Genomic DNA, 52,133 nt, shown 5'->3' with positions numbered 1-52,133 from the left:
CCGCTTCACACTTTTTCGGATCATCCTCTGACCTAGCGCGGGGCGATGTCGCCCCTCGCCCAGTCCTCACGCGTCCGCTGATAGAATTCTTCGAAACTTCCGCGCGCGATCGCGTCTCTGATGCCCTGCATCAGGAACTGGTAGTAAGCAATATTGATCTCGGACAGCAGCATCGCCCCCCAGCGTCTCACCCGCCTTGACGAGATGATGCAGGTAAGCGCGCGCGTAGTTGCGCGCCGCTGGCCATGAACTCTCTTCGTCCAGTGGACGGGGATCGTCGGCATGGCGCGCGTTGCGCAAATTCACCTGGCCAAAGCGGGTGAAGGCAACGCCATGCCGGCCATTGCGCGTCGGCATCACGCAATCGAACATGTCGACGCCGCGCTTCACCGCTTCGAGAATGTCGTCGGGCGTGCCGACACCCATCAGATAGCGCGGCCGGTCGGTCGGCAGCGCCGGCGCAGTCTCGTCGATCATCGCCAGCATCACGGCCTGCGGTTCGCCGACGGCAAGGCCACCAATCGCATAGCCGTGGAACCCGATCTCGACGAGGCCCTTCGCGCTCGCATGGCGAAGCTGCGGGATGTCGCCGCCCTGCACGATGCCGAACAGCATGTACCCGTCCGGCGCGCTCTCGAAGGCGCGTTTGGAGCGTTCGGCCCAGCGCAGCGACAGGCGCATCGCGCGCTCAATGTCGTCGCGCTCGGCCGGCAGCCGCACGCATTCGTCCATCTGCATGGCGATGTCGGAGCCGAGAAATCGCTGCACCTCGATCGAGCGCTCCGGCGACAGTTCCACCTTGGCGCCGTCGATATGCGAGCGGAACGTGACGGCGTTCTCGCTGACCTTGCGTAGGTCCGAAAGCGACATCACCTGGAAGCCGCCGGAGTCCGTCAGCATCGGACCGTTCCAGCCGGTGAACCGCTGCAGGCCGCCGAGCGCCGCGATGCGTTCGGCGCCGGGACGCAGCATCAAATGGTAGGTATTGCCGAGCACGATGTCGGCGCCGGCATCGCGCACCTCGCGCCAATGCATGCCCTTCATGGCGCCGGCGGTGCCGACCGGCATGAAGGCCGGCGTGCGCACCACGCCGTGCGGCGTGGTCAGGAGGCCGGTGCGCGCGGCGCCATCGATCGCGAGCAGCTCGAAATGATTGGGTAGACTGTTATCGGGAAGATTCATGGCGGTGCTTATTGCGTGTCGGGCGGGGCCGATCAACCCGCTCCGAGCCGTGCGATGCCTCAGACTGGGACACATTTGACGCGGACGTGACATCCGCCGCAGCTTGTCAAATAAAACGATACAGTATAGTTTTCTCGTAGGGGGCTGGACGTAATGCCGTGGCGCGATCGCCGGCGGCAGTATTCGCGTGATCGCCAGCCGCCGACGATGCCCATCGCCTCATGTTCGACTGACGTGTCCAGCCCTTCCGATGAACGGACGAAGAGGGCAGGCGTCCGCCTGACCGGGTTCTACGTGCTGGCGTGCAGCCTGGCACTCGCCGCCTGCACCTCTCTGCCCCGCACGCCCTATACGGCCGCCGATGCCAGCACCTCGCGCGTGCTCGATATCGACGGCCTGCGCCGCTACGCCGACGAGCCCGTCACGAAGTTCAGCTTCGAGAAGGAAATTAGCACCGCGACCAAGAGCTATCTGGCGCTTTCAGGCGGCGGCGCCGACGGGGCTTACGGCGTCGGCGTGCTGAACGGCTGGACCGCGGCCGGCACCCGCCCCACCTTCGCGGTCGTCTCGGGCGTGAGCACCGGCGGCTTGATCGCGCCCTTTGCGTTCCTCGGCTCGCAATACGACGACACGCTGCGGGAGGTCTACACCAGCGGCATCGCCGAGAGCCTGCTGAATGATCCCAGCATCATGCGCGTACTGTTCGGATCCGGCCTGTTCGGCAACACGCGGCTGCGCGAGCTCGTCGCCCGCTATGTCGGACCTGAGATCATGGCCCAGGTCGCGCGCGAGAATGCCAGGGGCCGGAAGCTGCTGGTGGTGACGACCGATCTCGACACGCAGCGGACCGCGATCTGGGACATGGGCAAGATCGCTGCAGTCGGAACACCCGAAGCGCTAAAACTGTTTCGCGACGTGATGGCGGCTTCCGCCAGCATTCCGCTGGTATTTCCGCCCATCATGATCGACGCCGAAGGCCAGGGTCGCAGGTTTCAGGAGATGCATGTCGACGGCGGCGTCACGGCGCCGGTGCTGACGCTGCCGGAAGCCCTGCTCTCCCAGGACCGCTTGCCGGGCAATGCGCGGATGAACATCTACATCCTCGTCAACAAGAAGATCGAACGCAATTTCGAGCTCGTGTCCAACAGCACCATCGACGTCGCCTCGCGCAGCCTGTCGTCGATCACGCAGTCGCAGACGCGCTCGATCATCTTCTCGACCTATGATTTCGCCAAGCGCAACCACCTGGGCTTCCACCTCTCCTACATCGCCCGTGATTATCCGGCGCCGCCCTCGGAAGGGTTCGACACCGCCTATATGCGCGCGCTGTATCTGTACGGATATGAGAAGGCGGCAGCGGGCCAGGCGTGGACCTCGACGCTGCCATGACCCCTCGTGACGGAACGACGCTTTGCAGAAACCGTTGACATACGGCCAGATTCGCGATGACGCCCCCGCCCCTGCGCGATATAGATTAAATGACGACTGTCAGAAACGCGCAGGAATCAGTGGGCATGGGATTGACTGCGACCAGGACAAGATCGGCAGCGCCGCGGCGCGAGGTGCCGAAATCGCGCGGCGGCCGGCCGACGAAATCTGCGGCAATCGAGCGCGACCAGAGGCTGATCGAGGTCGCCACACGCCTGTTCCTGGATCGTGGGTTTGACGCGACCTCGCTCGATGCGGTCGCGGAAGCGGCCCGCGTCAGCAAGCCCACCGTCTATTCCCGTTACGGCGACAAGCGCGGCCTGTTTGCGGCAGTGCTCAGGCGCGAAATCGAGCGCTGGCTCGCGCCTCTGTCGGCTGCGGCAGAAACGCAGCTCAGCAGCGACTTGGACATCTCGGTCGAGCAGCGGCTGGTCGCGATCGGGCGCGAGATGCTCACCTTCACCTGCGGGCCCGATGCCGTCGCCTTCAGCCGAATGATGACGTCACAGGCCATCAACTTCCCCGATGTCGCCAAGCTCGGCAAAGAGGAAGGCTGGCTCAAGGCTGTCGCCACCACAGCGCGCTTCTTCGACCATCTGGTGGCGCAAGGCGCGCTCGACGTCGACGACACCACCATCGCGGCAGAAGTGTTTCTCGACGTCGTCGTCGGTCACAACCATCGCTTGGCAACGTTTGGAACGGCGCCGGAGATGAAGGCGGCGGAAAAGCGGATGCGCGCGGCGATCAAGCTGTTCCTTGCCGGCGCGCTGGGACCTGCGGACCGCGTCCAGGACACGGCCAAGAGCACGCAGCGGCGGCGCCTCTCCCGCTGACAATTCCGTGAGGTTGCGATCTATCCCCAACGGGGTCACCCCCGCGTCGTTGACCAAAATAGAACGATACGGTATGGTTTAGTTATAAGGCGATGCGGATCGCTTTTCTTCACCAGCCCCAAAAGAGGTCCGTATCGCTTCGATCGCCGCGGCAGGTACAGCCCGTCGCGACGCTCCGCGGCCGGCCGATGCCCAAGGTCGGCCGCGCAATTCTGTCCAAGACGATCCGGCTCGGCGGCCGGTAAGACGCCGGTCTCATGGAGACTAACAATGCGCGCTGCCAAAGGCTTGAAGCAGTTGCTCACGATCCCCCTGTCCGCGCTCCTCCTCGCAGCTCCAGCGCGGGCGATCGTCACCGCGGGCACGCCGACCGCCCTTCGTAGCGAAACAGATGGTGATGCCGAAGCTGATCGCCAGGCCGTCAGCCGCGAGATCGAGCGCTTCCGCAGCTCCTCGATCTCGATCAGTCAGGCCATGGCGATCGCCGAGGCCCGGCATGCCGGCGCCACGACGGCGGATGTGAGTTTTGACGGGGCCGCCGGCGTGCCGGTCTATCGGGTGAAAACCCTGCACAACGACCGGATCTGGCGCCACACCATCAATGCAGCAACCGGCGAGCTTGTCGGCGGAGAAGCTGCCCTTCCCCTTGCCGAGCTCGACCGCGACGATCGCAGCAATCTCGCGGCGCTCGGTGCGATCAGGCACCGCCTCGCGGATGCCGTGCGCGTCGCCGAGCACGCAGCCTCCGGCAGGGCGATCAGCGGCGGCCTCATCCGCGAACGCGGCCGGCTGAATTTCGCGATCGTCGTCATCAGCGGCGACGACCTCAAGGAGGTCATCCTCGAGCCGCCGGGCGCCCGGGCCAAGTAGCGGCAAATGCCGCCCATGGCCACAATCCCGCCTGAAAGCCATTGACGGGCGCAAGACTCTCCCGCATAAGTCGCCGCTATGTTCACGACCACCAAACGCACGACCAAAACCACCACGGCCTTCGGGGCCCGGGGAGGCGTGCGCGCGTAGTCGTCGACTTAAACGCATCAGCTCTACCGAAGCCCCGCCCTCGATGGTCCGGGGCTTTTTTGTTGTCTAAATCTCAACCGCATGATCCGGAAAAGTGGAATCCGGTTTTCCGACAGGATCATGCTCAACTGAAATGCAATGGAGGACAAAGTGAGTAACGATCCCGTCGTCGCGATTGTCGGCGTCACCGGTGCGGTGGGCGCCGAATTCATCGCCACCATGGACAAGCGCGGCTTTCGCGTCGGCAAGCTCAAGGCGCTGGCCAGCGCCCGCTCGGCCGGCAAGACGGTGTCGTTTCGCGGCAAGGACGTCATCATCGAGGAATTGACCGAGCGCGCCTTTGAAGGGGTCGACATCGCCCTGTTCTCCGCCGGCAGCGGCATCTCGAAGAAGTACGCACCGATCGCAGTCAAGGCCGGCGCCGTCGTGGTCGACAACTCCTCCGCCTTCCGCATGGACCCGAACGTGCCGCTGGTGATCCCCGAGATCAACGCGAACCGTATCCGCGATCACAAGGGCATCATCGCGAACCCGAACTGCGCGGCCATCACTGCGCTGGTGCCGCTCTGGCCAATCCACCAGAAGAACCGCATCAAGCGCGTGATCATTGCGACCTACCAGGCCGCCTCCGGCGCCGGCGCTGCCGCGATGGATGAACTCGTCGAGTCCACCCGCGCCAATCTGAACGGGCAGGTCTACACGCCCAAGGTGATGCCACACCCCTACGCCTTCAATCTGTTCAACCACAACACCGCCGTCGATCCAGACACCGGCTACAACGACGAAGAGACCAAGGTCATCAAGGAGACCCGCAAGATCTTCGAGGACGAGACAATCGCGGTCGGCGTCACCTGCGTCCGCGTGCCGGTGCTGCGCGCCCATTGCGAAGCCATCACCTTCGAATGCGAGAAGCCGATCACCGAGGACCAGGTCCGCGCCATCATGGCGCAGGCGCCCGGCGTGAAGATCGTCGACGATCGTGTGAAGAACTACTTCCCGATGCCGATCGACGCTTCGGGCCAGGACGACGTCCTGGTCGGCCGCATCCGCAAGGACCTCAGCGATCCCTCAGGGCATTCGATCTCGATGTTCGTCGCGGCGGATCAGCTCTTGAAGGGCGCGGCGCTGAATGCAGTGCAGATCGCCGAGCTGCTTCCGCAGCGCGTGATGGCGTAACGCGCTCTGGATCCGTCATCCTGAGGCGCGAACCCAGCGGTGCAGCGCGCCGCTGGGTGGGCCTCGAAGGATGAGCGGGCGAGATGCAGCAACGGGCCGTCGCCCTTCGAGGCTCGCCAAAGAGGCGAGCACCTCAGGGTGACGGTGATAGAGGCGCGCTTACGGCTAGCCCTCTGCCCGAAACAGCAAGCACGCATCCCCGTACGAATAGAACCGGTAGCCGTTCGCAATCGCATGCGCATAGGCCCGCTTCATCGTGTCGAGCCCCGAGAACGCCGACACCAGCATGAACAGCGTCGACTTCGGCAGGTGGAAATTGGTCAGCAAGATATCGACGGAGCGGAAGCGATAGCCGGGGGTGATGAAGATCGACGTCTCGGCCGCGAAGGGCTGAATGGTGCCATCCTCGCTGGCGGCGCTTTCCAGCAGCCGCAATGACGTGCTGCCGACGGCGATGATGCGGCCGCCATTTTTTTCGCGCGGCGTTGACCCGCTCCGCCGTCTTGGCCGAGATCGTGCCCCACTCTGCATGCATCTTGTGGCCTTCGGTGTCGTCCACCTTCACCGGCAGGAACGTCCCTGCTCCGACATGCAGCGTGACGCGGTTGATGCCGACGCCGCGCTCGCGTAGCGCCTGCTCCAGCGCCGGGGTGAAATGGAGCCCCGCGGTCGGCGCTGCGACCGCGCCTTCATTCACCGCGAACATCGTCTGGTAATCGGCAAGGTCCTGATCGTCAGGCGTACGTTTCGAGGCGATGTAGGGCGGCAGCGGAGGGCTGCCGAGATCGGCGATTGCCTGATCGAGCGCCGGACCGTGGAACGAGAATGACAGCGTCACCTCGCCCTCCGCGCCCTTCGCCTCGACCTCGGCATCGAGATGGCCGAGCAGGCAGACCTTGCCTTCATTGCCGAAGCGGATGCTGTCTCCGGCGATGAGTTTCTTCGCGGGCTTCACCAGCGCCTGCCAGCGCGAACCGTCGAGCCGCTTGATCAGCGTCGCCTCGATCTTCGGCTCGGTCTCGCGGCCGATGCGGCGTCCCTTCAGCTGCGCCGCGATCACTCTGGTGTCGTTGACGACGAGCTCGTCGCCCGGCTTCAGCGATTGCGGCAGGTCGGCGATGATCTGGTCGCGCAGCGCGCCGTTCTCGACAACCAGCAGCCGCGCGGAGTCGCGCGGGCTCGCCGGGCGCAGGGCGATGCGCTCGGCTGGCAGGTCGAAATCGAAGAGATCAGTGCGCATGGTCAAGTCTGGCGCAGCACAGCCAGACCCTCATGGTGAGGAGGCGCGACGCGCCGTCTCGAATCATGAAGGCCGAGCTGCAGCAGCGGGGCTTTCATCCTTCGAGACGCGCGTTCCGCGCTCCTCAGGATGAGGGTCGAGCAGTCACTCCTTGTCCGCGGCCATCCGCGCCTTGACGATCTTGTCGGGGTTCTGCACGGGCTCGCCTCGCTTGATCTTGTCGACATTCTCCATGCCCTCGGTGACCTTGCCCCACACCGTGTATTGGTTGTCGAGGAAGCGGGCGTCGTCGAAGCAGATGAAGAACTGGCTGTCGCCGGAATCGGGGCTCGCGGCGCGGGCCATCGAAGCGGTGCCGCGCACATGGGGCTCCTTGTTGAATTCGGCCTTCAGCTTCTTGCCGGAGCCGCCGGTGCCGGTGCCGTGCGGACAGCCGGTCTGCGCCATGAAGCCCTCGATCACACGGTGGAACACGATGCCGTCGTAGAAGCCCTCGCGGACCAGTTCCTTGATGCGCGCGACATGGCCGGGCGCGAGGTCGGGCCGCATCTCGATGGTGACGGGGCCCTGCGTGGTCTCGAGGATCAGGGTGTTTTCGGTGACGCTCATGCTCGTCTCTCTTGCGTTGGGGGTGAAGTCTTCCGGCTACGGAACTGGATCGCGAATGGACGTCCCGCGGCGGCGCCGGCCATTGCATCGGTAAATGGCATCGGCGTGCAACGTTGCAACGCCTCCATCACCGCGATCCGGTATTGCAGCCGGTCATTGTCGGAGGCCTCCGCGGATTCATAGGAAATCCTCGGATGACCCAAAATGTTTCCGGACCGGTTAAAGCTCACGACGACGGTGATGTCGATAGGGCGAGCCTTCGCGGCCGGCGGCGGCTTCCAGCAGGTACGCAGATGCTGGAAGACGTCCTTGATGGTGTCGACCTGCGCGTCCTCGGCGACTGCGCCGGAGACGCCAAGCAGCAGCGTCGCGGCAGCCAGCAGGAGCTTTTTGCCCCAGCGCGCCACGGCCGCGCTTACTTGATGTCGGAAGCGACCTGCACCTTCACCATCTTGTCAGGATCGGTGACAGAGCCGCTTGCCGAGCCGGGCGGCGCCTTCTTCAGCTTGTCGACGACATCCATGCCCTGCACAACTTCGCCGATCACGGTGTACTGGCCGTCGAGGCTGCCACCGTCGGCGAACATGATGAAGAACTGCGAGTTCGCGCTGTCGACGCTGTCGCCGCGCCGGGCCATGCCGACGATGCCGCGCGCGAAATGCACCTTGGAGAATTCCTGCTTCAGGTTCGGATATTTCGAGCCGCCGGTGCCGTTGAAATTCTGACCGTCGCCGGTCTGCGCCATGAAGCCGTCCATGACGCGATGGAACGGCACGTTATTGTAGTAATCCTCGCGCGCCAGCTGCTTGATGCGCTCGGCATGCTGGGGCGCAAGGTCAGTGCGCAGCTTGATGACGATGCGGCCCTTGGTGGTGTCGATGACGATGGCGTTGGCCTTGTCGAGATTGGGCGGCAATTGCTGCGCCACCGCCGGCACCGCGAACACGAGCGCGGCAAGAACTGCGAGAATTCGGATCATGACAACTCCGGACCAGTTAAAAGAAGAAGCGCGCCGTTATCAGGCGAATTTTGCCTTGAGCTGTGCCGCAACCTGCGGCGGGACGAAGGCCGAGACGTCCCCGCCCATGCCGGCGATCTGGCGCACCAAAGTGGCGGTGATCGGCCGGACCGCCGGAGAGGCCGGCAGGAAGATGGTTTGCACCTCTGGCGCCATGGTGCCGTTCATGCCGGCGAGCTGCATCTCGTAGTCGAGATCGGTGCCGTCGCGCAGTCCCCGAACCATGATGGTTGCGCCGTGCCTGCGGGCCGCGGTGACCGCGAGATCGTCGTAGGTCACAGCTTCGAGGACGCAGCCGGCCTCGGCCGCCACCGGCCCACAGACGTCGTGCAGCATCTTCAGCCGCTCCTCGGTCGAGAACAACGGCTTCTTTCCAGGATGGACCCCGATCGCGACCACCAGCCGGTCGCACAGGGGGGCACTGTTCCGGACCACGTCCAGATGGCCGTTGGTGATGGGGTCGAAGGAACCTGGGTAGAAGGCAATGCGGGGCATGACCCCGTCCTACCGCGCCCGGCCCGGCCCGGCAAGCCGGACGGGTTCCCTGCCCGCTTTTCCGCAGAACCATGCCGGAATCCCGGGGATTGTTTCGCGCCTAGGGCGGCCACGAAACAAAACGGAGAGTGAACGAAACCATTTCCCGCGTCTGCGAAGACGTCCGGAAACTGGCCATGGTTACTAGTCCGCCCAACGAATGACGGGCCGCATACTGGGCGTAGCGGCCGCATCACAGGGGACCGTCAATGATCAAGACCATCTCAGCGATTGCCATCGCCGCGTTTGTTGCTGCTGCCCTCACCGTCCTTCCCGGCTTCGCTCCGACCGTCGAAGCGAGCGTTCCGCAGCCGCTCGCGAAGAGTGACCGGCTGGATATCCGCACCATCGGCAAGGACTGCTCACAGCAGGCCTGGCCGAACTTCGAGGCCTCCTGCCTGCGCCAGGCCGGCACCAAGGCGGACGTCCGGGAAGCCCGCCTGGTCACTGCCGACCGGACCCCATAGGCAGGTCATTTTCCCGTCGTGCAAACCCCATAGCAATTTGCGACGTCTCGTCGCAGACTGCTGATGTGCCCAAGGGATCATCCGGCGGGCGCGGAGCAATTTGGGGGTCGCCATGTCCACTACGCCCGCCATCGCCTCCGGCCATCCTCCGAGCCCGCTCCCATTCGCGTTGACCCTCGGCGCCCTGGGCGTCGTCTACGGCGATATCGGCACCAGTCCCCTCTACGCCCTGAAGGAAGCTGCCAGGGCCGCCGCCCATGACGGCATGGTCGCTCCAGAGGCCGTTCTGGGTGTCGTGTCGCTGATCTTGTGGGCGCTGATCCTGATCATTTCGATCAAATATGCGGCGCTTATCATGCGTGCGGACAACCGCGGTGAAGGCGGCATCGTGGCAATCCTGGCGCTGCTTCATGCGCGCAATGCCGCACCCGGCACGTGGCGAGCCCACCTGCTTGTCGTCGGCCTTGTTGGCGCCGCCCTGCTCTATGGTGATGGCGCGATCACGCCGGCGATCTCGGTCTTGAGCGCGATCGAAGGCCTCAAGGTGGATGCGCCATCGCTCGAGCCGGCCGTGGTCCCGATCACCGTCGCGATTCTGGTCGGCCTGTTCGCGATGCAGAAGCAAGGTACGAGCTTCATCGGCGGGATCTTTGGCCCGGTCATGCTGTCCTGGTTCATCGTCCTGGCCGCGCTCGGCATCCACGGCATCGTCCAGGCTCCGATGGTACTGGCCGCGCTGAGCCCGCTTTACGCCGTGGACTTCCTGCTTCACCAGGATTTCCATATCAGCTTCGCAATCATGGGCGCCGCCTTTCTCGCGGTGACCGGCGGTGAAGCGATGTACGCGGACATGGGGCATTTCGGCCGCTTCCCCATCCGTCTTGCATGGTTCACCATCTGCCTGCCGGCGCTGATGCTCAACTATTTCGGGCAGGGCGGACTTCTGATCACTGATCCCGGCGCACTCGACCATCCATTCTTCCAGCTCGCTCCGGGCTGGGCACAACTTCCGCTCGTTGCATTCTCCGCGATCGCGACAGTGATCGCCTCGCAGGCCATCATTTCGGGTGTGTACTCGCTGACGCAGCAGTCGATCCAACTCGGCTTTTTGCCCCGGATGCAGATCCGCCACACCACGAGCCATGCGATTGGCCAGATCTATGTGCCGCTGGTCAACTGGCTGCTCGCCGCGGCCACGCTCGGCGCCGTGTTCGCCTTCCGCAGTTCGGACGCGCTCGCCGGCGCCTACGGCATCGCGGTGTCGCTGCTCATGGCCATCACCACGCTTCTCGCCGCTTTGGTCGCGGTGCAGTGGGGCTATTCGTTGTGGCTCGTGATCGCAGTCAACGGCTTCTTCTTTGTGATCGACGCGACCTTCGTTGCCGCCAATTCGATCAAGTTGTTCGAAGGCGGCTGGTTTCCCCTTGTGCTTGCGGGCCTCGTCGCCTTCCTGATGCTGACCTGGCGCAGCGGCGTGAAACTTGTCGAGAGTGCCCGTGCCCGAGTACGCCAACCCGAGGAAGACCTGATCGAGACCGCGGTCAAGCAATGCCGTGCGCGGCTTCCCGGAACGTCCATCTTCCTGGCATCGACATCGAAAGGCGTCCCGCTCGCACTGACGCAGTTCGTCAAGCACAACCGGGTGCTGCATGAACGCGTGGTGATCGTGACCGTGCAGATCGAGGAAGTGCCGCATGTCCCGGATCAGGAGGTCACCGAGGTGATGGAGATCACGACGGGGATAACCCGCGTGATACTGCATTACGGTTTCATGCAAAATCCGACCATCTACGACGGGCTGAAACTCGCCTGTCGACAGGGTAAGCTGCCCGGCGTCGATCTCTCCGACCTGACCTACTACGTCGGCCGCGAGACCATCATCCCGAGCGAGGACATCCCGGGCATGTGGGTCTGGCGCGAGTCGCTATTCGCTTTCCTGCAGCACAACGCCCAACACTCCGCCGCATTCTTCGGCGTGCCGACGGGACAGGTGGTGGAGTTCGGCACGGAGCTGGAGATCTAGCGCAAGTCTGCAGTGCGTAGCCCGGACTTCGCTTGCGCTCCATCCGGGCCAGGGATGCTACAGTTTACTCGCCGTTCGCGCCGTTCCCGTTCTCCGCCTCTTCCGTGATGTGCTCGACCGAGACGACATGCTCATCCTCGGCGGTGTCGAACACGATCACGCCCTGGGTCGAGCGGCCGGCGACGCGGATGCCCTCGACCGGGCAGCGGATCAGCTGCCCCTTGTCGGTGACCAGCATGATCTGGTCGGCGTCTTCCACCGGGAATGAGGCCACCAGATTGCCGTTGCGGTTGTTGACGCTCATGGCGACGATGCCTTTGCCGCCGCGACCCGTGGTGCGGTACTCGTAGGACGAGGTCCGCTTGCCGTAGCCGTTGACGGAGACGGTGAGCACGACCTGCTCCTGCGCCGACATCTCGACATAGCGCTCCTGGGCGAGCTGGAAGCTGCCGGAGGTCTCCTCGGCCTCGGCATCCCCTGCTGCCTCTTCAGCCGCGGCTTCGCCGGCCACCGCGCGGCGCATCTTCAGATACGCCGAGCGTTCGTCCGAGGTGGTCTCGACGTGGCGCAGGATCGCCAGCGAAATCACCTTGTCGCCGTCGCCAAGCGCAATGCCGCGCACACCCATCGAGGTGCGCCCGGTGAACACGCGCACATCGGTGACGGGGAAGCGGATGCACTGGCCGCCGGCGCCGGTCAGCAGCACGTCGTCGCGCTCGGTGCAGATCTGCACGTCGACGATCGATTCATTGTCGTCGAGCTTCATCGCGATGATGCCGGAGCGGCGGACGTCGACGAAGTCGGAGAGCTTGTTGCGCCGGACGTTGCCGCCCGTGGTAGCAAACATCACGTCGAGCTGGCCCCAGGTGGATTCGTCCTCCGGCAGCGGCATGATGGTGGTGATGCGCTCGCCCTGCTCCAGCGGCAGGATGTTGATCAGCGCCTTGCCGCGCGCGTTCGGCGCGGCCATCGGCAGGCGCCAGACCTTCTCCTTGTAGACCTGGCCGCGCGAGGAGAAGAACAGCACCGGCGTGTGCGTGGAAGCCACGAACAGGCGGCTGACGAAATCCTCATCGCGCGTCTGCATGCCGGAGCGGCCCTTGCCGCCGCGGCGCTGCGCCCGGTAGGCCGACAGCGGCACGCGCTTGACGTAGCCGGCATGCGAGACGGTGACGACCATATCCTCGCGCTGGATCAGGTCCTCGTCCTCGACCTCGCCTTCCTGCTCCATGATCACGGTGCGGCGCGGGGTCGCGAACTCGGCCTTCCCCTCGGCAAGCTCGGTCTTGATGATGCCCAGCACACGGTCGCGCGAGCGCAGGATGTCGAGATAATCGGCGATCTCGCCCGCGAGCTTGTCGAGTTCATCGCGGATTTCGTCACGGCCGAGTGCGGTGAGGCGTTGAAGGCGCAGGTCGAGAATGGCCCTCGCCTGTTCCAACGACAGCCGGATCGTGCCGTCTTCGCTGATGCGGTGGCGCGGATCATCGATCAACGCGAGCATGTCCTCGACATCCCGGGCCGGCCAGTCGCGCGACATCAGGGTGTCGCGGGCAGTGGTCGGATCAGGCGAGGTCCGGATCACGCGGATCATTTCGTCGATATTGGCGACTGCAATCGCCAGGCCGACCAGGATATGTGCCCGATCGCGCGCCTTGGCGAGCAGGAACTTGGTGCGCCGCGTGACGACCCGCTCACGGAAGTCGACGAAGATGGCCAGCAGTTCCTTCAGATGCATGATCCGCGGACGGCCGCTGTCGAGCGCCACCATGTTGACGCCGAAGCTCGTCTGCAGCGGCGTGAACCTGTACAGCTGGTTCAGCACCACATCGGGCACGGCGTCGCGCTTCAATTCGATAACGACGCGGTAGCCTTCGCGGTCCGATTCATCGCGCAGGTCACCGATGCCCTCGATCTTCTTTTCCTTGACCAGCTCGGCGATGCGCTCGACCATCGTCGCCTTGTTCACCTGGTACGGAATCTCGGTGATGACGATCGCCTCGCGCTCCTTGCGGATGGTCTCGATCGCGACCTTGCCGCGCATGACGATCGAGCCGCGGCCGAGGTGATAGGCGGCGCGGATGCCCTGCCGTCCGAGAATGACGCCGCCGGTCGGGAAATCCGGTCCCGGCACGATGTTGATGAGCTCGTCGATGGTGAGCGCAGGGTTGTCGATCAACGCGATGCAGGCGTCGATGACCTCGCCGAGATTGTGCGGCGGGATGTTGGTCGCCATACCGACCGCGATGCCGCCCGCACCGTTGACGAGAAGGTTCGGGAACTTGGCCGGCAAGACCGAGGGCTCGGTCTCGTTGTTGTCGTAGTTCGGCTGGAAGTCGACCGTGTCCTTGTCGATGTCGGCCAGCAGAGCCAGCGCCGCCTTCGTCAGCCGCGCCTCGGTGTACCGATAGGCGGCCGGGGGATCGCCGTCGACCGAGCCGAAATTGCCCTGGCCGTCGATGAGCGGCACGCGCATGGAGAAGTCCTGCGCCATCCGGACCATGGCGTCGTAGATCGACTGGTCGCCATGGGGATGATATTTACCGATCACGTCACCGACCACGCGCGCCGACTTGACGTACTTCTTGTCAGGCGTGTGCCCCTGCTCGTTCATCGAGTACAGGATGCGGCGATGCACCGGCTTCAACCCGTCGCGCGCATCGGGCAGCGCACGCGCTACGATCACGCTCATGGCGTAATCGAGGTAAGACTTCTTCATCTCCTCGTAGATGGAAACGGGGCGAATGTCCGAGGGTTGCGCCGGCTGGTCGCCGGGCTTGTTGTCGTCGTCAGCCAAGGGGAAATCCGGTGAGGTTTTATCTGGGAATCATATAGCGCATCGGAGCCCTGATAACCACCCTTGCAAGGGTCCCCAGAGGCGCTTTTTCCGACTGTTTTTCCAGAGACTTACGCTCCTCTCGCCACCATCGGAAGCATGCTGGAAACGGCTTGCCGCAAACCGCCCGTCAGGCCCCGAAAATCACCCGGACGGATCATGCACCGGGAACCAGCGTGAACACCCCCGCCACCACCAGTGCACCGGTGAACAGCAGGATCATCATGCGCCGATGATTGGCCACGCGATGGGTGTGCGCCCGCCACACCGCGAGCGGCAGCACTACCAGCGTGAAAATCGACAACAGATGGATCGGACTGAACGGCCCAACCAGGCGGATGGCGTGGATCCAGAACGAGGATGCGGCCACCACAGTCATCAGCCCCACCCAGATCCACCCGATCGTCCGATGCGGCAGCGTGCCCTTGGGGGCTGCGAACTGCACCAGGCCCAGCGCGAAGGCGGTCATTGCCGCGAAGGCATGCAGCGGAATGGCCGGGGGTCGGCGGAGCCGAGCATGTAAATAGAATTAACATAAAGTTAATAGCATTCACATCGCAAATCGTCAAAAGCTCATGCGAGGGCACGAGGTTCGCCGGGAAAAGCCGAGCTTTACCCGTCAATTGGCAAGAAAATCCTGTTGTCTTACGCGAGCAAGCCGATGCGATGGACGGGCGCCCCAAGCCGGCCCATGAACGGGAAGCATCAGAAGACTTTTCAGTCGCTGACTTCGCTCTGGATTCCGCCGAGGCCGCGCGCTTTGCCCAGTTAGGGCCTTACCCGCAACATTTGCCGCTCTGCTGTATCGGCGGACACGGCACCGTGCCGTAGGAGCAGAACACGCAGCAATCCCCGGCCTTGGGCTTGAGCCGGGCTCCGCACCCGGCACAATCGTAGAAGAACTGGCAGGCATCGGTCGGCATGGTCTCAGTCGCTCGATGCCCGCAGGATGGACAGGTCAGGGTCGATTGAAGCTGGAAAGCGGACGCTCCAATTGGTCCCAGCGGCTGCCGTGCCAATGAATGCCGTCGCGACAGCGCCGACTTTAGAACGGAATATCGTCGTCCATGTCGTTGTTGCGGCCACCGCCGCCGGCGGCAACGGGACGGCGCGGCGCGCTGCTGACGGGACCTGAGGAGCCGAAATCGCCGCCAGGCTCGTCGCCGAAGCTGCCGCCTCCCCCGCCACCGCCGCGGCCGTCAAGCATCGTCAGCGTGGAGTTGAAGCCCTGGAGCACGACCTCGGTGGAGTACTTCTCCGCGCCGCTCTGGTCGGTCCATTTGCGGGTCTGCAGCGCACCCTCGATGTAAACCTTGGCGCCCTTCTTCAGGTACTGTTCGGCGACCTTGCAGAGCCCTTCATTGAAGATCACGACGCGATGCCACTCGGTCTTTTCCTTGCGCTCGCCGGTTTGCTTGTCGCGCCACGTCTCCGAGGTAGCGATAGAAAGGTTGGCGATCGGCCGCCCGTCCTGGGTGCGGCGGATTTCAGGATCCTTGCCGAGATTTCCAACCAGAATGACCTTGTTGACGCTTCCCGCCATCGCCGCTCTCCGCTCCAAATGCCACTGAATTTCAAAGGGCCGAGCCCGCTCTCCGCGATGCTCTGCGACCTGTGCTGAGGCGACCCTATACGCTTGCGCGCACCGATCAGCCCGTTGCCGCGCAGGTTATCCCCACATATAGCACCGCCCCGCGGGTTGTTCCAGATTTGTTCTCATTAAGGAAGCCCCAAAAAATGGGAACCTGCGACCGCCCAATCTACAACAAAATGCGGAACCCGAATGGAACTTTTTTGGGTTCCCGCAAACGAAGAAAACCTCTTAACATTCATCAAGTTGCGCGCACATCAATCGGCTCGCGACTGTTGCATTTGGGCGACGGACTCTACCCCCAGCTTAGGCTACGATCGCCTCGGAATTGAGTTCATATGGGCGTCGCGCCTAATCAGCCGCTTCGGGGACCTCAAGAAGCGGACGAAACTGGGGAGACTGCAATGAATAAGATTTTGTTTGGTGCAATCGGGGCCGCGGCGTTGATCCTGTCGGCTCCCGCAAGCGCGGCAGATCTCGCCGCGCGTCCCTATACCAAAGCTCCACCACCGGTAGTCGCCACCATCTACGACTGGAGCGGCTTCTACATCGGCATCAACGGCGGCGGCGGCTCCATGCACTCATGCTGGGACTTCATTGACCCCGTGACGGGCTTTGCGACGCGCGAAGGCTGCCACAACGCGACCGGCGGCACCGTCGGTGGTCAGATCGGCTATCGCTGGCAGTCGAGTCAGTGGGTGTTCGGCGTCGAAGGCCAGGGCAACTGGGCCGACTTCTCGGGCGACTTTGTCAGCTCGTTTGTTTTCAACCCCCTCAACGGTGCGCTTGTCACCAACCGTTCGCGCATGGATGCGTTTGGCCTGATCACTGGCCAAGTCGGCTACGCCTGGAACAACGTTCTGTTCTACGTGAAGGGCGGCGCGGCTGTGGTTAACACCAAATTCGACGTCTTCGACACTCCGACTGGCATCCTGCTCTCCTCGGCCGCCAGCAGCACCCGTTGGGGCGGTACGGTTGGTGCCGGTCTGGAAGTCGGCTTTGCTCCGAACTGGTCGGTCGGCGTTGAGTACGACCACATCTTCCTCGGTAACCGGAACCGCGACTTCTTCACGCCCGCCGGTGTCTTTGACGGCACCGATCGCATCAGCCAAAATGTCGACATGGGGCTTGTCCGCGTGAACTATCGCTGGGGTGGCCCGGCGATCGCGAAGTACTGATATCTCTCTGAGATTGTTTGGAGATCAAAGGCCGGCCTCGCGCCGGCCTTTTTTGCTGGGCGCGGCCCCTGCGACAATCTGTCAACATTTATGACGTTTTGTGACTGTTGTGGCTTTTGGGAGACTCAACTTGCGGCTTCGCTGGTGTAAGCACGACATCAGTTGGACCGCAGGGTCCGCTGTCCTTCCGACGCACGGAAGGCAAAAAACAGAAACTGGGACTGGGACTAAGTTGAAAATGAAAAAGGTTTTGTTGGCTTCGGCCTGTTTGTTCGCCCTCACCGGCGCCGCTTCGGCTGCCGATCTCGCGGCTCGCCCCTACACCAAGGCTCCGGTGGCTGTCGCCTCGGTCTACAACTGGACCGGCTTCTACCTCGGTATCGTCGGTGGCGGCGCCTGGCAGTCTGACTCCGATCCGAAGATGAAGGGCGGCTTCGTCGGCGGCACCGCCGGCTATAACTGGCAGACCGGAAACGTCGTGTTCGGCCTCGAAGCCGATGGCGCCTGGGCTGACGTCAGCGCCTCGGCGACGGCGCTCGGCGTGACCGCGACCTCCAAGACGGAAGCGATGGGCACCGTGCGCGGCCGCATCGGCTACGCCGTCAACAATGTTCTGTTCTACGGCACCGGCGGCTACGCCTGGATCGACAACAAGCTCAGCGCCACCGCGCTCGGCCTGACCATCTCCGACAGCAAGTTCCACTCGGGCTGGACCGTCGGCGCGGGCGTCGAAGCGTTCTTCGCGCCGCAGTGGTCGGTCAAGGGCGAGTACCTCTATCGCAGCCTCGCCGGCGAGACCTACTTCGGTAACCTCGTTCCCGTGTCATCCGGCACGCTCAACTTCCACACCGTGCAGGTCGGCGTGAACTATCACTTCGGGGCCCCGGTGGTCGCGAAGTACTAAGCCTCGCCCCAACGCCATCCATTACGAAAGGCCGGCCTTGCGCCGGCCTTTTTGTTGTTGGTTGCACGAAGGAGCCCGAACCGCAGGAACTCCACCGGATCCTGCTTGCAGATCCTTCCTGCAAGTCCGGATGCCGTCGCTACTGCCAGTTGCCGCCAGCGGGCCAACAATCCGTTGACGATTCGCAAGTCGCACTGGAAATCCGTTCCCGTTCTTCCTACGTTCGCGGGCATACCCATCGGCGCCGATCCCGGTTCCGGGCGAAGCGCGCCCGAATGTAGGCGCGGTCGCTCGCCGATGGGATTTCCTTGAGGACCACCGGGATGGACGAAGTGATCAAGGCGAAGCGCCAACAGCAGAACGCGGGCTCGAGCCTGCGCGCAATTACGATCCGTGGCGCGCGCGAGCACAACCTCAAGAACATCGATGTCGAGATTCCCCGCGACAAGCTCGTGGTGTTCACCGGCCTCTCCGGCTCCGGCAAATCCTCGCTCGCCTTCGACACCATCTACGCCGAGGGCCAGCGCCGCTACGTCGAATCGCTGTCGGCCTATGCACGCCAGTTCCTCGAGATGATGCAGAAGCCTGATGTCGACCAGATCGACGGCCTGTCGCCGGCGATCTCGATCGAGCAGAAGACGACGTCGAAGAACCCACGCTCCACCGTCGGCACGGTGACCGAGATCTACGATTACATGCGCCTGCTCTGGGCACGCGTCGGCGTGCCCTATTCGCCGGCCACGGGGCTGCCGATCGAGAGCCAGACCGTCTCGCAGATGGTCGACCGCGTGCTGGCGCTGCCCGAAGGCACGCGCCTCTATCTGCTCGCCCCGGTCGTGCGCGGCCGCAAGGGCGAGTACAGGAAGGAGCTCGCCGAGTGGCTCAAGAAGGGCTTTCAGCGCGTCAAGATCGACGGCACCTTCTACGAGCTTGCGGAGGCACCGACCCTCGACAAGAAATTTCCGCACGACATCGACGTCGTCGTCGACCGCATCGTGGTGCGCGCCGATATCGGCCAGCGCCTCGCAGAAAGCTTTGAAACCGCACTGAAGCTCGCCGAGGGCCTCGCGGTCGTCGAGTTCGCCGACGCGCCGGCGGCTGCGCCTGCAGAGGAAAAGAAGAAGACCGCAAAAATCCACGACAAGAGCGGGCCCGAGCGCATCCTGTTCTCGGAAAAGTTCGCCTGCCCGGTCTCCGGCTTCACCATTCCCGAGATCGAGCCCAGACTCTTTTCCTTCAACAATCCCTATGGCGCCTGCCCGGCCTGCGGCGGCCTTGGCGTCGAGCAGCATGTGGACGAGGATCTCGTCATCCCCGACAAGGAGCTCGCCATTGGCAAGGGCGCGATCGCGCCCTGGGCCAAGTCGTCATCGCCCTACTACACGCAGACGCTGACTGCGCTCGGCAAGCACTACAAATTCACGCTGGCCACCAAGTGGAAGGATCTGCCCAAGAAGACGCAGAACGCGATCCTCTACGGCTCGGGCGAGGACGAGATCAAGTTCTCCTACGAGGACGGCGTCCGCTCCTACGACACCAAGAAGCCGTTCGAAGGCGTCATCACCAACATCAATCGCCGCTATCGCGAGACCGAAAGCGAGTGGGCGCGCGAGGAGCTGGCGAAGTACTTCCACGACGTGCCCTGCGAGGGCTGCAAGGGTTTTCGGCTCAAGCCCGAGGCACTCTGCGTCAAGGTCGGCGGCAAGCATATCGGCGAGATCTCGGAGCTGTCGGTCAAGAAGGCCGGCGAATGGTTCGAGGGTGTGCCCGAGGCGTTGAACGCGCAGCAGAAGGAGATCGCGGGTCGCATCCTCAAGGAGATCCGCGAGCGCCTCACCTTCCTGCTCGACGTCGGCCTCAACTACCTCACCCTCTCCCGCGCCTCCGGCACGCTGTCCGGCGGCGAGAGCCAGCGCATACGCCTGGCCTCGCAGATCGGCTCAGGGCTGACGGGCGTGCTCTACGTGCTGGACGAGCCCTCGATCGGCCTGCACCAGCGCGACAACGCGCGCCTGCTTGACACGCTGAAGCGCCTGCGCGACCTCGGCAACACGGTCGTCGTGGTCGAGCATGACGAGGACGCCATTCGCCTCGCCGACTACGTTCTCGACATCGGCCCCGGCGCCGGCATGCATGGCGGCAACATCGTCGCCGAAGGCACGCCCGCCGAGATCATGCGCAATCCGAATTCGCTGACCGGCAAGTACCTGACCGGCGAGCTCGAGGTCGAGGTGCCGGAGCGGCGTCCGCCGAACCATCGCCGCACCATCAAGGTGGTCAACGCGCGCGGCAATAACCTCAAGAACGTCACGGCGGAGATTCCGCTCGGCCTGTTCACCTGCGTCACCGGCGTCTCCGGCGGCGGCAAATCGACACTGCTGATCGACACGCTCTACCGCGCCATCGCCCGCAAGCTGAACGGCGCCAGCGAAGGCGCCGCCCCGCACGACCGCATCGAAGGCCTCGAGCACATCGACAAGATCATCGACATCGACCAGTCGCCGATCGGCCGCACCCCGCGCTCCAACCCCGCGACCTATACCGGCGCCTTCACGCCGATCCGCGAATGGTTCGCCGGCCTGCCCGAAGCCAAGGCGCGCGGCTACGAGCCCGGCCGCTTCTCCTTCAACGTCAAGGGCGGCCGCTGCGAGGCCTGCCAGGGCGACGGCGTCATCAAGATCGAGATGCACTTTTTGCCGGACGTCTACGTCACCTGCGACGTCTGCAAGGGCAAGCGCTACAACCGCGAGACGCTGGAAGTCCTGTTCAAGGGCAAGAGCATCGCCGACGTGCTCGACATGACCGTCGAGGAAGCTGCCGAGTTCTTCAAGGCGGTCCCGCGCGTCCGCGAAACCTTCCAGACCCTGCACCGCGTCGGCCTCGACTACATCCATGTTGGCCAGCAGGCCACCACGCTCTCAGGCGGCGAAGCCCAGCGCGTCAAGCTTGCAAAGGAGCTGTCGAAGCGTGCCACCGGCCGCACGCTCTACATCCTGGACGAGCCGACCACCGGCCTGCACTTCCACGACGTCAAGAAGCTGCTGGAGGTGCTGCACGAGCTGGTCGCGCAGGGCAACACGGTCGTCGTCATCGAGCACAATCTCGAAGTCATCAAGACCGCCGACTGGGTCATCGACCTCGGCCCCGAAGGCGGCGACGGCGGCGGCGAGATCGTCGCCTGGGGCCCGCCGGAAGACATCGCCAAGGCGCCAAGGAGCTACACGGGCAAGTTCCTGGAGCCGGTGTTGAAGAAGGCGCGGAAGCCGAAGCGGAGGAGCACGAGCGAGGCGGCGGAGTGAGGGAGCATGGCCAAAGCGCAGCCATTCCCTTGGTTCGACGAATCTTGGATCGAAGGTGAACACGACAAGATTGTCGCAGCGAGCGCTGAACTCCGCGATCACCTCAAGCTATTTCACGCTAGTTTTGAGGTATTTCATCAATGCCTCCGACAGCATCCATACGCTGGGCGACCTGAGGCTCTTGTTGTACTTCGTTTGATTGCGCGCGTTTTTAACACTACTGGCGCATGCCTAAAACTCGCGCGTGCTGGTTATTTTCAACCATCATTTGCGATGGTTAGGGACATTGTCGAAATTGAATTCCTAGCTGACCTCTTTTCACGAGATCCAAAATCTCTCTCTCAATGGATCTCGGCCGATGCAAAAACGAGGAAGAAGGAATTCAAGCCCGTTGCCGTCCGCGACATACTGGATAGGCTTGACGGACTAACCTCAAAGAAGCGAGCAGAAGTGTATTCGCTTCTCTCCGCACACGCGAGTCACGTGGACCTTGACGGCTTTCAGATCATTTCGCCAGGTAACATGACCCAGATTGGGCCGTTTCCTTCAGAGAAGGTTTTGACCGCGCCATTCCAGGAGCTAGCGAAACATCTTCAGTTCGCGTGCATACATCTTATGAAAGTCTTGAAGCCCACAGCTCCGGATATCTTGGCTCCGCTGAAGGATATGAACTCTGCTCTCGTCGAGTGGAGACAAAAGTACAGACTTCAGAATTAACTCCACAGAGATCCGATCCAGCTAGGCTGTCGTTGCCACATCGCGCTTGTCAGCGAACTCCAAAATCCAGCTCGATGCCCTACTCCCTCGCCATCTTCGATCTCGACGGCACGCTGGCCGACAGCTTCCCCTGGTTCCTGCGCACCATCAACGATGTCGCCGACCGCTTTGGCTTTCGCCGCGTCGCGGATGAGGATGTCGAGGGGTTGCGGCATGCTTCGACGCGAGAGATCCTCGCCCGCCTTGAGGTGCCGCTGTGGAAGTTGCCGGCGATCGCGCGGCATGCGCGGCGGCTGAAGGGACAGGCGGCGGCAGAGATTTCGCTATTTGCCGGCGTCGAGGCGATGCTGCGGACGCTGGCCGGGAATGGCGTGCAGCTCGCGCTGGTGACATCGGACAGCGAAGCCAATGCGCGCGAGAAGCTCGGCGAGGTCGCCGCCCTGTTCGCCCATTTCGATTGCTCGGCATCGGTGTTCGGCAAGCCTGCGAAATTCCGCCGGGTCATCCAGCGCGCCGGCGTGGACCCAAGCCACGTGATTTCGATTGGCGACGAGGTCCGCGACATCGAGGCGGCGCGGGCTGTGGGGGTCGCCTGCGGTGCCGTGTGCTGGGGCTATGCGGCACCGGCGGCGCTGCGGGCACACGGGCCGGACATGGTGTTCGAGCGGATGGAGGATATTGCGCGCGTGATGTGTCGGCCCGAGACCGTAGGGCGGATTAGCGGAGCGTAATCCGCCATCCCGCCTCGCGCGCAAAAAACGCCGGGTTATGCTACGCCACGCGCCCTACGCACCTACAAGCCCTTGCGCCGCCCGGCGGGCAAAACACGCCAGACCCGGGTCAATGCCTCCGGATCAAGACATTTCGCTTTACGCGAATTCGGATTTATCGCACATTTCGGCCATCCCGACCCGGCCGAGGGGCGGATCGCGATCGTCACGAACGCGGGATGGGACGTGGTGGACGCGGGCAGCGTCGGCGCCAAGGTGGTTGCAGGGCGGGTCACTCCGTGAGCAGCTCCCCGCGCGCACACGACCGGTGCTGCCTGCGTACGGCAAAATCGTGTGGTCCTGGCGCCCGGAGCCTGTGCGCCAAGTCTTGCGGTGATCTGCGGCCCGACCGGGTCCGCACATCAGCCATCTGCAAGGCAACGGGGGCAATAGTGCATCGCTCCCCGGGGAGAGCGCGACATAAGCCGTAAGACCACTGCGCAGGGAAGGCCGGGATGTCCAGGCTGCCCTGTATGCCGCTGTGCATCTGTATCCAGCGCATTTGCGCACCGCGGACCGCGGGTGCCAGCCGGCGCCCGACCTTCCCTGCGCCCTCGGCACCTTCGAGGGCGGCAACTGATGCAAAGCTCGGGCACGATGTGCCGCGGGGAGGTGAAACTGTGCCCGCGATTTTCGAATGCCAATTAGAAGACGAAGCTTGCGGGGGGCTTGCCGGAGAGATCCGTGCGATGCGGCACTAGGACGCAAGCGATACCTAAAGTTGTAACTCAGAATCGCAGTAAAAACTAACCGCCATTCTGTCTGCTGGCATGAGGCCAGTCTCCACCTTGCGACCCGGCAATGATTGACGGAAGTCCAGGACCGCCGAGCCGTCAGGAATCCCTTATGGTGTCAACGTATTTCAGCTACAGCTACGTCGCGCGCAATCTCACGCAGGCCCTGACGCGGGTGGCGCAGCAATCGGACGTCGCGCGCGAAGCGGCCTATTACAAAGCCAACATCGGCAAGGTCCACACCGTTGACGATCTGATGAAGGATTACCGCCTGTATCACTTCGCAACGAAAGCCTACGGCCTGGAAGACATGGCCTACGCCAAGGCTTTCATGAAGAAGGTGCTGGAGAGCGACCTCAACGACTCAAAAAGCTTTGTCAACAAGCTGGTCGACAAGCGCTACCGGGAGTTTGCCGCGGCATTTTCCTTCAATGGCGGTGCGACGCCGGTTGCGCAATCGGGGGACCAGACCGATGAGATGATCGGCCTATATACGGCGACCAAGAAGAGCCAGGTCGATGCGCTTGCCGGCGACTCGGATTACTACAGCGCCCAGATCGGCAAGATCAGCACTGCCGACCAGCTCCTGAACAACGACCGTCTTCGCAACTATGTCTATTCGGCCTACGGGATCGATCAAAGCAAGTGGCCGAGCAACACGATAAGTCAGGTCCTGCGCAGCGATCCATCCGATCCAACCAGCTACGTCAACACCACTTTCGCTTCTCAACTGAATGGCCTCAAAGCCCAGCTCGCTCAAGCCCAATCGGATGTCAGCGCCGCCAATGCGAACATAGCCAACTACACGGCTCAACTATCGCAACCGGGCGCCAACGTGACCCAGTTGAACGTCCAGATCCTGGTGGAAAAGCATCACCTGGAGTCATATACGAACAGCATCTCCAGCCTCAACGACCAGATAGCGACGATTGGCGGGTTTGTAGACCTGGCCGGCGCGTTCGAATTCTTGCCCGATGGATCACTCCCGTCGGGGGTGTCCGCGCAGACTGCTGCGAACGTCACCATCACGAAACAGCGGTTCGACGCCAGCAAGGCCGCCGTCTACCAAGCTGCAAGCCCGATATTCGAAGCTTTGGCGATCAAGCAATTCAGATCGGACCTCCTCAAGATTAATTCGGTCCAGGCGTTCGTGTCGACACCGGGCGTGTATGATTTTGCGCTGGGCGCCGTTGGCCTCGATCCCAAAAACGTCTCGCAGGCCACCGTCAAGGCTGTCCTCGAAAGCGACCTCAGCGACCCCAAGAGCTACGTCTATACCCTCAAGGACGATCGATACGTACAGCTCGCACGCGCCTTCAACTTCGACGCAAAAGGCAATCTGACGACCCCCCTGGTGGCTCAGGACTCGGCTGAAGTACTCCAGATTGCGAAGGACTACGTCATCGCAGCGATCAAAAACGCAAGCCCTCAGCAGCAGAAGGCAGTTCGGGAACAAGCCCAGAAAGTCGCGACGGCTTATCAGGAAGCAATCGCAGGCATAGGAAGCGTGTCCGATCTGCTTGCAAACAGGAATATGGTCGACTTCATTCTTGTCGCCAAGGGTTTGCAGCCCGAGAAAGTCAGCACCAAATATCTCGAGAAGATCTTCAGCTCCGATCTGAGCAATCCGAAGAGCTTCGCAAACACGGAGAGCGATCCTCGCTTTGCCGAGATCGCGGCGTCGTTCAATTTCGATGGCAAGGGCAACGTCGCGCATCTTCCGATGATGGGTCCGCAAAAACGCGACCAATTTCTGGCAACGCAAAAGAACTATCTCCAGCAAAGCCTGGAGCAGCAGCAGGGGGATACGAATCCCGGAGTGCGTCTGGCGTTGTATTTCCAGCGAATGGCGGGACACATCACGTCTGCCTACGACATACTTGCCGACAAGGCTCTCTCGGAGGTGTTCAGAACCACCTTCGATTTGCCTGATCAGATGGCTTCGATGCAGATCGATCAGCAAGCCAAGATCGTGGGAAAATACCTCAATATCAAAGATCTTTCGGACCCCACGAAAGTTGCAAAGCTGTTGAGCCGCTTCTCCGCCATGTATGACGCGAAAAACGCCAGTCCGACTTACTCGCCCGCGCTCGATCTCTTTCAAGGATCGAGCTCGGGGATATCAAGCATGAGTGAATCGACATTCCTGGCCATGGCTAAGGTACGCGCTCGCCCCTGGTGATCGCCAGCCGAGACGACATGCCGCGAGGATGTGAAGGCGTGTCCGCAACTGGACTCAAACATCGATTGATACCCAGCGCATACTCCGTCATTGCGAGCGAAGCGAAGCAATCCAGACTGCCGCCGCAGAGAGATTCTGGATTGCTTCGCGGAGCCTGTCATCGGGCTGCGCCTTGCGCGGACCCGTTGGCTCGCAATGACGACGGAGAGAGCGAGTGTTGGTTAAGTCTCTCGACTACTCTGCCAGCGTCGCCTCGATGAACCCGTGCGGATCTGCGCAAAACTCCCGCATCACCCGGTAATGATCAGTCTCCCCCACGGTCACCGGCTCCAGACCATATTTCCCGAGCCGCAGCAGCCGCGCGTTGGGATAGGCCATCAGCATCGGCGAATGGGTCGCCATGATGACCTGGCAGATGCGGGAATCCTCCATGCGACGCAGCAGCTTCAGGAATTCGATCTGACGCGCCGGCGAAAGCGCCGATTCCGGCTCGTCGAAGATAAAGATGCCCTGGCGCTGGCAGCGCTCTTCGAAAAAGCGCAGGAAGCCTTCGCCGTGGGAGTGCGACAGGAAATCGGGGCCGACTTGGCCCGCATCACGCGCAGCCTTGTCCAGATATCGCGCTACCGAGAAAAAGCTCTCGGCACGAAAAAACCAGCCATTGGTGATCTTCGGCAGCCAGCTTGCGCGCAGCGCCTTGGAGAGTTGGCCGCCCATCTTCTCGCGCGCTTCGGAATGATCGACCGGCATGTAACCCTTGCCTCCACCGGCATCGTCATAGCCGGCGAGCGCCGCGATACCCTCCAGGATCGTCGACTTCCCGGTACCATTCTCTCCAACAATGATCGTGATGGGGGCGTCGAAGTTGAGCTCGAAATCATCGGGGAAGATGGGCAGGCAAAACGGGTAAGCCTCGCGATCGCGAACCTGCGATGGGTCGAGCCAGACCCGCTTCAGATACGGCGCAGGCAGGTTGATCGTACGACTACCTCTTCGGCTCATTGCCGTCTCTCCGCCCGTTTCGCCGCGAACAATACGGATTGGAACATAACGGGAACGATTGTGCCGCGCAAGTGGTGCGGAGGTCCCGGCGCCAGCGCCAGTAGCACCTCAGTCGAGCACTTCCAGCACCAGCTCCATCGTCATCAGCACGGGATTGTCGCCGCGGATCAGGCGGCCCTCGGCGATGCCGCCAGTGTAATCGATCAGCGCGACGTCGAGTATCGCTTCGGGCGCGCCGGAGGGACCGGTCGCGATCGTACCGGCCGTTACAGCCAACTCGGTCGCGAACGGCTCGGTCACACCGCCATGGGTGAAGCGCGCGCCGATGGTCGAGCCGACGCCGCCGTGGATCTTCGCACGCGCGATGCCGCGCTCGCGGCAGAACGCTTCGAGGCAGCCCGCGAAATCCTGGTTGGGACGCAGCCGGATCGCGAAAGCGCGGCTCGTCGTGCGTGCGCTGCTGCTCGCAGCAGGCACCGGGCCGAACAGCTTGAAATTGGTCTCGGGATTGGGCTCGGCGGTGAACATCGCGCCATCGATACCAAAGGCCTCGACCTCGAACGGTTCGGCAACCATGGTCTCGTCCGGCAGCATGTGGCCGCCGCTGGCGCGGCCATCGGCTTCGGTCCAAAGCCCGTGGCAGTGAAAGAACGGCGCGCCGTCGCGCGCACCAAGCGTCATGCGGCCGAGCTTCGTGCGCGTCACGCCCTTGGGCCTGAACGTGTCGCTATAGAACGCTGCGTTCTCGCCGGTCTTCGACAGCGCCGGCATCACATAGCCGAACGGCCCAAGCGCGCCGCTGCCAAAATTCAGCACGCCACCGGCATAGCCCTCCGCTGCAAAACCGCGACGCGCGGCTTCGAGCAGCGGCAGACCTGCCTCAAGCGTGAACGAGAAGGCGCGTCCCCTCGCCTCCACCCATTGAATGCGCTCTGGGTGCGGCGCGCCCGGCTGCTTGATGCTGCGCATGACCTTCGCTCAGCCCGCCTGCTTCTTGTCGAGATCGAGCAGCCCGCGCGCCTCGAGCTCATCGCGCACCATGCGCTTCGGGATTTTGCCGTAGCCGGACTTTGGCAGAGCCTCCCAGAAGAAGAAGCGCTTCGGCATCTTGTAGCGCGGCACCTTCGGCGAGAGGAATGCCGCCATCTCCGCTTCGCTCACGGGCTTCTCGCCTTCGCGCGCGACGCAGACGGCAACGCCGACCTCGCCCCAGGTCGCATCCGGCACGCCGAGGACGGCGACCTCACCGACCGCGGGATGCGTCAAAATCTTCTCCTCGATCTCGCGTGGATAGATGTTGGAGCCGCCGGAGATGTACATGTCGGAGGCACGTCCGGTGATGTAGACGAACCCCTCCTCGTCCATGTGGCCGAGATCACCGGTGCGGAACCAGCCGTTGCGAAACGCCTTCGCATTGGCTTCAGGGTTGTCGTAGTAGCCGGCGAGCACCGCAGGGCCGATCACGCAGATCTCGCCGCTCTGGTTTGCGGCGAGCTCGCGGCCCTCATCGTCCTGGATCGAGACCTGCATGCCGGTGCGCTCGAAGCCGCAGGTGCCGATCTTCGCGTGCGGGCCGTCGTCGGGATCATGCAGCGCCGCCGGCAACACCGTGATGTTGCCGGTGACTTCGCCGAGGCCGAAATACTGCACGATGACCTTGCCGAGCTTCTTCAGCGCGGCCTTCTGATCCTCGCGATACATCGGCGCGCCGGCATAGATCACGTGACGCAGCGAGGAGTGATCGTATTTGTCGGCGGCGGGATGCTCGACCATCATCTTCAGAATCGTCGGCACCGTGAATAGATTGCTGACGCGATGGGTCTCGATCAGCCGGAACGCCTCATCGATGTCGAATCTCTCGGTCGGCAGCAGCACGGTGCGCACGCCACGAGCGGTCTGAACCAGCTGATGCACGCCTGCGCCATGCGACAGCGGCGCCACCACCAGGGACGCATCCCCTTCCGTCACTCCGGGCGTGAGATCGGCGAGATGGTTGGTGACGACAAAACCCATCTGGCCATGGGTCAGCACTGCGGCCTTGGAGCGGCCGGTAGTGCCGGATGTAAAGAAGAACCAGCAGGGATCGTCGTGCTCGACCGCAACGTTCTCGACCACGGTGCCGGCTCGCGATGCGACGGCATCCGCAACCGACGTCTCGGCGAATGGCGCCCCGCCGTCGATGCTCCAGGTGAATTCCAGCGCGCCGCCCTTCACCGCCGCGGCGTGATCGGGAAAATCGACATGGCACAGAAACGCCTTCGCGCCGGAGGCTTGCGCGAGATAGGCGACCTCGTCCGGCATCAGGCGGAAATTGGTGGGGACCCAGACGGCGCCGAGCCGGAAGGCGGCGAACATCGAAAAGAACATCTCGTCGCCATTCTTGGAATGGACGAGGATACGGTCGCCCTTCGTGATACCGCGCGCGGCGAGCGCCGCGGCCAGCGCCGAGACCTGCGCGTCGATCTCGCGCCAGCTCCAGGATCTGTCACCCCAGACAAAGCCGGGACGCGATCCATGCCTCCGCGCATTCTGGGTCAGCATATGGGCGAGATTCATGACGCGGCGGGACATGCGCAGGGGCTGCATCGGGCTTCCTCTTCGATGGCGGACGGCGCGCTGGCCATCCTCTCATTGCAGCCCATTTATCGCCATCGTCCGCAGCCTCGCAAGGCCGCTGGACAGAGCGGAGCCATGCGCACGTTCAAGGAATCTTAAACATGATCAGCGCAACCTCGCTGAGTTCTCGCGTACAGAGTGCAGCATCATGGTCAAAGCGCCCGCCTTCCTCCTGTTGTCGCTGGCGCTCGCCGGATGTGCCGTGGCCCCGCAGGCGCATCTCGCTCCCGATCCCGCCTTCAAGCCTGCGCGCTATGCCTGGGACGGTGCCGGCGAGGATCCGAATCAGCCGCGTTCCGCCTCAGGGTCATCGCGTGCAACGCGCGCCGCCGCCGCATCCGAGCTCAACAGGTCGCAAGCCGGGCTTCAGCCCTATTCGAAGGAATGGTGGCAGGCCCAGGACGGCATCGAGGCAGAGCAGGACGCCAGGCTCAACCGCTCCCTCGTCATCTGCCAGGGCTGCCTCCGCCAACAGCCACAGCCAGAAGATGCGCGGCTGGCCAAAGCGTCCGATTGAACCGAACGGCCTCTCGATCGGTCTACAGAGATACGCGCCGACGCCGGCCGCTCAGCCTGCCGTCGCACGCCATCATCTCAGGGGCATTCCATGATCACCCGTCGAACCTTCGTCGCCGCCTCTCTTCTTGCCTCCGCCTCCCCGGCATTCGCCGTGATGCCCGTCCCCAGCGATCCCGTCGCGATCCTGACCGCGATCTACACCCGCGCGGCCAAGGGCAAGGGCGATGGTGGCGGCGCCTTCATCATCGAGAACAAGGCGGCCAAGGACAAATATCTCTCCAAGGCCCTGGTCGCGCTGTGGGCCAAGGCGGATGCGCATACGCCGAAGGGCGATGTCGGGCCGGTCGATTTCGATCCTGTCACCAATTCGCAGGAACCCGACGTGAAGTCGTTCAAGGTTGACGCCGAGAAGACGGAGGCCGACAAGGCGATGATCGCGGTGACCTTCACCGGCCACCGCAACGACCGCAAACCCGCCGACCAGATCGTGCGTTACGACTTCGTGCGCGAGGCCAACAGCTGGAGAATCGACGACATCAGGGGCTCGTCCGACGGCGAAGCCTGGTCGATCCGCAAGATGCTGACGGACTCGCTGAAGAGCTGACCGGAGACGACATGAGCGACGTCATCGACAACAAGGCCCATCACCGCTTCGAGCTTGAGGTCGAGGGCTACCTTGCGACCGAACACTACAAGCTCGACGGCAACGTCATCACCTTCGTGCATACCGAGGTGCCGAAGGAGCTCGGCGGCAAGGGCGTCGGCTCGAAGCTGGTGCAGGGCGCGCTCGACCAGGTCCGTGCGGCCGGATTAAAGCTGATACCGGAGTGCCCGTTCGTGAAGGCGTGGATCGAGAAGCACCCGGACTACCAGGACCTGGTGAAGCCTTAGCTCGCTCTCCTCATCCTGAGGAGCGCGGCACGCGCGTCTCGAAGGATGAAGGCCCGGCTCGCGGCCTCGCCCTTCGAGACGCCGCGCAAGCGCGGCTCCTCAGGGTGAGGATCGGCATTGTCGCGCGGGCGCGAGCTACAACACCCCAAGCTTCCTCAAAGACTCCTGCGCCATCGGCAAGCCCGGCTTCAACTCCAGCGCCTTCCTGAAATCGGCGATCGCGCCCTGCTTGTCGCCGACCCGCAAGCGGGCCTGCCCGCGGTTGTTCCAGGAGAACACGTCGGAGGGATCGTATTGCAGCGCCTTGTCGTAGTCGGCGAGGCCACCCTTGGTGTCGCCCTGGTAGAGGCGGATCATGCCGCGATTGCGCCAGCCGCGTGCATCGGTCGGCGCGATGCGGATCGCCTCGCCATAATCGGCTGCGGCGCGGTCGAGCTGCTCGCTGTCGCGATAGACGTTGCCACGATCGATATAGGCAAGCAGGTTCGGCGCGAGCTTGATCCGCATGGTGTAGTCGGCGATGGCATGCACCATGTCGTGCCTGCGATAGTAGACCAGCCCACGATTGGTATAGGCCGTGGCATAGTTGGGATCGCGCTTGATGGCGGCATCGAAGTCGGCAAAGGCGCCGTCGAGATCGCCCTTGTTGTAGCGGGACTCGCCGCGATTGCTGTAGGCCAGCGCCAGCGATGGATCGAATTTGATGGCCTGGTCGTAGTCGGCGATGGCGCGATCGTAGTCGCGCTTGAAACTATAGACGCGGCCACGATTGTTGTAGGCGCAGGCATAGGCTGGATTGAGCCTGACCGCCTCGTCGAGATCGGACAACGCGGCATCAAGCTCGCGCCTCTCGGTGAGCCCGTGGCCGCGATTGCAATAGGCTCCGGCGAGCCTGTGCCCGCTCTCGCTCTTGGTATCGATCACGGTCGAGCAGGCCTTGACCCGCTCTTCCGGGGTGCTGGTCAGCCCGACGCACGCTTCCCAGGCCGGACCGCCTTCGGCCGTAGCTGGCACTGGCGCGGTCGCGGCGAGCGTGGCGAGCAACGCCACGAGACTGAGCGGGACACGCATTTTCCGGATATCTCCCCTGCGGCAACCTCCCTTGGTCGCACCTTGGCAAGGACCGGTTCAGGCGCCTAGATCAGGCAACAAGCAGCAGCTCGGAAGGATCTTGCATGGCGGCATTGGTACGGGACAACAGGGACAGGAGCCGCTTCGAGCTGGACGTCGGGAGCGAGGTCGCCTTCGCCAATTACCGGCTGACACCGTCGGCCGTGATCATCACCCACACCGAGACCCCGCGCGCGCTCCGCGGCCGCGGCATCGGATCCGAGCTGGTCAGGGGCGCGCTGGACTTGATCCGGCGCGACGGCAAGAAGGTGATCGCCGGCTGCGGCTTCGTCGTCGACTATCTCGAGAGGCATCCGGAGGATGCTGACCTCGTCGCCTGAATCAAACGCAAAAGGGCCCGCGAATCGCGGGCCCTTTGCCTCGACCGAGGGATCGGTCAGTGCTTGATTTCCGGCGGCAGCTTGCCGCCATTGGCGGCGAGCTTGGACATCACCTGCTTGTGCAACCAGACATTCATGCTCGCGGAATCATTGGTGTCGCCGCTGTAGCCGAGTTCCTTGGCGAGGTCCTTGCGTGCGGCGAGGCTGGAGTCGATGTCGAGCGCCTTCATAAGGTCGACGATCGAGGTCCGCCATTCGAGCTTCTCGCCCTTGTGCGCGGCCACCGCCTTGTCGACAATCGCAGCGACGTCCACCGTTGCAGCGGGCGCCGCCGCGGGAGCCGACGACGGCGTCGATCCACTCGGCGCGGCGCCTGCGGGCGCGCTGCCCGTGGGTGCGGCGGAAGCCGGATGGCCGCCGAAGATCGCGCCCATGATTTTTCCGAAAATGCTCATGTCTATTCCCCGAAAAGGATCCGTTGGAAGCGCCTTGATTGGCACTTATAGACCAACTTTCTGCGTTGCGCCCGCGGAGTTCTGCGAACCAACAAGCAGCATGAGCTTATCTGCGGCGAAATGACGACCGAATGACACATTCGAGGTTGCGGTGCGACATCGAATTTCACCCAAGCGTGAGGGACAGGACTCGGAATTGGGGGTACGCTTGAGGCTCAGCTCGCGATGCCGTCAGGAATTCGCGTCTGGTGGGAATCGCGAAACTTCAAGAAGCGGCCGCTTGCGCCGTTTGCCGGCGCCGAATTCGGCTGCATGGCAAGGGAGCTAGCGACCATGGCCACATCCTACCAAGGCAATGTGCCCACGACGGCCCAGACCGCCGATTCGGCTGGACCGGAGATCAGAACCATCCAACTGTCCGACCTGCACGACGCGCTCAAGCTCGGCTGGGAAGATTTCAAAGCAGTTCCGAGCCACGCCATCATCCTGTGCGTGATCTATCCGGTGCTGGGCCTCGTGCTCGCCCGCGTGGTCATGGGCTATTCGGTACTGCCGCTTCTGTTTCCGTTGGCCGCGGGCTTTGCCTTGATCGGTCCGTTCGCCGCTCTCGGCCTCTATGAACTCTCGAGCCGGCGCGAACGCGGCGAAGAGGCCAGCGCCTGGGATGCCATGGAGGTGCTGCGCTCGCCTTCGTTCGGTGCGATGCTCGGCCTCGGCACGCTGCTGCTCGCCTTGTTCGTGACCTGGGTTGCGACCGCGCAGGCGATCTATGTCGCGGCGTTCGGCTATGAGGGCGTGACCGGGATCTCGGATTTCGTGACGCGCGTGCTGACGACGCAGCAAGGCTGGTGGCTGATCGTGGTCGGCTGCGGCACAGGCTTCCTGTTCGCGCTCGCTGCGCTCTGCATCAGCGCCGTGTCGTTCCCCCTGATGCTCGACCGCCACGCCGGCGCGTTCGAGGCGATGGTGACTTCGCTGCGCGTCGTCGCCAGGAACCCCGTGCCGATGGCGGCCTGGGGCCTGATCGTGGCGGTGCTGCTGGCCCTTGGCACGATCCCCGCCTTCCTCGGCCTTGCCGTGGTGATCCCCCTGCTCGGCCACGCAACCTGGCACCTCTATCGCAAGGTGATCGTGTCCGCGCCTGACGCACGCCCGGTGCCGCCGCCGCCGCATCGTCCGCGCAAGCCGGCCGCCGACTTCCCCGCCAACCTCTTCCCCTGGCGGAATCGGACGGACGCCTGACGATATCGTGACATGCGATCCTGCCCCGGGTCGGGCAGGATCGCGCATTGTCATACGCCTTGCTTTGGCCGCGGTTACAACCGAGATTGCCGCCGGCTCGGCCATTTCACGGAATCGATCTACTCGAATGACCCCGACGATTTCTCGTCTCGCCCTCGCAGCCTTCGCCCTCTCCGCTTCGATCATGTCCGCCGAGCCAGCGCTCGCTGCGGTCGCCTGCGGCTCAGGCAATTTCGACGCTTGGCTTGCGGACTTCAAAACCGACGCCGCGGCCAAAGGCATCTCACAGCAGGCCATCACCGCCGGGCTCGCCGGCGTGACGCTCGATCAGAGCGTGCTCAACCGCGACCGCTCGCAAAAGGTCTTCACCCAGACCTTCGAGGAGTTTTCCGGCCGCATGGTGCCGCCGCGCATGCAGCGCGGCTCCAACATGATGAAACAATACGGTTCGGTGCTGTCGCGCATTGAACAGACCTACGGCGTGCCAGGCGAGGTGCTGGTCGCGATCTGGGGTCTCGAGACCGATTTCGGCGTCAACACCGGCAAGTTTGCAACCATCCGCTCGCTGGCGACGCTGGCCTATGACTGCCGGCGCGCCGAGCAGTTTCGTGGCGAGCTGATGGATGCACTACGCATCGTCCAGCGCGGCGACCTCGCCCCCGGCGACATGCGCGGCGCCTGGGCCGGCGAACTCGGCCAGACCCAGTTCATGCCCTCGTCGTGGCTGAAATACGCCGTCGACTTCGACGGCAACGGCAAGCGGGATCTGCTTCACAACGCGCCCGATGTGCTCGCCTCCACCGCCAACTATCTCGCCGGCTACGGCTGGCAGCGCGGCAAGGATTGGCAGCCCGGCAGCCCTAACTTCGCGGTGCTACTGCAGTGGAACAAGAGCGAGGTCTATTCCAAGACCGTCGCATATTTCGCCACGCAGCTCGCGCACGCCCCTTAACCCCCCTGCCAAACGCGTAGGGCCGATCGCCCGGCGACCGGCCCTCTCTTGGTGCGTTTACTTGCCCGTGGTGGCCTGCATCGCCTTGTTCAGGTGCATCCCGCACGCACCCATTTTGCCGTTGAGCATCGAGTCCTGCGCAGCCGCGATCTCCTTCTGCGCGACCATCTTGCTGTCGCCGTCGGGCATGGCCTCGATCGCGGTCTCCGTGTGCTCCAGATTGGCCGAGCTGCAGCCGCCCATGGCGTGCTTGGCGGCTTGGGCCGGCGCGATGGCGAGCGCGACGGCAGCAATGGCGATAACCCCGAGTAACTTCGTCATGACGTTACTTTCCTTCTCTTGTTCTTTGGACAGCCCCCGCGACATTGCGGAATCTGCGACATGACTTTCCTCCGGGCGTGTCAACTTGCCGCAATAAATTCCGCGCGAGAATTGCGTGATGTTGCGCGCTGCGCAGAGCCGCATGCGGAATTTCTGATTTTCATTACATCCTCGTAATCAATGCCACACGCTTGGCGTGTGTGCGCTGCAATAGCGAAGCGACTGGGACCTCCTGATGACGCTAGGTGCTTCGTCCGGCCTTGCAGCGCTTCGCCGGACGGATCTCGCCGTCCGCGCCAGGGTAACCCCTGCCGCCTGTTTGCCTTCGGGCGTCACAAAAAGCGAATATTTATTCATTCTTATAGTTCCACTCTCATGCGATTCGCGCATGCGAGACTTGGGTGCAGGAGCTGACAGATCGCCTTGCTGGGAGCGGGGGCGAAACATAATTCCGCAATGCACGGACCTGGACAGAAAGTCATAATATCGTGAATTCACGGACATTTATGGCATCCTTTTCCGCGTTCCGCCTGCCCTTTGGGCGCGGCTGCCCTCCGGTTAATCGTCCGTTACCGCCGCTATGCGTTCTTTGCTTAGCTGCACCGCAACATCGGAACTTTCGCAGTGCACCACACTCATCTATATTCATTTTAACGATGAGGCCCGGGCAAGGGCTGAATCGAACTACAGGAGACTACAAATGCTGCTCTCGCTCATCCGCATGATCCAGGCTTTCCGGGACTATCAGCGCAATGTTGCCGAGCTGTCCCAGCTCAGCGATCGCGAACTGGCCGACATCGGCCTCGATCGCTCGGACATCCCGCGCGTTGCCGCCGGTCAGTATCAGGGCTGATTTCGTTCAGCCCTTAACCGGACGAACCGATAGCGCCCGCCTTGTGCGGGCGTTGTCGTTTCTGATGGCAGAAAACTCGATCTCGGCGATTCCACTGGCCGCCGAAAAGCGCTACCTGTCCGCCCCATGACAGGACCCCTATCGAATACAGTGCACGTCATCGGCGCCGGCCTTGCCGGTTCTGAGGCCGCTTGGCAGGTGGCCAAAGCCGGCGTGCCCGTCGTGCTGCACGAGATGCGGCCGACCCACATGACGGAGGCGCACCGAACCGACGGGCTCGCCGAGCTCGTCTGCTCCAATTCGTTCCGCTCGGACGACGCCGCCAACAACGCTGTCGGCCTTTTGCACGCGGAGATGCGCCGCCTCGACTCGCTGATCATGCGCGCGGCCGATGCCAACCAGGTGCCCGCCGGCGGCGCGCTCGCGGTCGACCGCGAGGGCTTTTCCGCGGCCGTGACCAAAGCGCTCAACGACCATCCCCTCATTGAGATCGCCCGCGGCGAGATCGCAGGCCTGCCGCCGGCCGACTGGAGCAACGTCATCGTTGCTACGGGGCCCCTCACCTCCGCACCGCTCGCCGACGCCATCCGTCAACTCACCGACGAGAGCGCGCTCGCCTTCTTCGACGCGATCGCGCCGATTGTGCACCGCGAATCCATTGACATGTCGGTGGCCTGGTTCCAGTCGCGCTACGACAAGGTCGGTCCCGGCGGCAACGGCGCCGACTACATCAACTGCCCCATGACCAAGGAGCAGTATGACGGATTCGTCGCCGCGCTGATCGCCGGCGAGAAGACCGAGTTCAAAGAATGGGAGACCAACACGCCCTATTTCGACGGCTGCCTGCCGATCGAAATCATGGCAGAGCGCGGCCCCGAGACGCTGCGCCACGGCCCGATGAAGCCGGTCGGCCTCACCAATCCGCACGATCCCGCGACGAAAGCCTACGCGATCGTGCAGCTGCGCCAGGACAACAAGCTCGGCACGCTCTACAACATCGTCGGCTTCCAGACGAAGCTGAAATACGGCGAGCAGCAGCGCATCTTCCGCAGCATTCCCGGGCTGGAAAAGGCCGAGTTCGCCCGCCTCGGCGGTCTGCATCGCAACACCTTCCTCAACTCGCCAAAGCTGCTCGACGGCCAGTTGCGCCTGCGCGCACAGCCGCGGCTGCGCTTTGCCGGCCAGATGACGGGCTGCGAGGGTTATGTGGAGTCGGCCAGCGTCGGCCTGATCGCAGGCCTCTATGCGGCCGCAGATGCACGTGGCGAAACGCTGGAAAGCCCACCCGGCACGACCGCGCTCGGATCGCTGCTTGGCCACATCACCGGCGGCCATATCGAGACCATCGAGCCGGGTACGCGTTCGTTCCAGCCGATGAACATCAATTTCGGCCTGTTCCCGCCGCTCGCGACCGTTCCGACGAAGAAGCCCGATGGCACACGCTTGCGCGGCAACGAGAAGACGGTGGCCAAGAAGCAGGCGATGAGTGCACGGGCGCTCGCCGATCTCGATCGCTGGATCGCCGATCACCTGCACATAGCCGCTGCGGCGTGAGTTTTCGATGAGCCTCCCCAAAGACGACGCCGCAGAACTCTCGGCGCGCTGGACCGAGGGCGTGCTGCTCAAGCGCGACGTGTTCTCGATCGTCGAGCGCGGACGCTTCCGCAGCGACAACGGCGAGGTCGACGCAGTACTGCGCCGGCTCAACGAGGTGCCGTGGTGGTCGTTCCTCCTGGCGCGCCATCTGTTCGCCCGCGAAAAGCATGCGCTGGCGCTCGCCAAAGGTCTTAACGTCGGCCCCGAGCTTCTGTGGGCCGGCCGTCGCGCGTTGGTTCGCGGCTTCGTGGACGGCGTTGCGCTGCATCTGGCCAAGCCGCATGGCGACCTCGCCTATTTCCGCTCGGCCAAGGCGGCGCTGCGCCGGCTACGTCGCGCCGGCATCTGCCACAACGATCTCGCCAAAGAGCAGAACTGGCTGGTGGGCCGCGATGGGCGCGCCTACGTGACCGACTTCCAGCTCGCTGCCTGCTTTGCCCGCCGCGGCCGCCTCTATCGCATCCTGGCCTACGAAGACCTCCGGCATCTGCTGAAGCACAAGCGCTCCTATGCGCCCGATGCGCTGACGCCGCGCGAGCGCAAGATCCTGGCGAAGAAATCATTCGCGGCGAGCCTGTGGCTCGCCACCGGCAAGAAGGTCTACCGTGCGATCACGCGCGGCCTGTTCAACTTCACCGACCGCGAGGGCGGCGGCCGCAGGCTGGTCAACGACGCGCCGGTGCTGGCCGAGCTGATCCGCAAGAACCCGGCCGTGCGCGACACCGCCATCGTCGCCTTCGCCGACCGCCGCTCGGGCGTCGGGCTCTACGCCTTCGTCGAAGCCGATCAGGCCGCGCTCGAGGGCCAGATCCGCAACGAGCTTACCGCCGCCAAGGGTCCGAAGCCGCCGGAGCACATCCAGGTGGTGCACGCCCTGCCGCGCGATACCAGCGGCAAGCCGCGCACCGAGATCCTGCAACTGGTCGCCATGAACCAGCTCGACCTGATCGAGCCGATGATGAAAAACGACCAGGATCGCGCCTTCCTCAAGGACATCCTGGAGCAGCGCAAGAACCTCCGTGACCGCTTCAACTTCGAGGCGGACCTGCCGACGAGCTAGCGCGGCCCGTGCCTTGAAGCGTCCACATTGGCGATAGAGAAGCAGTCGGATAATTCGGGCTTGGCGGGGTTATGGGCACTCGGGGGACCATGATGCAACGTGCGGTTGGCGGTATGATCGCCGGCCTCCTGCTGCTGACAGCCTCGCCGGCAATGGCCGAATCCCCGGCCGAGTTGATCTCCAGCTTCCGCCTCAAGCATGGCGAGGTCCGCGTCGTGCGCGACGCCACGCTCGACCGCATTGCCATGGACCAGGCGCGCGCGATGGCGGCAAAGGACAATCTCAGTCACGATGCGCTCGGCCCGTTCAACCGGCGCGTCGCACCGGCCGGCGCAGGCCGCGCCGCCGAGAACATCGCCTACGGCTACGACAATTTCGAGAAGACGCTCGGCCAGTGGATCGACTCCTCCGGGCACCGCAGGAACCTGCTGCTGCACAACGCCTCCCGCGTCGGAATCGCGAGCGCCAAAAACGCCAGCGGCAAGCGCACCTATTGGGCCATGGTGATCGCTGGCGATTACGAACCGAAGGGCAAGGGCAAGAGCAAGAAAGACAAAGACAAGGAGCCGCTGGTTGCCGTGAAGCGCGAGACCGCGCCTGCAAGCAAGCCCAAATCCAGCGGCTGCCACATCAAGCTGCTCAGCCTCTGCATCTAGAGCGTTTTCGAGCGAAGTGGATACCGGTTCGCGTAAAGAAAACGCGTCAAAACAATAATCTAGAGCCCCGTTCCGATTCCATCGGAACGGACGATATCAACCACGGCGTGCGGCCTCGATCGCGGCGACGTCGATTTTCGTCATCCCCATCATCGCCTCGAACGCGCGCTTGGCTTCCGTGCCGCCGGCCGCCAGCGCCTCGGTCAGCACGCGCGGCGTGATCTGCCAGGAAACGCCCCATCTGTCCTTGCACCAGCCGCAGGCGCTCTCCTGCCCGCCATTGCTGACGATGGCGTTCCAATAGCGGTCGGTCTCCTCCTGATCGTCGGTCGCGATCTGGAATGAGAAGGACTCGTTGTGGCTGAACACGGGACCGCCGTTGAGGCCGAGACAGGCAACGCCCGCGACCGTGAATTCGACGGTGAGCACGTCGCCGGCCTTGCCTGACGGGTAGTCGCTGGGCGCGCGGTGGACGACGCTCACTGCGCTGTCGGGGAACGTCTCGGCATAGAAACGGGCAGCCGCTTCGGCGTCCTTGTCGTACCAGAGGCAAATCGTGTTCTTCGCCATTGAGGGTCCTTTCGGTTCCGGGCCAAATCGCGCTGTCTACCAGCATAGGCACCCGGATCGGCATGCTCCAGTTTGCCTGATCTTGCTCGCGTGCGTCATTGTGTCTAACTCAGGGAACCCGATGGCAGAGGATCTCACGTGATCGACATCGATCGCATACGCGCCGACACGCCGGCCGCACGGCGGCTCGCCTATCTTCATAACGCGGGCGCAGCTCTCATGCCGGCGCCCGTTGTCGCAGCGATGAAGCAGCATATCGATCTGGAGAGCGAGATCGGTGGCTATGCCGCCGCCGACCGTGAGTCTGATCGGCGTGAAGCGGTCTACGGCTCCGTCGCCCGTCTGTTGAATGCCGCGCCCGACGAGATCGCCCTCATGGAGAACGCGACCGTTGCCTGGCAGATGGCCTTCTACGCGCTTCCGTTTCGCAACGGCGATCGGATCCTGACGGCCGAGGCAGAATACGCCGCAAACTATGTCGCCTTTCTTCAGGTCGCCAAGCGTACGGGCGCGATCATCGACGTGGTGCCCAGCGATGCCAGCGGCGAGCTCGATGTCCACGCGCTCGAGCGCATGATCGATGCGCGCGTGAAGCTGATCGCGATCACCTGGGTTCCGACCAATGGCGGCCTCGTCAATCCGGCGGCAGCCATCGGCAAGATCGCACGAGCGCGGGGCATTCCCTATCTGCTCGACGCCTGCCAGGCGGTCGGCCAGATGGCGGTCGACGTCGAGGCCATTGGCTGTGACATGCTGTCCGCGACCGGCCGCAAGTTCCTGCGCGGCCCGCGCGGCACCGGCTTCCTCTACGTCCGCCGGGCGTTGCGGCAACAACTCGAGCCGCCCATGATCGACCACTTCGCGGCCCCCTGGGTCTCGCGAGATGAATATCGACTCCGCGACGACGCCCGCCGCTTCGAGACCTGGGAGAACAACTACGCGGCCCGGCTGGGGCTGGGCGCTTCTGTCGACTATGCCCTTGAGATCGGCCTTGCCCCTATCGAACAACGCTGCCGCATGCTTGCGGACCGTCTTCGCAGCGGCCTCGCTTCCCTTCCTGGAGTCACCATTCGCGATCTCGGCCGCGCACCGGGCGCCATCGTCAGCTTCATGATGAAAGGATATGAGGCGGACGCCATTGTCAGCAGTGCCGCTGCCGCAGGCATCTCGATCGGCGCGTCACAGCCGTCCAGCACCCGGATCGATGCCGAGCTCCGCTCGCTGCCGCCGGTCGTGCGTGCATCCCCGCACTACTACAACACGGAAGCCGAGATCGACCGGCTGATCGACCACCTCGCGAACCTGGCGCAGCGCTAAACTGCTGCACGCCCTCGGGCGTGGATTTCAAGGCCTTGTCGTTAGCGCCGATAGCTGGTCGGTATCGAAGCGTGCACGCAACTCGCTGATGGCCTTCGCATCCGGCGTTCCGCTGGCGGTCAGCCTGGCCAGCTCTTCGAAGTAATGTTCGTGCCCCGGCGGGGACACTGTCATGAGCACGCGGGCGGGCTTGTCGCTGGCATTGGTGATGTTGTGGGGGACACTCGGAGGAATGAAGAGGTAGGTCCCTGGCGTAGCCCGGACGACCTCTTCGGCGACGTGCCATTCGCACTCGCCTTCAAGCATGTAGAACGTCTCCTCCTGCACGCGATGAACGTGCCGGCCCGTGGCGAATCCGGCCGGGATCGTCCAGTCGAACATGCTGGTGTGCCGGGTGTCTTCCCCGGTTACCAGGAACGCCATCGGCTGGCCGCGCAGCATCACCCCCTTGGTCTCGCCGGGTCTGCGGATCACCGGTTTCGCGTTCATATGCCCCTCCATGGCTCGTTATGGCGTTGCGCTAATATCGTGCCATGGTGACCCGGACGCGCCGGAAAGTCGTGAAACCGTTCGGAAATCATTGCAAAAAACCTGCGAAACGTGCCCTTCTTCGACGATGGTCACGATCCTTGAATTTGGTCCATTTCGCCTCGACGTTGATGCGGGGATCCTTTTCCACGGTGCGGAGCCGACCCCTCTCGGCCAGCGCGCTGTGCTGCTCTTGGCCTTGCTCGTTCGGCGGGCCGGCGCGCCGGTGTCCAAGGACGACTTGATCGAGGCGGCGTGGCCCGCCCAGGCGATCGAAGACAGCAATCTGACCGTCCAGATCGCCGCCATACGGCGCACTCTGGCGGATATGTCCGGAGAGGCGCGCTGGATCGAGACTCTGCCGCGGCGCGGCTATCGCTATGTCGGTCCGGCCGTGTCGACGGCCGATCCGGATCGCGCATCCGCGGCCTCCGATACGCCTTCTCTGGCATTGCCGGACCGGCCGTCTATCGCGGTGCTACCCTTTGCAAATCTGAGCGGCGATGCGGAGCAGGACTACTTTGGCGATGGGATGGTCGACGACATCATCACCGGCCTGTCGCGCATCAACTGGCTGTTCGTGATCGCCCGGAATTCGACGTTCACTTACAAGGGCCGTGCGGTCGACGTGACGCAGGTCGGCCGCGAGCTTGGTGTGCGGTACGTGCTTGAAGGAAGCGTCCGAAAGACCGGCACGACGGTGCGTATCACGGGTCAGTTGATCGACGCCTCGACCGGGATGCATGTATGGGCCGAACGCTACGATCGCCGGTCTGAAGACTTTTTCGAGCTTCAGGACGACATTGCCCTGTCAGTTGTCGGCGCGATTGCGCCGAGCCTGCGGCGCGCCGAAATCAACAGGGTCAAACGCAAACGGCCCGAGAGCCTCGATGCCTATGATCTCGTCCTGCGAGCCCAGCCGGATGTCGATTCCGGCATGCCGAAACAGGTCACGCAGGCGCTCGTGCTTCTCGAACGTTCGATCGCGCTCGAACCTGATTATGCGCTGGCCCATGGCAACGCCGCGATGTGCCACCACTGCCTGTTCCTTCGGGCCGGCTTGCAGGAGGTGAATCGTTCGGCATCCATCCGCCACGCGCGGTTAGCGATCACTCACGGCCAGGACGACGCGCCGGCCCTCACATTAGCGGGCTTTTCGATCGGCATGGATGGGCACGATCGCTCGGCGGCGTTCACGGCGCTCGACGCCGCGCTCGCCATCAGCCCATCATCGGCGCTGACCTACATCCTCGGCAGTGTAATGCTCGCATGGGGCGGGGATTCCGACAGCGCCATCGAATGGAGCGAACGAGGCATGCGGCTCAGCCCGTTCGATTCCTGGGCTTTCGCCGCATTCGATGCACAGGCGCTGGGGCACTTCAATCGCGGCCGATATGAGGAGGCGTGCCGCGCCGCCTACCGCGCGGTTCAAGCCAATCCCCGCCATAGCATCACCTATGTGCAACTGGCCGCCGCGCTGGCGAAGCTTGGACGGTTGCAGGAGGCGCGAGCGGCAGCCGCACAGGTGCTCGAGCTGCATCCGGCGTTCCGCTACAGCCGACAGTTTCAAGGGGTCAACTGCGCGCCGGCGCTCGCCTCGTCCCTTGGCGAGGCGCTTCGTGCCGCCGGCCTGCCGGAGTAGCGGCGCGTCCGCTCACGTGCAGCGCGCGCTCAATCCGGATGCCCCGAGCCTGGCCATGACCTCCTCGAGATGGGCGCTGTCGCGGGTCTCGATGACGAGCTGCAGCAGCGTTGCCTTGGCCGGCAGGTCGGAGAAGGTGCGCTGATGCGAGACTTCGATGATGTTGGCGCCGGCTTCGGCCAGAAGCGCGGCCACGGCAGCGAGCTGGCCCGGCCGGTCCGGGATATCGAGCGACAGCTGGGTCAGCCTCCCCTCGCGCGCCAGCTCGCGCGTGAGCACCGAGGCGATCAGTCTTGTATCGATATTGCCGCCGCTCAGCACCAGGCCAACCTTCTGGCCGGCGAAGCGGGACGGATCGGACATCAGCGCGGCAAGGCCGGCGGCGCCGGCGCCCTCGACGACGGTCTTCTCGATCGAGATCAGGGTCGCAACCGCGCGCTCGAGCTCGGCTTCGTTCACGAGCGCAATGTCGTCGACGAGACGGCGGACGATCTCGGTGGTGATCTTGCCCGGCGATTTCACCGCGATGCCTTCGGCCAGCGTATCGCCGCGCGCCGGGAGATTGCCGTCGTGGATGGCGTTGTACATCGAGGGATAGAGCCAGGCCTCGACGCCCAATATCCGCAGTGACGGCTTGATTGATTTCGCCGCAATGGCGATGCCGCTGATTAGCCCGCCGCCGCCGATCGGGACGACCAGCATATCGAGCTCCGGCACAGACTTGAGCATCTCCAGCCCGACGGTGCCCTGCCCCGCGATCACCAGCGGATCGTCATAGGGATGGACGAAGATCATGCCGCGGGCTTCGCCGTGGCTTCGCGCAAACGCGGCCGCCTCCTCCAGCGTCGCGCCCGTGACCACCACCTCGGCACCGTGGTGCTTCGTGTTCTCGACCTTCACCATCGGCGTGCCGACCGGCATCACGATGGTCGCGGGAATGCCGAGCCGCTTGGCGTGATAGGCGACGCCCTGCGCGTGGTTTCCCGCCGACATCGCGATGACGCCGCGCGCACGTTCCTTCTCAGTCAGCGCGGTGAGCCGGTTGAGCGCGCCGCGCTCCTTGAACGAGGAGGTGAACTGGAGGTTCTCGAATTTGAGCCAGATGTCGCAGCCGCAGATATTGCTCAGCGTGCGACTGTAGCTGCAGGGCGTCTCGACGACGGCGCCCCGGATGGTCTCGGCGGCGGCATGAATGTCTGCCGGCGCGACCGGAAATCCGCTCAGATCGGACGACGTGCTTTGGGACAACTCAGCCATGGGACAGCATAGAGCATTTGGCAGGTCGAGGCGATAAGCCAACCTCTATTTGGTAAATTCCCGCGATCGTGAAGCCCGCCACAGCGTCCACAGCGTGCGCAGCCGCGACGATGGCTGCGGCGTGAACGGATTGCGTCCCGGCCGCGACAGGCGCTTGAGGTCGGCCCGCACCTGGCTCAGCGGCAGGAACGCTGGACGCACGGAAGCCGGCACCTGCGCCAGCAGCGACAAGGCCGTGGTCAAATGCTGCTCGGCCTCGCCTGTGAGCTGTTCCAGCACCGCGTGCAGATTGGGCGTCTCCTTGCCCGCGAACACGTCCTCCATGCCGCAGCCATGGCTCGTCAGAAGTTGCTGCGGCAGGAACAGCTGCCGGTGCGCGGCATCGCGCGGCAGGTTCGCGATGATCTGCACGATGCCCTGGGCCAGTCCGGCATGCCGCGCGAGATGCTCGGCTGCTTCCGAGGGTGGCGCCATGATCCGCGCCGCGAGAGCGAACAACGCCGAACAGGTCGCGGCCAGATAGCCTTCCAGCGCCGTCAGCGTCGGCATCGGGTCGTTGTAGAGATCGAACTGATGCTCGTCGGCGAGCAGCGACAGCGGCTCGACCGGCAGATCGAAATCGCGGATTGCACGCAAGAGCTCCGCCGCGACCGGATTGCCCTCGGCACTGCCATGAACATGGCCCGACAGCATGTCGGTCCACCATTGCAGGCGGATTTCCCCGGGCAACGGCTGGCTCACCTGGTCGCGGACGCGGACGATTTCGACATTGAAGGCATAGAGCGCCAGCAGCGCGCGGCGCTCGGCGCTGGGCGCGAATAGCGCCGCGACATAGCGCGGAAAGTCATGGCTGCGCACCAGATCGGCGCAGAAGGCAACCGAATCGGGCGGCGGCGCGGCGCTGCTCATGGCACGGCAATCAGCGCGGCCGCAACGCGGCGCCGTTCGCCGATCATGATGTTGTAGGTGCGCACGGCGGGGCCGGTCTGCATCGTATCCAGAACCACCCTCACCGCCTTCAGCGCCTGGCGCAGCTCCGGCGGTGGCAGCCAGGCCCCGGTTCCAGTCCCGACCAGGAGCGTGTCGATGCTGTTGGCGGCCGCGAAGACCCGATCCAGCGAATAGCGATCGATCTTGGTGGGATCTGTCACGTCCCAGGCCCAGATTGCGTCAGGCAGACAGAGCAGCGATCCCCGATGCGACATGCCGGCAAAGGCGAAGCCGCCCTTGCCATAGGCGTCGATCGGCGCCGAGCGCGGGAAATGAGGTGCGTTGGGGTCGCCGGCCATGAGCTTGGTCCGAATAAGCTTACTGCCCTCGCAAACTCGTGCGAGGGCATAGGGTTCGGATCATGCCTTGTTTTTCTTCGCCGGCGTAGCCGTATCGGGCGCATCTTCACGATGCTCGCCGACGCCGAGGTAGATCAGGATCGGAGCCGCGATGAAGATCGAGGTGTAGGTACCGACCAGCACCACGCCGAACATCATGACTGCGGTGAAGCTGTGGATGGCGTGACCGCCGAATATCAGCAGCGCGAGCAACGCCAACGTCACGGTGACGTGGGTGATGATCGAACGCGACAGCGTCGAGTTGATGGACTCGTTGAGGAGCTGCGGCATCGGCATCTTCTTGTAGCGCCGCAGCATTTCGCGGATACGGTCGTAGATGACGACGGTGTCATTGAGCGAATAGCCCAGAATGGTCAGGAGCGCAGCGATGCTGGTCAGGTCGAAGTCGACCTGGCTGATCGACATGAAGCCGATCGTCAGCACGATGTCGTGCACGTTGGCGATCATGGCGCCCAGCGCGAACTGCCATTCGAAGCGGAACCAAAGATAGATCAGGATCGCGACGATCGCGAGCATCAGGCCGAGCATGCCGAAGGCCAGCAGCTCGCCGGAGACGCGCGGACCGACCACTTCGACCCGGCGGTATTCGACGGAATCGCCGAGCGCGGTGCGGACCTTCTGCACGGCTGCCTGCTGGGCAGCGTCGCCGCCCGGCTGCTCCGCGACACGGATCAGGACGTTCTCGGGGCCGCCGAACTGCTGCAGCTGGACCTCGCCAAGCCCCAGGGCGTCGAGCGTGGTGCGCATCGCCGCTATGTCGGCATGGCCGGACTTCGCCTGCACCTCGAGCAGCGTGCCGCCGCGGAAGTCGATGCCGAAATTCAGGCCGTGGGTGAAGAACAACGTGATCGCGACGATCGACAGCGCCGCCGAAATCGGGAAGCTGATGCGGCGGAAGCGCGTGAAGTCGAAATGCGTGTTGTCAGGGACAATCCGCAGTGACGGCAGCAGACCGAGCGCCGCAACCACGGTGAGAATGGCAATGAGGATGCCAAGCCCGATGAGAACGTAGTGAGTCACGATCAGGCTCCTAGATCGGCACGCTCTGCGGCCGCTTCCACCGCACCCACCAGGCCACGATCAGCCGGGTCAGCGTGAAGGCGGTGAACACCGTGGTGATGATGCCGATACCGAGCGTCACGGCGAAGCCGCGCACCGGGCCGGTGCCGATGTAGAACAGCACCGCGGCGGCAATGAAGGTGGTGATGTTGGAATCGAGAATGGTCGCAAGCGCCCGCTTGAAACCGGCGTCGATCGCCGAGATCGCGTTGCGGCCGCCGCGCAGCTCCTCGCGGATGCGCTCGTAGATCAGCACGTTGGAGTCGACCGCGATGCCGACGGTGAGCACGATGCCGGCGATGCCGGGCAGCGTCAGCGTGGCGTTGAGCAGCGACAGCAGGCCGAAGATCATCGCGACGTTGATCGCCACCGCGATGTTGGCGAACACGCCGAACAGCCGGTAGGTCAGCAGCATGAACACAATGACGAGGATCGAGCCGACGTAAGCCGCAAGCTCACCCTTCTCGATCGAATCCTGGCCGAGGCCCGGACCGACGGTGCGCTCTTCAACCACGGTCAGCGGCGCCGGCAGCGCGCCGGCGCGCAAGAGAATCGCGAGATCGTTCGCCGATTGCACGGTGAAATTACCGGAGATCTGGCCCTGCCCGCCGGTGATCGGCTCACGGATGACCGGCGCCGAGATCACCTTGTTGTCGAGAACGATCGCAAACGGCAGCCCCACGTTCTCTTGCGTGGCCTGCGAGAATTTGCGCGCGCCCGACGTATTGAACTTGAAGCTGACGACGGGCTCACCCGTGCGCTGGTCGAAGCTCGCCTGGGCATCGGTCAGATCGCCGCCGGCGACCAGCACCTGCTTCTTGACGACATAGGGAACCGGTGGCGGCGACGCGCTCATCAACAGTTCGGATTCCGGCGGCAATCGCCCTTGCTGCGCCTGATCCGGCGGCACGGACGTGTCGACCATGCGGAATTCCATCTTCGCGGTCTTGCCCAGCAATTCCTTCAGACGGGTCGGGTCCTGAAGACCCGGCACCTGCACCAGGATGCGGTCGTTGCCCTGGCGCTGGATAACAGGCTCGACGGTGCCGAGCTCGTTGACGCGGCGTTCAACGATCTGGATCGACTGCTCGATGGTTTTGCGAAGGCGGTCGAGCATCGCGGCCTGCGGGATGCTCAGGCGGATCACCCCGCCACCGGCATCGGTCACCTCAAGGTCGCGCTGACCGCTGGATCCTATCAATCCGCCCAGCGGCTGGGACAGCTCGCGCAGCTTGGCGAGCGCGGGCTGCACGTCGGATTCCTTGGTGATACGGACCTCGGCCGCGTCGTTGCGCACGGTGACGCCGCCGGTGAAGCCGATCTTGGCGTCGCGCAGCGTCCGGCGAACGTCGTCGCGGACCTGGTCGAGCCTCTCCTTCTTCACATAGTTGGAGTCGACCTCGAGCAGCAGATAGGAGCCGCCCTGAAGGTCGAGGCCAAGCACGAGCCGACGCTGCGCCCAGGCGGGCCAGGTCTTGACCTGCGCCTCGGGGAAGAAGTTCGGGACCGCGCAGAGGCACACGATCAGCGCCGTCAGGATAATCCCCAGCGCCCTCCACCGCGTGAAATACAACATCGACTGGACCTGTCAGATCAGGAGACTTGAGAGACTCGCGGAAACACTCACTTGGCCGCGGTGTCGTCCTTGGCGCTTTCCTTTGCGCTTTCTTTGGCCGGCTCGCCCTTGGCGCGCACGCCGGAGATCATCTGGCGCATTTGCCGCACTCGCACGCCATCGGAAATCTCGAACTCGATCTGGTCGTCGTCGACGACCTTGGTGACCTTGCCGACGAGGCCGCCCGACGTCACCACGGTGTCGCCGCGGCGGATGTTCTTCACGAGGTCGGCATGGTCGCGCACCTTCTTCTGCTGCGGGCGCAGAATCAGGAAGTACATGATCACGAAGATCAGGGCGAACGGCAGCAGCGACATCAACATGCTGTTGGTGTCGACGGCGCCCGCAGCCTGGGCATACGCAGGGGTAATCAGCATTCGGACAATCCTCGTGAGAACGGGAGACAGCCGGTCAGGCCCTCAAAGGCGACCGGTTCGGTCAAATTCGCGCGGACTATAGCGGCCACCGCCCCAATTGCAACGCTGCCAGACCGTCGATTTGGCCACCTTGCGGCGGGGCCGCAGGCCCGATAAGGCTGCCTTCTCAGGAACTTCGGACATGCCCAAAAAACCAAACAAAAGCCCGGCCGGCAAAGGCCACCGTACCCCTGCCAAAAAGCCCGCTAGCGTCGCGGCAAAACGCCCCAAGGCAGCCCCTAACGCAGCCCCAGACCTCTCCCAGGAGCGCATCGTGCGCGCCCTCGAGACCATTGCGGCGCACCTCTCGGCGCAAGGCAATCCGGCCGTCGAGCACGAGTCGTTCGAACGGGCGGACGCCTATGTCTGGCATCCCGACGGCCGCCTCGCTGCGGTGCCGCGGGTCAGCCGTGTCGAGTTGTTCCTCCTCAAGGGCGTCGACCGGATGCGCGACATCCTGATGGAGAACACCGAGCGCTTCGCCAACGGCCTGCCCGCCAACAACGCCCTGCTCTGGGGCGCGCGCGGCATGGGCAAGTCGTCGCTGGTGAAGGCCGCGCACGCCAGCATCAACGCGGACCGCAAGGCCGCCGACAAGCTGAAGCTGATCGAGATCCACCGCGAGGACATCGAGAGCCTGCCAGCGCTCATGGAGCAGCTGCGCGCCTCGTCCTTCCGCTTCATCGTGTTCTGCGACGACCTCTCCTTCGACGGCAACGATGCCTCGTACAAGTCGCTCAAGGCCGTGCTCGAAGGCGGCATCGAGGGCCGGCCCGAGAACGTCATCCTCTACGCCACCTCCAACCGCCGTCATCTGCTTGCGCGTGAGATGATCGAGAACGAGCGCTCGACCGCGATCAATCCCGGCGAAGCGGTCGAAGAGAAGGTCTCGCTATCGGATCGCTTCGGCCTCTGGCTCGGCTTCCACCGTTGCAGCCAGGACGAATATCTCGCCATGGTGCGCGGCTATTGCAGCCATTTCGGCATCAAGATCGACGACGAGGCGCTGGAGCGCGAGGCGCTGGAATGGTCGACCACCCGCGGCTCGCGTTCGGGCCGCGTCGCCTGGCAGTTCGTGCAGGAGCTTGCCGGCCGGCTCGGCGTGAAGCTGACGGCCAAGTAGCCGAAGGTCTCGCTCCACACACAAATGTCATTCCCCGCGAAAGCGGGGAATCCAGTGCGCCGCGGCTTGTCGGCTCAACAACGACTGTTTCTGAATATCGGGCCGCCCGGGCCCGTGCACAATTGCGCACAGGCCCGGCGACGCCATCGTTCTTGCGCAGGAGGCGTGCGCCTCACGCCCCGTTCAGGAATTGAAGCGGGTCAACCGGGCTCGATCCCTTGCGGATCTCGAAGTGGAGCTGCGGCGACGCCACCTCCCCGGATTGACCCGACTTGGCAATGACCTGACCGCGCTTGATGGTATCACCGCGCTTCACCAACAGCTCACTCGCATGGGCATATGCGGTGACGTAGCCGTTGGAGTGCCGAACCAGGACCAGATTGCCGTAACCTTTCAGCTCGTTGCCGGAATAGGCGACGACGCCGTCTTCAGCCGCCTTGACCGGCGTACCTTCGGGCACCGCAAGATTGATGCCGTCATTGGACTTGCCATTGGTCTTGGCGCCGTAGCTCGTAACCACCTTCCCGCGGACCGGCCAGCGGAAGGTCGGCAGTGCGCCGGTAGCCTCCGCAGCCTTCGCCGGTGTCTCGGCGGGCTTCTCTTCGACATTGGCCGTGGCCTGAGCCAGGCGAGCGCTCTGCACCGGCGCGGCGACGGCGGCCATCTTGGTGGCGGGCGCGGGCGCAACGGGCTGCAGCGCACCCGCAACCGGGGCGGCTGCGACGGGAGCCGGAGCAACCGGGGCCGCAACCGCGGCGGTCCTGGCGCCGGGCACGGTCAGCTTGGTGCCGAGCTTGAGCTTGGCCGACGGAGCCAGACCGTTGGCGCGGGCCAGTTCAGCCGCGGAGATGTGGTTCTTGCGGGCGATGCTGGCGAGCGTGTCGCCATGATTGACGAAGTGAATGCTCGGCGGCGCGGCGACGGCTGCAACCGGCTTGGCAGCAGGTGCCAGCGCCGGAGCGGCCGCGACGGGAGCCATCACCGGCGCAGGCGCAGCAGCGGTCGCGCCCGGATGCGGGATGATCAGTTGCTGGCCGGGCGAGAGCGCACGCGGCCCCTTGTAACCGTTGGCGGCAAGGATCGCCTGCGGGGTGACATGATAGCGCTTGGCGAGCACGTCGAGCGTGTCGCTGGTGCCGACGATGATCTTGGTGCCGCCAGCCGGCTGGGCCGCAACCGAGCGCGGCGGTACGGTAGCCGTGGTATCAAGATGCGGCTGCGTCGGGGGCGCATAGGATTGTACGCCACGCCCGCCTCCGGACACCCCGCCACCCGCCGCAACGGGATACGATTGCGGGGCGGAAACCGCCGGCGGCGGCAACGGCTGGGACTGATAATAGCCCGGCTGCGTCTGCGGCCGGGCATATTGCGGCAGCTCACGTTGCGGCGGTGGCGCCTGCTGCACCGAACCGGTCGATTCGGCGAAGGGATTGGAGAAGTTCGACTGGGACAGTCGCGACGACATGTCGGCGCTGCACCCTGCGAAGCTGAAGGAGATCAGCGCCAGCACCGCGACCTGCGGTACGCGGCGCGAGTAAAGCAACTCGGCGACAACAGACATGGTTACTCACTCGTACGCAACAGAACTGGTCTTTTAAGTAAACACGCGCCGAGTAAATAACGGCTTAACCCTGTGAGCTTCTTTAGCTTTCGCCAAGCATTTGATTAGGCTTAATTTTTTGTTAACGACTTGAGAACAATACTGGAACGTGAGACATCCGAAAATGTCTCACGTGAGACATTCTGCTCAACTCAGCCTCACCGGCGCGTCCAGAGCCAGCTCCGCGAGCGTCGCCACCAATGCCATGTTTCGCTTGAACCACGCCTTCTCAACGCGCACCGCGATCACGGCGTAGGTCTCGTTCTCGGCAATGATCCTAGCGCCGGTGTGGAGATAGTTCC

The 52,133-nt window shown here is 63.8% G+C and carries 48 protein-coding genes and 2 pseudogenes; 25 read left to right on the top strand and 25 right to left on the bottom strand.

The window, feature by feature from the left end:
• Window positions 1-32: 32 nt before the first annotated feature.
• Window positions 33-1,182: pseudogene (tgt, locus tag AC629_RS03675) on the bottom strand (tRNA guanosine(34) transglycosylase Tgt).
• Between the two features lie 234 nt (window positions 1,183-1,416).
• Between tgt and AC629_RS03670 the strand changes: the two are divergent.
• The 4 genes from AC629_RS03670 (at window position 1,417) to AC629_RS03655 (ending at window position 5,639) form a co-directional block, all read left to right on the top strand.
• On the top strand, window positions 1,417-2,571 hold the full coding sequence (locus AC629_RS03670; protein WP_084803427.1) for a patatin-like phospholipase family protein: 1,155 nt from the start codon (window positions 1,417-1,419) through the stop codon (window positions 2,569-2,571).
• A 125-nt stretch (window positions 2,572-2,696) separates the two neighbouring features.
• The gene (locus tag AC629_RS03665; RefSeq protein ID WP_084803421.1) at window positions 2,697-3,443 is read left to right on the top strand and encodes a TetR/AcrR family transcriptional regulator; all 747 of its coding nucleotides are present in this window, start codon (window positions 2,697-2,699) and stop codon (window positions 3,441-3,443) included.
• 270 nt (window positions 3,444-3,713) lie between these two features.
• Complete coding sequence (locus tag AC629_RS03660; protein ID WP_084803420.1) at window positions 3,714-4,313, top strand: PepSY domain-containing protein; 600 nt, start codon at window positions 3,714-3,716, stop codon at window positions 4,311-4,313.
• Window positions 4,314-4,601: 288 nt separating this feature from the next.
• Complete coding sequence (locus AC629_RS03655) at window positions 4,602-5,639, top strand: aspartate-semialdehyde dehydrogenase (protein WP_084803419.1); 1,038 nt, start codon at window positions 4,602-4,604, stop codon at window positions 5,637-5,639.
• Window positions 5,640-5,804: 165 nt separating this feature from the next.
• On the opposite strand, the pseudogene queA reads toward AC629_RS03655, so the two are convergent.
• The 5 genes and pseudogenes from queA to coaD form a co-directional block, all read right to left on the bottom strand.
• Window positions 5,805-6,879: pseudogene (gene queA, locus AC629_RS03650) on the bottom strand (tRNA preQ1(34) S-adenosylmethionine ribosyltransferase-isomerase QueA).
• A gap of 144 nt (window positions 6,880-7,023) precedes the next feature.
• Window positions 7,024-7,488, bottom strand: a complete 465-nt coding sequence (locus tag AC629_RS03645; RefSeq protein WP_035702663.1) for a peptidylprolyl isomerase — start codon at window positions 7,486-7,488, stop codon at window positions 7,024-7,026.
• Window positions 7,485-7,895, bottom strand: coding sequence for a UCP034077 family protein (locus tag AC629_RS03640; protein ID WP_084803418.1), 411 nt, complete (start codon window positions 7,893-7,895; stop codon window positions 7,485-7,487). The genes AC629_RS03645 and AC629_RS03640 overlap by 4 nt, the downstream gene beginning before the upstream one ends.
• A gap of 8 nt (window positions 7,896-7,903) precedes the next feature.
• Window positions 7,904-8,467, bottom strand: a complete 564-nt coding sequence (locus tag AC629_RS03635; protein ID WP_084803417.1) for a peptidylprolyl isomerase — start codon at window positions 8,465-8,467, stop codon at window positions 7,904-7,906.
• A gap of 39 nt (window positions 8,468-8,506) precedes the next feature.
• Entirely contained in the window at window positions 8,507-9,001 is a 495-nt protein-coding gene (gene coaD, locus AC629_RS03630) for a pantetheine-phosphate adenylyltransferase (protein WP_084803416.1), read from the bottom strand.
• A 248-nt stretch (window positions 9,002-9,249) separates the two neighbouring features.
• On the opposite strand from coaD, the gene AC629_RS03625 reads away from it, so the two are divergent.
• Entirely contained in the window at window positions 9,250-9,507 is a 258-nt protein-coding gene (locus AC629_RS03625; protein WP_084803415.1) for a hypothetical protein, read from the top strand.
• A 112-nt stretch (window positions 9,508-9,619) separates the two neighbouring features.
• Window positions 9,620-11,530, top strand: a complete 1,911-nt coding sequence (locus AC629_RS03620) for a potassium transporter Kup (RefSeq protein ID WP_084803414.1) — start codon at window positions 9,620-9,622, stop codon at window positions 11,528-11,530.
• A gap of 64 nt (window positions 11,531-11,594) precedes the next feature.
• Here the strand turns inward: AC629_RS03620 and gyrA are convergent, their stop codons facing one another.
• The 4 genes from gyrA to AC629_RS03600 all read right to left on the bottom strand — a co-directional run bounded on the left by gyrA (window position 11,595) and on the right by AC629_RS03600 (window position 15,909).
• Window positions 11,595-14,327: a DNA gyrase subunit A gene (gene gyrA / locus AC629_RS03615; protein WP_084803413.1), complete on the bottom strand. Its 2,733-nt coding sequence runs from the start codon at window positions 14,325-14,327 to the stop codon at window positions 11,595-11,597.
• Window positions 14,328-14,523: 196 nt separating this feature from the next.
• Window positions 14,524-14,859, bottom strand: coding sequence for a DUF2306 domain-containing protein (locus AC629_RS03610; protein ID WP_283845447.1), 336 nt, complete (start codon window positions 14,857-14,859; stop codon window positions 14,524-14,526).
• Between the two features lie 283 nt (window positions 14,860-15,142).
• Entirely contained in the window at window positions 15,143-15,361 is a 219-nt protein-coding gene (locus AC629_RS49725) for a GDCCVxC domain-containing (seleno)protein (RefSeq protein WP_143198882.1), read from the bottom strand.
• Between the two features lie 50 nt (window positions 15,362-15,411).
• Window positions 15,412-15,909, bottom strand: a complete 498-nt coding sequence (locus AC629_RS03600) for a single-stranded DNA-binding protein (RefSeq protein WP_084803411.1) — start codon at window positions 15,907-15,909, stop codon at window positions 15,412-15,414.
• 452 nt (window positions 15,910-16,361) lie between these two features.
• Here AC629_RS03600 and AC629_RS03590 point away from each other — a divergent pair, with 452 nt between their 5' ends.
• From AC629_RS03590 to AC629_RS03560, 6 genes are all read left to right on the top strand, one after another.
• Complete coding sequence (locus AC629_RS03590) at window positions 16,362-17,135, top strand: outer membrane protein (RefSeq protein WP_084803409.1); 774 nt, start codon at window positions 16,362-16,364, stop codon at window positions 17,133-17,135.
• Between the two features lie 238 nt (window positions 17,136-17,373).
• Complete coding sequence (locus AC629_RS03585) at window positions 17,374-18,039, top strand: outer membrane protein (RefSeq protein ID WP_084803408.1); 666 nt, start codon at window positions 17,374-17,376, stop codon at window positions 18,037-18,039.
• 323 nt (window positions 18,040-18,362) lie between these two features.
• Complete coding sequence (uvrA, locus tag AC629_RS03580; RefSeq protein WP_084803407.1) at window positions 18,363-21,338, top strand: excinuclease ABC subunit UvrA; 2,976 nt, start codon at window positions 18,363-18,365, stop codon at window positions 21,336-21,338.
• 6 nt (window positions 21,339-21,344) lie between these two features.
• Window positions 21,345-22,055, top strand: coding sequence for a hypothetical protein (locus AC629_RS44865; protein WP_143198879.1), 711 nt, complete (start codon window positions 21,345-21,347; stop codon window positions 22,053-22,055).
• Between the two features lie 74 nt (window positions 22,056-22,129).
• Entirely contained in the window at window positions 22,130-22,786 is a 657-nt protein-coding gene (locus tag AC629_RS03570) for an HAD family hydrolase (RefSeq protein WP_084803405.1), read from the top strand.
• Window positions 22,787-23,671: 885 nt separating this feature from the next.
• On the top strand, window positions 23,672-25,741 hold the full coding sequence (locus tag AC629_RS03560; protein WP_084803404.1) for a DUF1217 domain-containing protein: 2,070 nt from the start codon (window positions 23,672-23,674) through the stop codon (window positions 25,739-25,741).
• A gap of 234 nt (window positions 25,742-25,975) precedes the next feature.
• On the opposite strand, the gene AC629_RS03555 is transcribed toward AC629_RS03560, so the two are convergent.
• From AC629_RS03555 to AC629_RS03545, 3 genes are all read right to left on the bottom strand, one after another.
• Window positions 25,976-26,743 (bottom strand): AAA family ATPase, encoded by a 768-nt coding sequence (locus AC629_RS03555; protein ID WP_084803403.1) that lies wholly within the window; start codon window positions 26,741-26,743, stop codon window positions 25,976-25,978.
• Window positions 26,744-26,851: 108 nt separating this feature from the next.
• Window positions 26,852-27,712 carry a PCC domain-containing protein gene (locus AC629_RS03550; protein WP_084803402.1) on the bottom strand — a complete coding sequence of 287 codons (861 nt, stop codon included), beginning with the start codon at window positions 27,710-27,712 and terminating at the stop codon, window positions 26,852-26,854.
• A 9-nt stretch (window positions 27,713-27,721) separates the two neighbouring features.
• Entirely contained in the window at window positions 27,722-29,329 is a 1,608-nt protein-coding gene (locus AC629_RS03545) for an acyl-CoA synthetase (RefSeq protein WP_084803401.1), read from the bottom strand.
• 178 nt (window positions 29,330-29,507) lie between these two features.
• Here AC629_RS03545 and AC629_RS46510 point away from each other — a divergent pair, with 178 nt between their 5' ends.
• The 3 genes from AC629_RS46510 (at window position 29,508) to AC629_RS03530 (ending at window position 30,769) form a co-directional block, all read left to right on the top strand.
• Window positions 29,508-29,876 (top strand): hypothetical protein, encoded by a 369-nt coding sequence (locus AC629_RS46510; protein WP_084803400.1) that lies wholly within the window; start codon window positions 29,508-29,510, stop codon window positions 29,874-29,876.
• Between the two features lie 90 nt (window positions 29,877-29,966).
• A complete protein-coding gene (locus AC629_RS03535) occupies window positions 29,967-30,482 on the top strand; it encodes a DUF3828 domain-containing protein (RefSeq protein ID WP_084803399.1) in 516 nt (171 codons plus the stop codon).
• 11 nt (window positions 30,483-30,493) lie between these two features.
• The gene (locus AC629_RS03530; RefSeq protein ID WP_084803398.1) at window positions 30,494-30,769 is read left to right on the top strand and encodes a GNAT family N-acetyltransferase; all 276 of its coding nucleotides are present in this window, start codon (window positions 30,494-30,496) and stop codon (window positions 30,767-30,769) included.
• A 135-nt stretch (window positions 30,770-30,904) separates the two neighbouring features.
• Here AC629_RS03530 and AC629_RS03525 read toward each other — a convergent pair whose 3' ends face one another.
• Window positions 30,905-31,840 carry a tetratricopeptide repeat protein gene (locus AC629_RS03525; protein WP_084803397.1) on the bottom strand — a complete coding sequence of 312 codons (936 nt, stop codon included), beginning with the start codon at window positions 31,838-31,840 and terminating at the stop codon, window positions 30,905-30,907.
• A gap of 104 nt (window positions 31,841-31,944) precedes the next feature.
• On the opposite strand from AC629_RS03525, the gene AC629_RS03520 reads away from it, so the two are divergent.
• Window positions 31,945-32,220: a GNAT family N-acetyltransferase gene (locus tag AC629_RS03520; protein ID WP_084803396.1), complete on the top strand. Its 276-nt coding sequence runs from the start codon at window positions 31,945-31,947 to the stop codon at window positions 32,218-32,220.
• A gap of 56 nt (window positions 32,221-32,276) precedes the next feature.
• On the opposite strand, the gene AC629_RS03515 is transcribed toward AC629_RS03520, so the two are convergent.
• Entirely contained in the window at window positions 32,277-32,675 is a 399-nt protein-coding gene (locus tag AC629_RS03515; RefSeq protein WP_084803395.1) for a DUF3597 domain-containing protein, read from the bottom strand.
• Between the two features lie 333 nt (window positions 32,676-33,008).
• On the opposite strand from AC629_RS03515, the gene AC629_RS03510 reads away from it, so the two are divergent.
• Together AC629_RS03510 and AC629_RS03505 are read left to right on the top strand one after the other, a co-directional pair.
• Window positions 33,009-33,917: a DUF2189 domain-containing protein gene (locus AC629_RS03510; protein WP_084803425.1), complete on the top strand. Its 909-nt coding sequence runs from the start codon at window positions 33,009-33,011 to the stop codon at window positions 33,915-33,917.
• A gap of 127 nt (window positions 33,918-34,044) precedes the next feature.
• Window positions 34,045-34,869: a lytic murein transglycosylase gene (locus tag AC629_RS03505; protein WP_084803394.1), complete on the top strand. Its 825-nt coding sequence runs from the start codon at window positions 34,045-34,047 to the stop codon at window positions 34,867-34,869.
• A gap of 57 nt (window positions 34,870-34,926) precedes the next feature.
• Here AC629_RS03505 and AC629_RS03500 read toward each other — a convergent pair whose 3' ends face one another.
• Window positions 34,927-35,190, bottom strand: coding sequence for a hypothetical protein (locus tag AC629_RS03500; RefSeq protein ID WP_245331708.1), 264 nt, complete (start codon window positions 35,188-35,190; stop codon window positions 34,927-34,929).
• 700 nt (window positions 35,191-35,890) lie between these two features.
• Here AC629_RS03500 and AC629_RS03495 point away from each other — a divergent pair.
• From AC629_RS03495 to AC629_RS03480, 4 genes are all read left to right on the top strand, one after another.
• Window positions 35,891-36,043 carry a DUF1127 domain-containing protein gene (locus AC629_RS03495; RefSeq protein WP_007590701.1) on the top strand — a complete coding sequence of 51 codons (153 nt, stop codon included), beginning with the start codon at window positions 35,891-35,893 and terminating at the stop codon, window positions 36,041-36,043.
• A gap of 126 nt (window positions 36,044-36,169) precedes the next feature.
• Window positions 36,170-37,597: a methylenetetrahydrofolate--tRNA-(uracil(54)-C(5))-methyltransferase (FADH(2)-oxidizing) TrmFO gene (gene trmFO / locus AC629_RS03490; protein WP_084803393.1), complete on the top strand. Its 1,428-nt coding sequence runs from the start codon at window positions 36,170-36,172 to the stop codon at window positions 37,595-37,597.
• A 7-nt stretch (window positions 37,598-37,604) separates the two neighbouring features.
• Entirely contained in the window at window positions 37,605-38,699 is a 1,095-nt protein-coding gene (locus AC629_RS03485) for a serine/threonine protein kinase (protein ID WP_084803392.1), read from the top strand.
• 92 nt (window positions 38,700-38,791) lie between these two features.
• Window positions 38,792-39,355 carry a CAP domain-containing protein gene (locus tag AC629_RS03480; protein WP_084803423.1) on the top strand — a complete coding sequence of 188 codons (564 nt, stop codon included), beginning with the start codon at window positions 38,792-38,794 and terminating at the stop codon, window positions 39,353-39,355.
• A 96-nt stretch (window positions 39,356-39,451) separates the two neighbouring features.
• On the opposite strand, the gene AC629_RS03475 is transcribed toward AC629_RS03480, so the two are convergent.
• Window positions 39,452-39,925: a VOC family protein gene (locus AC629_RS03475; RefSeq protein ID WP_084803391.1), complete on the bottom strand. Its 474-nt coding sequence runs from the start codon at window positions 39,923-39,925 to the stop codon at window positions 39,452-39,454.
• 138 nt (window positions 39,926-40,063) lie between these two features.
• On the opposite strand from AC629_RS03475, the gene AC629_RS03470 reads away from it, so the two are divergent.
• Entirely contained in the window at window positions 40,064-41,242 is a 1,179-nt protein-coding gene (locus tag AC629_RS03470) for an aminotransferase class V-fold PLP-dependent enzyme (protein WP_084803390.1), read from the top strand.
• 27 nt (window positions 41,243-41,269) lie between these two features.
• Here the strand turns inward: AC629_RS03470 and AC629_RS03465 are convergent, their stop codons facing one another.
• A complete protein-coding gene (locus tag AC629_RS03465) occupies window positions 41,270-41,731 on the bottom strand; it encodes a cupin domain-containing protein (protein WP_084803422.1) in 462 nt (153 codons plus the stop codon).
• Between the two features lie 127 nt (window positions 41,732-41,858).
• On the opposite strand from AC629_RS03465, the gene AC629_RS03460 reads away from it, so the two are divergent.
• Complete coding sequence (locus AC629_RS03460; RefSeq protein ID WP_084803389.1) at window positions 41,859-43,412, top strand: winged helix-turn-helix domain-containing tetratricopeptide repeat protein; 1,554 nt, start codon at window positions 41,859-41,861, stop codon at window positions 43,410-43,412.
• Window positions 43,413-43,424: 12 nt separating this feature from the next.
• Here AC629_RS03460 and AC629_RS03455 read toward each other — a convergent pair whose 3' ends face one another.
• Genes AC629_RS03455 through yajC form a run of 6 tightly spaced genes read right to left on the bottom strand, consistent with a single transcriptional unit; the run spans window position 43,425 to window position 49,069 of the window.
• Window positions 43,425-44,669, bottom strand: coding sequence for a threonine ammonia-lyase (locus AC629_RS03455; RefSeq protein WP_084803388.1), 1,245 nt, complete (start codon window positions 44,667-44,669; stop codon window positions 43,425-43,427).
• Between the two features lie 45 nt (window positions 44,670-44,714).
• Entirely contained in the window at window positions 44,715-45,578 is an 864-nt protein-coding gene (locus AC629_RS03450; protein ID WP_084803387.1) for a phytoene/squalene synthase family protein, read from the bottom strand.
• A complete protein-coding gene (locus tag AC629_RS03445) occupies window positions 45,575-45,958 on the bottom strand; it encodes an Mth938-like domain-containing protein (RefSeq protein WP_084803386.1) in 384 nt (127 codons plus the stop codon). The genes AC629_RS03450 and AC629_RS03445 overlap by 4 nt, the downstream gene beginning before the upstream one ends.
• Window positions 45,959-46,018: 60 nt before the next feature.
• Window positions 46,019-47,038, bottom strand: coding sequence for a protein translocase subunit SecF (gene secF / locus AC629_RS03440; RefSeq protein WP_084803385.1), 1,020 nt, complete (start codon window positions 47,036-47,038; stop codon window positions 46,019-46,021).
• A 10-nt stretch (window positions 47,039-47,048) separates the two neighbouring features.
• Window positions 47,049-48,653, bottom strand: a complete 1,605-nt coding sequence (gene secD / locus AC629_RS03435; RefSeq protein WP_084803384.1) for a protein translocase subunit SecD — start codon at window positions 48,651-48,653, stop codon at window positions 47,049-47,051.
• 47 nt (window positions 48,654-48,700) lie between these two features.
• Window positions 48,701-49,069, bottom strand: a complete 369-nt coding sequence (gene yajC / locus AC629_RS03430; protein WP_084803383.1) for a preprotein translocase subunit YajC — start codon at window positions 49,067-49,069, stop codon at window positions 48,701-48,703.
• Between the two features lie 181 nt (window positions 49,070-49,250).
• Between yajC and AC629_RS03425 the strand changes: the two genes are divergently transcribed.
• The gene (locus AC629_RS03425) at window positions 49,251-50,231 is read left to right on the top strand and encodes an ATP-binding protein (RefSeq protein WP_084803382.1); all 981 of its coding nucleotides are present in this window, start codon (window positions 49,251-49,253) and stop codon (window positions 50,229-50,231) included.
• 172 nt (window positions 50,232-50,403) lie between these two features.
• Here the strand turns inward: AC629_RS03425 and AC629_RS03420 are convergent, their stop codons facing one another.
• On the bottom strand, window positions 50,404-51,792 hold the full coding sequence (locus AC629_RS03420; protein ID WP_084803381.1) for a LysM peptidoglycan-binding domain-containing M23 family metallopeptidase: 1,389 nt from the start codon (window positions 51,790-51,792) through the stop codon (window positions 50,404-50,406).
• Window positions 51,793-52,133 lie beyond the last annotated feature (341 nt).

This window comes from Bradyrhizobium sp. NAS80.1 (assembly GCF_001908205.1).
Taxonomy (GTDB): domain Bacteria; phylum Pseudomonadota; class Alphaproteobacteria; order Rhizobiales; family Xanthobacteraceae; genus Bradyrhizobium.
This window is presented reverse-complemented; position numbering and strand designations above follow the sequence as displayed.

Bases quoted from the DNA above. Each gene is read 5' to 3' on its own strand.
- AC629_RS03665 (WP_084803421.1), top strand. From the start codon at position 2,697: ATGGGATTGACTGCGACCAGGACAAGATCGGCAGCGCCGCGGCGCGAG.
- AC629_RS03660 (WP_084803420.1), top strand. From the start codon at position 3,714: ATGCGCGCTGCCAAAGGCTTGAAGCAGTTGCTCACGATCCCCCTGTCC.
- AC629_RS03655 (WP_084803419.1), top strand. From the start codon at position 4,602: ATGGAGGACAAAGTGAGTAACGATCCCGTCGTCGCGATTGTCGGCGTC.
- AC629_RS03645 (WP_035702663.1), bottom strand. From the start codon at position 7,488: ATGAGCGTCACCGAAAACACCCTGATCCTCGAGACCACGCAGGGCCCC.
- AC629_RS03635 (WP_084803417.1), bottom strand. From the start codon at position 8,467: ATGATCCGAATTCTCGCAGTTCTTGCCGCGCTCGTGTTCGCGGTGCCG.
- coaD (WP_084803416.1), bottom strand. From the start codon at position 9,001: ATGCCCCGCATTGCCTTCTACCCAGGTTCCTTCGACCCCATCACCAAC.
- AC629_RS03625 (WP_084803415.1), top strand. From the start codon at position 9,250: ATGATCAAGACCATCTCAGCGATTGCCATCGCCGCGTTTGTTGCTGCT.
- AC629_RS03620 (WP_084803414.1), top strand. From the start codon at position 9,620: ATGTCCACTACGCCCGCCATCGCCTCCGGCCATCCTCCGAGCCCGCTC.
- AC629_RS03600 (WP_084803411.1), bottom strand. From the start codon at position 15,909: ATGGCGGGAAGCGTCAACAAGGTCATTCTGGTTGGAAATCTCGGCAAG.
- AC629_RS03590 (WP_084803409.1), top strand. From the start codon at position 16,362: ATGAATAAGATTTTGTTTGGTGCAATCGGGGCCGCGGCGTTGATCCTG.
- AC629_RS03585 (WP_084803408.1), top strand. From the start codon at position 17,374: ATGAAAAAGGTTTTGTTGGCTTCGGCCTGTTTGTTCGCCCTCACCGGC.
- uvrA (WP_084803407.1), top strand. From the start codon at position 18,363: ATGGACGAAGTGATCAAGGCGAAGCGCCAACAGCAGAACGCGGGCTCG.
- AC629_RS44865 (WP_143198879.1), top strand. From the start codon at position 21,345: ATGGCCAAAGCGCAGCCATTCCCTTGGTTCGACGAATCTTGGATCGAA.
- AC629_RS03570 (WP_084803405.1), top strand. From the start codon at position 22,130: ATGCCCTACTCCCTCGCCATCTTCGATCTCGACGGCACGCTGGCCGAC.
- AC629_RS03560 (WP_084803404.1), top strand. From the start codon at position 23,672: ATGGTGTCAACGTATTTCAGCTACAGCTACGTCGCGCGCAATCTCACG.
- AC629_RS03555 (WP_084803403.1), bottom strand. From the start codon at position 26,743: ATGAGCCGAAGAGGTAGTCGTACGATCAACCTGCCTGCGCCGTATCTG.
- AC629_RS03550 (WP_084803402.1), bottom strand. From the start codon at position 27,712: ATGCGCAGCATCAAGCAGCCGGGCGCGCCGCACCCAGAGCGCATTCAA.
- AC629_RS03545 (WP_084803401.1), bottom strand. From the start codon at position 29,329: ATGCAGCCCCTGCGCATGTCCCGCCGCGTCATGAATCTCGCCCATATG.
- AC629_RS46510 (WP_084803400.1), top strand. From the start codon at position 29,508: ATGGTCAAAGCGCCCGCCTTCCTCCTGTTGTCGCTGGCGCTCGCCGGA.
- AC629_RS03535 (WP_084803399.1), top strand. From the start codon at position 29,967: ATGATCACCCGTCGAACCTTCGTCGCCGCCTCTCTTCTTGCCTCCGCC.
- AC629_RS03530 (WP_084803398.1), top strand. From the start codon at position 30,494: ATGAGCGACGTCATCGACAACAAGGCCCATCACCGCTTCGAGCTTGAG.
- AC629_RS03525 (WP_084803397.1), bottom strand. From the start codon at position 31,840: ATGCGTGTCCCGCTCAGTCTCGTGGCGTTGCTCGCCACGCTCGCCGCG.
- AC629_RS03520 (WP_084803396.1), top strand. From the start codon at position 31,945: ATGGCGGCATTGGTACGGGACAACAGGGACAGGAGCCGCTTCGAGCTG.
- AC629_RS03515 (WP_084803395.1), bottom strand. From the start codon at position 32,675: ATGAGCATTTTCGGAAAAATCATGGGCGCGATCTTCGGCGGCCATCCG.
- AC629_RS03510 (WP_084803425.1), top strand. From the start codon at position 33,009: ATGGCCACATCCTACCAAGGCAATGTGCCCACGACGGCCCAGACCGCC.
- AC629_RS03505 (WP_084803394.1), top strand. From the start codon at position 34,045: ATGACCCCGACGATTTCTCGTCTCGCCCTCGCAGCCTTCGCCCTCTCC.
- AC629_RS03500 (WP_245331708.1), bottom strand. From the start codon at position 35,190: ATGACGAAGTTACTCGGGGTTATCGCCATTGCTGCCGTCGCGCTCGCC.
- AC629_RS03495 (WP_007590701.1), top strand. From the start codon at position 35,891: ATGCTGCTCTCGCTCATCCGCATGATCCAGGCTTTCCGGGACTATCAG.
- trmFO (WP_084803393.1), top strand. From the start codon at position 36,170: ATGACAGGACCCCTATCGAATACAGTGCACGTCATCGGCGCCGGCCTT.
- AC629_RS03485 (WP_084803392.1), top strand. From the start codon at position 37,605: ATGAGCCTCCCCAAAGACGACGCCGCAGAACTCTCGGCGCGCTGGACC.
- AC629_RS03480 (WP_084803423.1), top strand. From the start codon at position 38,792: ATGCAACGTGCGGTTGGCGGTATGATCGCCGGCCTCCTGCTGCTGACA.
- AC629_RS03475 (WP_084803391.1), bottom strand. From the start codon at position 39,925: ATGGCGAAGAACACGATTTGCCTCTGGTACGACAAGGACGCCGAAGCG.
- AC629_RS03465 (WP_084803422.1), bottom strand. From the start codon at position 41,731: ATGAACGCGAAACCGGTGATCCGCAGACCCGGCGAGACCAAGGGGGTG.
- AC629_RS03460 (WP_084803389.1), top strand. From the start codon at position 41,859: ATGGTCACGATCCTTGAATTTGGTCCATTTCGCCTCGACGTTGATGCG.
- AC629_RS03455 (WP_084803388.1), bottom strand. From the start codon at position 44,669: ATGGCTGAGTTGTCCCAAAGCACGTCGTCCGATCTGAGCGGATTTCCG.
- AC629_RS03450 (WP_084803387.1), bottom strand. From the start codon at position 45,578: ATGAGCAGCGCCGCGCCGCCGCCCGATTCGGTTGCCTTCTGCGCCGAT.
- AC629_RS03445 (WP_084803386.1), bottom strand. From the start codon at position 45,958: ATGGCCGGCGACCCCAACGCACCTCATTTCCCGCGCTCGGCGCCGATC.
- secD (WP_084803384.1), bottom strand. From the start codon at position 48,653: ATGTTGTATTTCACGCGGTGGAGGGCGCTGGGGATTATCCTGACGGCG.
- yajC (WP_084803383.1), bottom strand. From the start codon at position 49,069: ATGCTGATTACCCCTGCGTATGCCCAGGCTGCGGGCGCCGTCGACACC.
- AC629_RS03425 (WP_084803382.1), top strand. From the start codon at position 49,251: ATGCCCAAAAAACCAAACAAAAGCCCGGCCGGCAAAGGCCACCGTACC.
- AC629_RS03420 (WP_084803381.1), bottom strand. From the start codon at position 51,792: ATGTCTGTTGTCGCCGAGTTGCTTTACTCGCGCCGCGTACCGCAGGTC.